The 55,411-nt window shown below is 65.2% G+C and carries 59 protein-coding genes and 1 tRNA gene (1 of these 60 cut by a window edge); 45 read left to right on the top strand and 15 right to left on the bottom strand.

The window, feature by feature from the left end; all coding sequences use genetic code 11:
* The 12 genes in view from QW845_RS24195 to QW845_RS24140 are tightly spaced (at most 45 nt apart) and all read left to right on the top strand, a layout consistent with a single transcriptional unit that may run on beyond the window.
* A protein-coding gene (locus QW845_RS24195) for a hypothetical protein (protein ID WP_315804038.1) crosses the window boundary here: on the top strand, positions 1-371 show its end. Its footprint begins 394 nt before the window's first position; the window shows 371 of its 765 coding nt (coding positions 395-765); the start codon falls outside the window, past its left edge; it ends in the stop codon at positions 369-371.
* Between the two features lie 45 nt (positions 372-416).
* A complete protein-coding gene (locus QW845_RS24190) occupies positions 417-884 on the top strand; it encodes a hypothetical protein (RefSeq protein ID WP_315804037.1) in 468 nt (155 codons plus the stop codon).
* A 20-nt stretch (positions 885-904) separates the two neighbouring features.
* Positions 905-1,312 carry a hypothetical protein gene (locus tag QW845_RS24185; RefSeq protein WP_315804036.1) on the top strand — a complete coding sequence of 136 codons (408 nt, stop codon included), beginning with the start codon at positions 905-907 and terminating at the stop codon, positions 1,310-1,312.
* Between the two features lie 41 nt (positions 1,313-1,353).
* Positions 1,354-1,788 carry a phage tail tube protein gene (locus QW845_RS24180; RefSeq protein WP_315804035.1) on the top strand — a complete coding sequence of 145 codons (435 nt, stop codon included), beginning with the start codon at positions 1,354-1,356 and terminating at the stop codon, positions 1,786-1,788.
* Between the two features lie 8 nt (positions 1,789-1,796).
* Positions 1,797-2,147: a hypothetical protein gene (locus QW845_RS24175; protein WP_315804034.1), complete on the top strand. Its 351-nt coding sequence runs from the start codon at positions 1,797-1,799 to the stop codon at positions 2,145-2,147.
* A gap of 32 nt (positions 2,148-2,179) precedes the next feature.
* Entirely contained in the window at positions 2,180-2,515 is a 336-nt protein-coding gene (locus tag QW845_RS24170; RefSeq protein WP_315804033.1) for a hypothetical protein, read from the top strand.
* 11 nt (positions 2,516-2,526) lie between these two features.
* Positions 2,527-4,554: a hypothetical protein gene (locus tag QW845_RS24165; RefSeq protein ID WP_315804032.1), complete on the top strand. Its 2,028-nt coding sequence runs from the start codon at positions 2,527-2,529 to the stop codon at positions 4,552-4,554.
* The gene (locus tag QW845_RS24160) at positions 4,554-5,357 is read left to right on the top strand and encodes a hypothetical protein (RefSeq protein ID WP_315804031.1); all 804 of its coding nucleotides are present in this window, start codon (positions 4,554-4,556) and stop codon (positions 5,355-5,357) included. Before QW845_RS24165 ends, QW845_RS24160 begins: the two co-directional genes overlap by 1 nt.
* Positions 5,357-7,666, top strand: a complete 2,310-nt coding sequence (locus QW845_RS24155) for a hypothetical protein (RefSeq protein WP_315804030.1) — start codon at positions 5,357-5,359, stop codon at positions 7,664-7,666. Before QW845_RS24160 ends, QW845_RS24155 begins: the two co-directional genes overlap by 1 nt.
* A 9-nt stretch (positions 7,667-7,675) precedes the next feature.
* Complete coding sequence (locus QW845_RS24150; protein ID WP_315804029.1) at positions 7,676-8,287, top strand: hypothetical protein; 612 nt, start codon at positions 7,676-7,678, stop codon at positions 8,285-8,287.
* Positions 8,288-8,312: 25 nt separating this feature from the next.
* Positions 8,313-9,899, top strand: coding sequence for a hypothetical protein (locus tag QW845_RS24145; RefSeq protein ID WP_315804028.1), 1,587 nt, complete (start codon positions 8,313-8,315; stop codon positions 9,897-9,899).
* Complete coding sequence (locus tag QW845_RS24140; RefSeq protein ID WP_315804027.1) at positions 9,899-10,963, top strand: sialate O-acetylesterase; 1,065 nt, start codon at positions 9,899-9,901, stop codon at positions 10,961-10,963. The genes QW845_RS24145 and QW845_RS24140 overlap by 1 nt, the downstream gene beginning before the upstream one ends.
* 2 nt (positions 10,964-10,965) lie before the next feature.
* On the opposite strand, the gene QW845_RS24135 is transcribed toward QW845_RS24140, so the two are convergent.
* Positions 10,966-11,769, bottom strand: a complete 804-nt coding sequence (locus QW845_RS24135; protein ID WP_315804026.1) for an SGNH/GDSL hydrolase family protein — start codon at positions 11,767-11,769, stop codon at positions 10,966-10,968.
* 77 nt (positions 11,770-11,846) lie between these two features.
* Here QW845_RS24135 and QW845_RS24130 point away from each other — a divergent pair, with 77 nt between their 5' ends.
* The 9 genes from QW845_RS24130 to QW845_RS24090 all read left to right on the top strand — a co-directional run bounded on the left by QW845_RS24130 (position 11,847) and on the right by QW845_RS24090 (position 14,910).
* A complete protein-coding gene (locus tag QW845_RS24130; RefSeq protein ID WP_315804025.1) occupies positions 11,847-12,503 on the top strand; it encodes a peptidoglycan-binding protein in 657 nt (218 codons plus the stop codon).
* Positions 12,500-12,700: a hypothetical protein gene (locus tag QW845_RS24125; RefSeq protein ID WP_315804024.1), complete on the top strand. Its 201-nt coding sequence runs from the start codon at positions 12,500-12,502 to the stop codon at positions 12,698-12,700. The genes QW845_RS24130 and QW845_RS24125 overlap by 4 nt, the downstream gene beginning before the upstream one ends.
* A gap of 57 nt (positions 12,701-12,757) precedes the next feature.
* Positions 12,758-13,282 (top strand): hypothetical protein, encoded by a 525-nt coding sequence (locus QW845_RS24120; RefSeq protein ID WP_315804023.1) that lies wholly within the window; start codon positions 12,758-12,760, stop codon positions 13,280-13,282.
* A 4-nt stretch (positions 13,283-13,286) separates the two neighbouring features.
* Positions 13,287-13,553 carry a hypothetical protein gene (locus QW845_RS24115; RefSeq protein ID WP_315804022.1) on the top strand — a complete coding sequence of 89 codons (267 nt, stop codon included), beginning with the start codon at positions 13,287-13,289 and terminating at the stop codon, positions 13,551-13,553.
* Positions 13,537-13,758 carry a hypothetical protein gene (locus tag QW845_RS24110; protein ID WP_315804021.1) on the top strand — a complete coding sequence of 74 codons (222 nt, stop codon included), beginning with the start codon at positions 13,537-13,539 and terminating at the stop codon, positions 13,756-13,758. Before QW845_RS24115 ends, QW845_RS24110 begins: the two co-directional genes overlap by 17 nt.
* 114 nt (positions 13,759-13,872) lie before the next feature.
* On the top strand, positions 13,873-14,166 hold the full coding sequence (locus QW845_RS24105) for a hypothetical protein (RefSeq protein WP_315804020.1): 294 nt from the start codon (positions 13,873-13,875) through the stop codon (positions 14,164-14,166).
* 18 nt (positions 14,167-14,184) lie between these two features.
* Positions 14,185-14,403, top strand: coding sequence for a hypothetical protein (locus QW845_RS24100; protein WP_315804019.1), 219 nt, complete (start codon positions 14,185-14,187; stop codon positions 14,401-14,403).
* Positions 14,403-14,564, top strand: coding sequence for a hypothetical protein (locus QW845_RS24095; RefSeq protein WP_315804018.1), 162 nt, complete (start codon positions 14,403-14,405; stop codon positions 14,562-14,564). Before QW845_RS24100 ends, QW845_RS24095 begins: the two co-directional genes overlap by 1 nt.
* Positions 14,565-14,610: 46 nt before the next feature.
* Positions 14,611-14,910: a hypothetical protein gene (locus tag QW845_RS24090; RefSeq protein WP_315804017.1), complete on the top strand. Its 300-nt coding sequence runs from the start codon at positions 14,611-14,613 to the stop codon at positions 14,908-14,910.
* Between the two features lie 36 nt (positions 14,911-14,946).
* On the opposite strand, the gene QW845_RS24085 is transcribed toward QW845_RS24090, so the two are convergent.
* From QW845_RS24085 to QW845_RS24070, 4 genes are all read right to left on the bottom strand, one after another.
* Positions 14,947-15,207: a hypothetical protein gene (locus tag QW845_RS24085; protein ID WP_315804016.1), complete on the bottom strand. Its 261-nt coding sequence runs from the start codon at positions 15,205-15,207 to the stop codon at positions 14,947-14,949.
* Positions 15,207-15,437 (bottom strand): hypothetical protein, encoded by a 231-nt coding sequence (locus tag QW845_RS24080; RefSeq protein WP_315804015.1) that lies wholly within the window; start codon positions 15,435-15,437, stop codon positions 15,207-15,209. Before QW845_RS24080 ends, QW845_RS24085 begins: the two co-directional genes overlap by 1 nt.
* Positions 15,434-15,793, bottom strand: coding sequence for a hypothetical protein (locus QW845_RS24075; RefSeq protein WP_315804014.1), 360 nt, complete (start codon positions 15,791-15,793; stop codon positions 15,434-15,436). The genes QW845_RS24080 and QW845_RS24075 overlap by 4 nt, the downstream gene beginning before the upstream one ends.
* A gap of 18 nt (positions 15,794-15,811) precedes the next feature.
* A tRNA-Ser gene (locus QW845_RS24070) sits at positions 15,812-15,905 on the bottom strand.
* A 748-nt stretch (positions 15,906-16,653) separates the two neighbouring features.
* On the opposite strand from QW845_RS24070, the gene QW845_RS24065 reads away from it, so the two are divergent.
* Both QW845_RS24065 and QW845_RS24060 read left to right on the top strand, forming a co-directional pair.
* Positions 16,654-18,183: a porin gene (locus tag QW845_RS24065; RefSeq protein ID WP_315804013.1), complete on the top strand. Its 1,530-nt coding sequence runs from the start codon at positions 16,654-16,656 to the stop codon at positions 18,181-18,183.
* A gap of 605 nt (positions 18,184-18,788) precedes the next feature.
* Positions 18,789-19,865, top strand: a complete 1,077-nt coding sequence (locus tag QW845_RS24060) for a hypothetical protein (RefSeq protein ID WP_315804012.1) — start codon at positions 18,789-18,791, stop codon at positions 19,863-19,865.
* 64 nt (positions 19,866-19,929) lie between these two features.
* Here the strand turns inward: QW845_RS24060 and QW845_RS24055 are convergent, their stop codons facing one another.
* Positions 19,930-20,451 (bottom strand): MarR family winged helix-turn-helix transcriptional regulator, encoded by a 522-nt coding sequence (locus tag QW845_RS24055; protein WP_315804011.1) that lies wholly within the window; start codon positions 20,449-20,451, stop codon positions 19,930-19,932.
* Positions 20,452-20,851: 400 nt separating this feature from the next.
* On the opposite strand from QW845_RS24055, the gene QW845_RS24050 reads away from it, so the two are divergent.
* Positions 20,852-22,381: a porin gene (locus tag QW845_RS24050; protein WP_315804010.1), complete on the top strand. Its 1,530-nt coding sequence runs from the start codon at positions 20,852-20,854 to the stop codon at positions 22,379-22,381.
* A gap of 674 nt (positions 22,382-23,055) precedes the next feature.
* The gene (locus QW845_RS24045; protein WP_315804009.1) at positions 23,056-24,585 is read left to right on the top strand and encodes a porin; all 1,530 of its coding nucleotides are present in this window, start codon (positions 23,056-23,058) and stop codon (positions 24,583-24,585) included.
* Positions 24,586-24,642: 57 nt separating this feature from the next.
* Here QW845_RS24045 and QW845_RS24040 read toward each other — a convergent pair whose 3' ends face one another.
* Positions 24,643-26,997 carry a lytic transglycosylase domain-containing protein gene (locus tag QW845_RS24040; protein WP_315804008.1) on the bottom strand — a complete coding sequence of 785 codons (2,355 nt, stop codon included), beginning with the start codon at positions 26,995-26,997 and terminating at the stop codon, positions 24,643-24,645.
* A 333-nt stretch (positions 26,998-27,330) separates the two neighbouring features.
* Here QW845_RS24040 and dapA point away from each other — a divergent pair, with 333 nt between their 5' ends.
* From dapA to QW845_RS24020, 4 genes are read left to right on the top strand one after another with little or no spacing between them, the layout of a single operon-like run.
* A complete protein-coding gene (gene dapA / locus QW845_RS24035) occupies positions 27,331-28,221 on the top strand; it encodes a 4-hydroxy-tetrahydrodipicolinate synthase (protein WP_315752947.1) in 891 nt (296 codons plus the stop codon).
* Positions 28,222-28,249: 28 nt separating this feature from the next.
* Positions 28,250-28,666, top strand: coding sequence for a large conductance mechanosensitive channel protein MscL (mscL, locus tag QW845_RS24030; RefSeq protein ID WP_315804007.1), 417 nt, complete (start codon positions 28,250-28,252; stop codon positions 28,664-28,666).
* Between the two features lies 1 nt (position 28,667).
* Positions 28,668-29,141 (top strand): SsrA-binding protein SmpB, encoded by a 474-nt coding sequence (gene smpB / locus QW845_RS24025; protein WP_315804006.1) that lies wholly within the window; start codon positions 28,668-28,670, stop codon positions 29,139-29,141.
* Between the two features lie 56 nt (positions 29,142-29,197).
* A complete protein-coding gene (locus QW845_RS24020; RefSeq protein ID WP_315804005.1) occupies positions 29,198-29,779 on the top strand; it encodes a peroxiredoxin in 582 nt (193 codons plus the stop codon).
* A gap of 17 nt (positions 29,780-29,796) precedes the next feature.
* Here the strand turns inward: QW845_RS24020 and QW845_RS24015 are convergent, their stop codons facing one another.
* Both QW845_RS24015 and QW845_RS24010 read right to left on the bottom strand, forming a co-directional pair.
* The gene (locus tag QW845_RS24015; RefSeq protein ID WP_315804004.1) at positions 29,797-30,480 is read right to left on the bottom strand and encodes a uracil-DNA glycosylase; all 684 of its coding nucleotides are present in this window, start codon (positions 30,478-30,480) and stop codon (positions 29,797-29,799) included.
* Complete coding sequence (locus QW845_RS24010; protein WP_315804003.1) at positions 30,461-31,114, bottom strand: NYN domain-containing protein; 654 nt, start codon at positions 31,112-31,114, stop codon at positions 30,461-30,463. Before QW845_RS24010 ends, QW845_RS24015 begins: the two co-directional genes overlap by 20 nt.
* A 347-nt stretch (positions 31,115-31,461) precedes the next feature.
* Between QW845_RS24010 and rpoZ the strand changes: the two genes are divergently transcribed.
* The 13 genes from rpoZ to QW845_RS23945 all read left to right on the top strand — a co-directional run bounded on the left by rpoZ (position 31,462) and on the right by QW845_RS23945 (position 44,705).
* Positions 31,462-31,854 (top strand): DNA-directed RNA polymerase subunit omega, encoded by a 393-nt coding sequence (rpoZ, locus tag QW845_RS24005; protein WP_006612728.1) that lies wholly within the window; start codon positions 31,462-31,464, stop codon positions 31,852-31,854.
* Between the two features lie 169 nt (positions 31,855-32,023).
* Positions 32,024-34,324 carry a bifunctional (p)ppGpp synthetase/guanosine-3',5'-bis(diphosphate) 3'-pyrophosphohydrolase gene (locus QW845_RS24000; protein WP_315804002.1) on the top strand — a complete coding sequence of 767 codons (2,301 nt, stop codon included), beginning with the start codon at positions 32,024-32,026 and terminating at the stop codon, positions 34,322-34,324.
* 96 nt (positions 34,325-34,420) lie between these two features.
* Positions 34,421-35,188, top strand: coding sequence for a pyridoxine 5'-phosphate synthase (locus tag QW845_RS23995; RefSeq protein ID WP_315804177.1), 768 nt, complete (start codon positions 34,421-34,423; stop codon positions 35,186-35,188).
* Positions 35,185-35,604, top strand: coding sequence for a holo-ACP synthase (gene acpS / locus QW845_RS23990; RefSeq protein ID WP_315804001.1), 420 nt, complete (start codon positions 35,185-35,187; stop codon positions 35,602-35,604). The genes QW845_RS23995 and acpS overlap by 4 nt, the downstream gene beginning before the upstream one ends.
* A 288-nt stretch (positions 35,605-35,892) precedes the next feature.
* A complete protein-coding gene (gene lepB, locus QW845_RS23985; RefSeq protein ID WP_315804000.1) occupies positions 35,893-36,654 on the top strand; it encodes a signal peptidase I in 762 nt (253 codons plus the stop codon).
* Positions 36,651-37,745 (top strand): ribonuclease III, encoded by a 1,095-nt coding sequence (gene rnc / locus QW845_RS23980; RefSeq protein WP_315803999.1) that lies wholly within the window; start codon positions 36,651-36,653, stop codon positions 37,743-37,745. The genes lepB and rnc overlap by 4 nt, the downstream gene beginning before the upstream one ends.
* Positions 37,735-38,661: a GTPase Era gene (era, locus tag QW845_RS23975; protein WP_315803998.1), complete on the top strand. Its 927-nt coding sequence runs from the start codon at positions 37,735-37,737 to the stop codon at positions 38,659-38,661. The genes rnc and era overlap by 11 nt, the downstream gene beginning before the upstream one ends.
* Before the next feature lie 2 nt (positions 38,662-38,663).
* Entirely contained in the window at positions 38,664-39,044 is a 381-nt protein-coding gene (locus QW845_RS23970) for a hypothetical protein (protein WP_315803997.1), read from the top strand.
* A gap of 246 nt (positions 39,045-39,290) precedes the next feature.
* Positions 39,291-40,031, top strand: a complete 741-nt coding sequence (gene recO, locus QW845_RS23965) for a DNA repair protein RecO (RefSeq protein ID WP_315803996.1) — start codon at positions 39,291-39,293, stop codon at positions 40,029-40,031.
* A gap of 290 nt (positions 40,032-40,321) precedes the next feature.
* Positions 40,322-42,070, top strand: a complete 1,749-nt coding sequence (locus QW845_RS23960) for a phospholipase D-like domain-containing protein (RefSeq protein ID WP_315803995.1) — start codon at positions 40,322-40,324, stop codon at positions 42,068-42,070.
* Between the two features lie 30 nt (positions 42,071-42,100).
* Positions 42,101-43,147 (top strand): DUF2278 family protein, encoded by a 1,047-nt coding sequence (locus QW845_RS23955; RefSeq protein ID WP_315803994.1) that lies wholly within the window; start codon positions 42,101-42,103, stop codon positions 43,145-43,147.
* 154 nt (positions 43,148-43,301) lie between these two features.
* A complete protein-coding gene (locus tag QW845_RS23950) occupies positions 43,302-44,288 on the top strand; it encodes a glutathione S-transferase family protein (protein WP_315803993.1) in 987 nt (328 codons plus the stop codon).
* A 9-nt stretch (positions 44,289-44,297) separates the two neighbouring features.
* Entirely contained in the window at positions 44,298-44,705 is a 408-nt protein-coding gene (locus tag QW845_RS23945; RefSeq protein ID WP_315803992.1) for an ACT domain-containing protein, read from the top strand.
* Positions 44,706-44,726: 21 nt separating this feature from the next.
* Here the strand turns inward: QW845_RS23945 and QW845_RS23940 are convergent, their stop codons facing one another.
* Positions 44,727-45,785: a LysR family transcriptional regulator gene (locus QW845_RS23940; RefSeq protein ID WP_315803991.1), complete on the bottom strand. Its 1,059-nt coding sequence runs from the start codon at positions 45,783-45,785 to the stop codon at positions 44,727-44,729.
* Between the two features lie 155 nt (positions 45,786-45,940).
* On the opposite strand from QW845_RS23940, the gene QW845_RS23935 reads away from it, so the two are divergent.
* The 3 genes from QW845_RS23935 (at position 45,941) to QW845_RS23925 (ending at position 49,940) form a co-directional block, all read left to right on the top strand.
* The gene (locus QW845_RS23935) at positions 45,941-47,602 is read left to right on the top strand and encodes an acetolactate synthase large subunit (protein WP_315803990.1); all 1,662 of its coding nucleotides are present in this window, start codon (positions 45,941-45,943) and stop codon (positions 47,600-47,602) included.
* A gap of 1 nt (position 47,603) precedes the next feature.
* Positions 47,604-49,205, top strand: coding sequence for an FAD-binding protein (locus QW845_RS23930; protein ID WP_315803989.1), 1,602 nt, complete (start codon positions 47,604-47,606; stop codon positions 49,203-49,205).
* A gap of 111 nt (positions 49,206-49,316) precedes the next feature.
* Positions 49,317-49,940, top strand: a complete 624-nt coding sequence (locus QW845_RS23925; RefSeq protein WP_315803988.1) for a glutathione S-transferase family protein — start codon at positions 49,317-49,319, stop codon at positions 49,938-49,940.
* Positions 49,941-49,943: 3 nt separating this feature from the next.
* Here the strand turns inward: QW845_RS23925 and QW845_RS23920 are convergent, their stop codons facing one another.
* From QW845_RS23920 to QW845_RS23900, 5 genes are all read right to left on the bottom strand, one after another.
* Complete coding sequence (locus QW845_RS23920) at positions 49,944-50,732, bottom strand: IclR family transcriptional regulator (protein WP_315803987.1); 789 nt, start codon at positions 50,730-50,732, stop codon at positions 49,944-49,946.
* 31 nt (positions 50,733-50,763) lie between these two features.
* A complete protein-coding gene (locus tag QW845_RS23915) occupies positions 50,764-51,525 on the bottom strand; it encodes a glucose 1-dehydrogenase (protein WP_315803986.1) in 762 nt (253 codons plus the stop codon).
* Positions 51,522-53,255 (bottom strand): FAD-dependent oxidoreductase, encoded by a 1,734-nt coding sequence (locus QW845_RS23910; protein WP_315803985.1) that lies wholly within the window; start codon positions 53,253-53,255, stop codon positions 51,522-51,524. Before QW845_RS23910 ends, QW845_RS23915 begins: the two co-directional genes overlap by 4 nt.
* Before the next feature lie 10 nt (positions 53,256-53,265).
* Positions 53,266-54,477, bottom strand: a complete 1,212-nt coding sequence (locus tag QW845_RS23905; RefSeq protein ID WP_315803984.1) for an ABC transporter substrate-binding protein — start codon at positions 54,475-54,477, stop codon at positions 53,266-53,268.
* Between the two features lie 154 nt (positions 54,478-54,631).
* The gene (locus tag QW845_RS23900) at positions 54,632-54,850 is read right to left on the bottom strand and encodes a hypothetical protein (RefSeq protein ID WP_315803983.1); all 219 of its coding nucleotides are present in this window, start codon (positions 54,848-54,850) and stop codon (positions 54,632-54,634) included.
* Between the last annotated feature and the right edge of the window lie 561 nt (positions 54,851-55,411).

Below are 55,411 nucleotides of genomic sequence, written 5' to 3'. Positions count from 1 at the left end.
CCTTCGGCAACATCCCGGGCTCGATGATCGAGCGCATCCTGTCGCAGGTGCAGGCCGCCGAGATCTATTCCGGCGTCAAGGCGAATGCCACCGCGGCCTCGCTGAAGCGCAAGAAGAAGAACGTCGGCCGCTACTTCGTGCTGCGTCCCGACGGCACCGGGCGCGCCGGCCGCAATGTCGCGCCGGGCATCTACTGGCGCCAGGGGCTGCGCGACATGGTGCCGGTCATCATGTTCGTGAAGGCGCCGAAATATCAGAAGCGGTTTCCGTTCTTCGACACGGCCAAGGCGACCTTCGACGCGCGGCTGCTGCCGAATGCGCAGGCGGGGTTCGAGCGCTTCGTGGCGAGCAAGCTGCCGCGCGCGGCGTGATGGATGGCCGGGTCAAGCCCGGCCAGGACGGCTGAGAGAGCGCCAATGGTCGATCACATGCGCAAGCGGATCCGGGATTACCTGGAGACGCAGCTCACGGGGCTGCCGACGACTGGTGCGCGGGTCTATGCCGGACGTAGCAGGCCGCTCGGGGCGGAGCACCAGCCGACGCTGCTGATCTACATGCGGTCGGAGACATCGGCACGCACAGTGATGGGCCGGCCGCCCAAGCAGGAGCGGCCGTGCACGCTGTTCCTGGAAGCGCGCGTCGTGACGCCGGACGTGCCGGACGATCTGCTCGACGGCATCGCCGGCGAGCTCGAGGAGCGGATGGGCCAGCTGATCGAGTACGAGCCGCGCGTCGTCGTGTTCGGCGGCCTGGCGCAGAACTGCGAGCTGGTCGGCACCGAGATCATCGCCGAGGCCGACGGCAAGAACCACATCGGCGCGATCCGCCTGGAATATCGCGTGACCTATCGGGTGACCGAGGGCGCGCCGTTCGACGCGACTTAACCCCAACAGGAGCAAGCCAGATGGCTGATCTCGCGATTACTGCTGCCAACGTGGTGCAGGGTGCCGATGCCGTGGTCGAGGATGGCTGGTTCGGCGAGGCCGTAACGCAGGGCCAGGCGGTGTATCGCGCCAGCGATGGCAAGTACTACAAGGCGGACTGCGACTCCGCGACGGCGGCTGTGCGCTCGCCGCGCGGCCTCGCGCTGAACGCCGGCTCGGCCAACCAGCCGGCGCGGGTCCAGACCAAAGGCAAGATCACGATCGGCGCGACACTGACCGCGGGGCTGGCCTACTACCTGTCCAAGACCGCCGGCGGTCTTTGCCCGGTCGCGGATATCGCGGCGGGCGGCTATGCGACGATCATCGGCATCGCGACGTCGACGACCGAGCTCAAGATCAACATCACGGAATCCGGCGTCGCGGTCTGACCTGACGCTCCGCCTCATCCTCTCACTCAGCAGGAGCGACCATGGCTACCTCTGCATCGATCGGCTTCGGCACGCTGTTCAAGTCCGGCAACGGTGCCGTGCCGGAGATCTTCACCACCATCGCCGAGGTCACCGCGATCACGCCGCCGGCGATGTCGCGCGATACCGTCGACGCCAGCCACGAGCTGTCACCGGAGGCCTGGCGCGAGTTCATCGCCGGCATGAAGGACGGCGGCGAGGTGTCGCTCGAGATGAACTTCATTCCGGGCGGCGTCGATGCGGCGAACCTGATGGCCGAGCTGGCGCTGACGGGCTCGGCCGCGCTGAAGAACCGGCAGATCGTGTTTCCCGACGGCTCGGTGTTCGCGTTCGCGGCCATCCTGACCGGTTACGAGCCGGATGCGCCGATCGACGACAAGATGGCGGCCTCGCTCACCTTCAAGGTGTCGGGCAAGCCCAGCCTGAACGGGTCCTGAGGTGAGCCATGGGTAATCCGTTGAAGGGCGCCGTCGCGTTCGAGCTCGACGGCGAGAAGCTGCTGCTGTCTTACTCGGCCGAGGCGCTGTATCGGCTCGAGGATGCGCTGGACATGCGCGTGAGCCAGCTGATCGGTGTCGTCGGCAACCGCGAAGCGATGTCGATGAAGCTGCTGCGGACGTTCTTCTGGGCCGGGCTCCTGGACAACAAGCCGGAGATGACGCTCGACGAGGTCGGCAGCTACTTCCGTCGGATTGCGCCGGTCGACATGATCGAGCTCGTCACGCAGGCGTTCAGCGGCGCTTTCGTGGATCCGAAGAAGGTGCCGCCTGCGGGAGACACCCCCGCGGGCCCTTAGGTGCCGGGCCGGAATGGGACTGGCTCGGCCTCTTGCATCAATGGCTATCGTTCGGCCTCGACGATGATGCGTTCTGGCGGAAATCGCCGCGGCAGATCGTGGCGGTGCTGAAGGGCAGGGAAGCCGGCCTGATCCGCGACCACAATGATCGCGCCTGGTCGGCGTACATCACGGCGATGTTGCCGCGCATGAAGCGGCCGCCGACGCTGCGCAAGCTGCAGGTGCGGGACAGCGCTGCGCGAAGGCCCAGGCAGAGCTGGCAGGATATGAAGGCGGTCGCGCGGATGATCACGCTGATGCATGGCGGCGAGGTCTCGCCGAAGGCGATGGATGGCCGGGTCAAGCCCGGCCATGACGACGTAAATTAGCCGGAGCGGCAATGGCCTCGGTCGTCGGCAATCTCAAGATCATCATCGGCGGCGATACCGCGGACCTCGACAAGAGTCTGAAGGGCGCGGAGTCGTCGCTGGCGTCGCTGGGGAATGCCGCCAAGGTCGGGCTGGCGGCGATCGCTGTGGCCGCGGCGGCTGCGGGTACCGCGCTGGCGGTATCGATGAAGCATGTCATCGACGGCGCCGACGAGCTCAACAAGATGTCGCAGTCGGCCGGCATCTCGGTCGAGGAGCTCTCGAAGCTGAAATATGCCGGCGAGCTGTCGGACGTCTCGATGGAGGCGCTCGGCAAGAGCGTCGGCAAGCTGTCGCGGGCGATGACGGAGGCGGCGAGCGATGGCGCGTCGACGGCCGCGCAGGCCTTCACCGCGATGGGGATCTCGGTCAAGAACCAGGACGGCACGCTGCGCGAGTCGTCCGACGTCCTGAAGGACATCGCCGACAAGTTCGAGGGTTACAAGGATGGCGCCAGCAAGACGGCGCTGGCGATCCAGATCTTCGGCAAGGCCGGCGCCGAAATGATCCCGCTGCTCAACTCCGGCCGCGACGGCCTCGAGGAGATGGGCGACGAGGCGCAAAAGTTCGGCCTGGTGCTCGACAAGCGCACCACCATGGCCGCGGAGGCGTTCAACGACAACCTCACGCGCATGGGCAAGATCAAGGAAGGGCTGATCACCACGATCACGGCGAAGATGTTGCCCGCCTTGGAGCAGCTCTCGGAATCGTTCCTGGATTCGCGCAAGAATACCGAGTGGTTCAATGCGGTGGCCGAGAAGCTTGCGACCGTGATGAACAGCCTGGTCACGGTCGGCATGACCTTGATCACGACGTGGCAGCAGATCTTCGTGACGATCGGCTCGTTGCGCGAGGCCATGGGCCAGCTCGCGTCGGGCGAGGTCTCGAAGGCGTTCGACACGATGCGCAATTCGAGCCTGCAGACCGCGCAGGCGTTCGGCGAGCTCAAGAGCAGCCTGACGCAGATGTGGCAGGCGAGCAAGGACGGCGACCCCACGGCGACATGGGGCGGCCAGACCATGGCGCTGAAGAACCTCTCCAAGGAGGTGGAGATCTACGGCGCGACCTGGTCCAAGACCGAGGCGCCGGTCATTGCCAGCACGACCGCGCAAAAGGACGCGCTGGACAAGTTCCTGATCAGCCAGGCCAAGGCGACCGCGGGCCGCCAGGCCGAGGCGGATTCGATCGGCAAGACCGTCGGCGAGCAGGAGAAGCTCAAGATCGCCTACCAGGCCGAGGCGATCGCGCTGGCCGCCAATATCCCGCTGACCGACCAGCGGCGCGCGGCGATCACGGCCGCCGGCGACGCCGCCGCGCTCGCCGCGATGAAGGTGGCCGGTGCGCAGGCGGCGGTGACGGCGATGAATCCGACGCAGCAGTTCGAATTCCAGATGACGCAGCTGCAGCAACTCTATGACGCCGGCGTCATCACGCTCGACACCTTCAACGAGCGGCAGAAGCAGATCGCCGAGAGCATGGGCGCGACCTGGAGCCAGGCTGGCGCCTCGATGGCCGGTAGCTTCGCCCAGATCGCCGGCGCCTTCGGCAAGGAGAGCTCGGCGATGGCGACGGCCGCGAAAGTGTTCGGCGTCATCCAGGGCACGATCTCGATGTACACCGGCGCCGCCAAGGCGCTGGAGCTGCCGTTCCCAGCCAACATCGCGGCGATGGCCGCGGTGCTCGCGCAGGGCGCGCGCCTGGTCGCCAGCATCAAGAGCCAGCAGGTGCCCACCGGCTTCATGACCGGCGGCTCTATGATGGTGACGGGATCCGGCGGGGCGGATTCGGTGCCGGTGCAGTTCATGGCGTCGCCCGGCGAGCAGATCGATGTCTGGCGGCCCAACGAGGGCGGCGGGGCCGATCCGCGGCGGGGCGCCGGCGGGCAGAGCGTCAACCTCGCGATCCCCGCGGTGACGACGCGCGACGCGGTGGCCCAGATCATCGACCACATGAACGAGATGTTCCGCGACGGCTACAAGCTCAACGTGGTGGCAGCCTGATGCTGGTGATTTCCACGGCGGCCGTTCTCGCACTGGCCGGGGTCGAGACGCCAGACTTACCGCTGGTAGGCTGGCGAAACGTCGTTACCCCGACCACGATCTCGGCGACGAGTCAGGACCCGTTGTATCCGGCTTCGAACCTCGCCAATCCGGCCAGTCATCTGGACTGGCGCTCGCTGGTCATGACCGAGCAGTATCTCACCATTGTCACCAACGAGGTGGACCCAATCGACTACATCGCGGTTGCCGGTCATAACCTTGCCTCGGCTTCGGTTCCGGTCTCGGTTGAGGGCTTGATCTCTGGCGTTTGGACCGAGATCGTTGAAGAGGTCCTGTTGCCGGACGATGGACCGGCGCTGTTCCGGTTCGAGGCGCAATCGCTGGCACAGATCCGCATTCGGCTGCAGGCGGGGTCAGATAAGCCTCGAGCGGCCGTCGTGTATGTCGGCCGGCTGCTGGTGATGGAGCGGCGCATCTATGCCGGGCATACGCCACTGCCGTATGCGCGCAAGACCAGCATTGTCAACGGGCGCAGCGAGAGCGGCAAGTTTCTCGGCCGCATCGAGGTTGGCAGCTGGCGCGAGACGACGATCCCGCTGTCGCTGATTTCGCCTGCTTGGTACCGCGCCAACATGGACGCTTTCCTCTCGGCCGCGCAACAGACGCCGTTCTTCTTTGCCTGGCGCTCTCAGAGCTATCCGCGCGAGGTCGGCTTCTGTTGGCTGACGGATGATCCGATGCCGGCTCCGATCGGACCGCACAATTTGCTTGCCTTCGATCTGAAAGTGTCTGGTGTTGCCTGATGCAGCAGATGATCTATGTCGAGATCGACTTGCCGATGTGCAGCCTCACCTATGGTGTGGCGCCGTGCACAGCGTCGATCCCGTCGACAGGCACGGCGAAGTGCTACAACAGCAAGGCAACCTGCCAGGATCGTGCGCACTATACGCAGGAGCTGGTGACGCTGCGGTTTGCCAAGCCTGCGGACTATCTCTCGCGTGGCATCGATGCCATTCCGTCCATCCAGGAGATTTCCTACTCGCCGGCGACCATGTCGTTGGGCGAAAGCCTGGGCACGCGCGCGACTCTGACGGTGACATTCCGCGACCATCTGGATTCCGACACAGGGCCGGCCGGCGATCGCTATCTTGCGGACCGCAACTATGACCCGTTCGCGCTTGGCACCTTCTGGGGAAAGTTTCGGGCGCGGCAGCCTTTCCTGCGCGGGGCTGCGCTGCGCTGGCGCACTTTCCTGTTCGATGGCGGGACCTTCACCGATCTCGACACGCGGCATTTCATCATCGACTCGACTGACGGCCCCACCGCCGATGGCAAGTTTACCGTCATCGCCAAGGACGTCCTGAAACTGGCGGACGGCGATCGTGCCCAGGCGCCGAAACTATCGACAGGATTCCTCGCTGCTGACATCACCAACAGTCAAGGGTCCGCCGCGCTGCTGCCCGCCGGCATCGGAAATGCCGAATATCCGACCGCGGGATACCTAATGATCGGCGGCAACGAAGTCGTGCAATTCTCGCGCTCCGGTGACAATCTGACAATTCTGCGCGGAGTGCTGGGCACCACCGCGGCGGCGCATAAGGCGCAGGACCGCTGTCAGCTCGTGCTCTATTACCTGTCGCAGTCACCTTCGGCGATCATTCGTGATCTCCTCGTGAATTATGCAGGTATTGATGCTGGCTACATCAACATGACGGAGTGGGAGGCGGAGGATTCCACCTTTCTCGGGAACGTCTATACCGCCGTACTGTGCGAGCCGACCTCGGTTTCAACGCTGGTCTCCGAGCTGATTCAGCAGGCGGCGCTGGCAGTGTGGCCGGACGAGGTAGCCCAGAAAATCCGGTATCAGGTGCTGCGCGCGGTTAGCACCAATGCAGCGACGTTCACGCCGGACAATACGCTGCAGGGCTCGCTGACACTCAAGGACCAGCCGGATAAGCGGCTGTCGCGCGTACAGGTCTATTTTGGGCGCAAGGACCCGACCAAGCCGCTCTCGAACCTCGACAACTATGTATCGACGTCGCTCACGATCGACGGCGACGCCGAAGGCGATTACGGCTCGCCCGCGATCAAGACTATCCTGTCGCGCTGGATTCCGCAGGCGGGGCGTTCTGTGGCAGACAGGCTCGGCGCCATCATGCTCGGCCGTTTCCGCGATCCGCCGCGCAAAGTAACGTTGGCGACGGCGCGCTATGCGGGCACGGATATAGGCATGGGTGGCGGCTACCTGGTAAGGTCGTTCTGCATCCAGGATGCGAGCGGTGCACCGGCCGACCTGCCGATCCAGGTCACCAGGCTCGATCCCCGGCCCGACCGTTTCGCGGCGGAGGCCGAGGAGATGCTGTGGACGGCGCCGGATACGGACGCCAATGTCCGCTACATCATTTTCGACGCCAACCGCTACAACATCAACCTGCGGACCGAGCACGATTCGATCTATCCGGCGCCAGTGTCCGGAAACGTGATCAATGCGATCATCAACAATGGCGTGCTGATCGGGTCGAATTCCTCCGCCGTTCCCAGCTTCAATATCGGTATTTGGCCGGGTGGTGTGACGATCAACCTGATCATCGCCGGAGCTATCATTGGGGCCGGAGGCGCAGGTGGGACTGGCGGGTCGAACAGTATCTCTGGCGGTATCATCAACGGATCACCGGGCGGCAACGGGGGCACGGCCTTATACGCGCGATCGCCGGTCAACGTGACATACACAGGGGCGCTCTGGGGTGGTGGCGGCGGTGGTGGCGGCGGTACGGCCGGCATTGCGAGCGGCGGCGGCGGCGGGGGCGGCGGCGCTGGTGTCATAGGCGGCACGGGGGGCGGTCCCGGATATGGCGACGGTGCGTCGGGGACATTTGGCGGGTCGGGAACTCTATTCGCTGGCGGCGGGCCTGGCGGTGGTGGCGCAATTGGAACGCCCGGTGGATCCAGTGGTGGCGCAGGAGGCGGTCCTGGAGCAGCTGGCGGAGCGGGCGCCAACGTGTCTGGGAGAGGCTCGCCAGGAGCGGGTGGCGGCGGCGGTCGCTCGATTGATGGCTTGGCCTACATCACCTTCTTGGTGAACACCGGCGATACGCTCGGCAGCGCCGTCTAGGAGCATTTAATGGTATTTCCACGCCATCAGTTCAGTGTGCTCGATTCAGCTGGGAATGTCGTTCCTGCCGCGCACGTCGAGGTGCGCAGCGAGGTCCCTGGTCAGCCGCTGGCGGTTCTCTATGCCGATCGGGGAGGAACGACGCCGCTGGGCAATCCGTTTGACGCGGATGCGCAGGGCTTCGCCTTTTTCCACGTCATAGGCGGAGCCTATCAGATACGCGTCTATACCGGGCTATCCGGCGCGCCGACCTTCGAGGCACCATTGCAGCGCTATGTCGCGATCGGCCTCAACAGCGAGTCCGACACGATCGCATCTCGGACGCAGCGGGTGGTCACAGCGGCCGGCGCGGTCACCGTCGATGCTGCTGATGCCGACGACATCATTATTAAGAAGACCGTCGGCGAGGCGACCTCTGTGACGATGCCCTCGGCGTTACTTACGCCGAAAAAGCCGAAGAAGATCATCGACGGCAAGGGCGACGCGAACACGAACAACATCGTCATTTCCGTCGCGTCTGGCGACACGCTGATGAGCGTTCTCAACGGCAGTTACACGATCGACGGAAACGGCGGCATGGTCGAACTGACACCCCTGCCCGACGGCTCTGGCTGGTACTGACGGACTTCTTCTCAGGAAACATCTCATGATCCTCCGCAAGCTGCTCGCCGGCGCGATCGCGCTCGGGCTTTCGATAGCTGCTGCGTTCGGGCAGACCAGTCAGGGCACCTCGCCCCTGACCGGCGCCAAGGGCGGCACCAACAACGGCTTCATGCAATTCGCCGGGCCGGCGGGCTCGATGAAGACGTATATGCTTGCGAACGCATCCGGCACGATCGCGATGATCAACCAGGCGCAGGGCTGGACCGGCGCGCAATCCTTCGGCGACGGCACGCTGATCCTGCTCGGCGTGACCTCCGGATCATCGACGTTGAAGGCGCCGGCAACCGGGGGCGGAACGGCTACGCTATTCTCGGGCACGGATACAATTGTCGGTGCGGCAGCCACGCAGACGCTGACGAACAAGACGATGTCGGGGTCGAGCAATACCTTCAGCAACATTCCACTCGGCTCGGCGGTATCCGGTGTCCTACCACCTGCAAATGGTGGAACTGGCCTGAGTTCATACGCTCAGCATGATATTCCGATCGCGACTGGCCCTTCGACGCTGGCGCCAAAGTCGCTGCCAGATTGTCCGGATTCCGCCGGCCAGCATCTCAACTACACGCGGTCTACGCAGAGCATCAGTTGCGGAAACTCCGGTGGAGGCGGTGGGACGACACTGGAGCAGATGAACCCTGGTGGACGTCTGACGCTATCCAACGTTGCGGCGTGGATGACGACAGACCAAGCCGGCGCGACGAGCGTCTACTATTCTCCTTTCTCGGGGAAGTACGTGCCGATCTTCAATGGATCGGCGATGCAGCTCTATGCATTCACTGCCAATGATACGGATACCGTAGGGCCTTCGATCACGCTGGGCTCGAATTGGGCGGCAAGCACGATATTCGATGTATTCGTCGGTCTCGATTCGGGAGCTGTGCGCATTTGTTCCGGCCCGGCGTGGACGACGAGCACAGCAGGTGCAGGGGCACGCAGCGCAGGCCTGGCGGTTTTCAAAGGATTGCTGACAAACGCGGCGTCGATGACATGCCGATACAACAATACGACGACGTTTACTTGTGCAATCAATCAGTGCACTTGGCTTGGCGCGTTTATTACTAACGGCAACGCCGGTCAGATTGACTTCAAGTTCGGCTCCGCAGCTGTCGGGGGTGGAGCTGCGATCTTCGGTGTCTGCAACGCATATAACCAGGTGCCCGCCATCGCCCGCGTGGTCGATACCACAACGTCTTGGACGAGTGGCAACGGTAATCTCAACAATGCGGGGACGGGAGCCGGGGCCAACAACCGAATTTCGGTCTTGAGCTGCAACGGCGCCACACCGCTCAAAACGAAACTCTATGGCCGCATTCAGCTCAATGCTAACGGGGCTGCTTCTTGGCTGACCATGGGGCTCAACTCGACTGGCTTGGCTCAGACTGCGAATTGTAGCCGCGGGCTCGGCATTCAGAATGGTACGCAGGGGCTCGACTTCGTGTCGAGTGCTGAGTGCGACGAGGTCCCGCCGCTTGGGCTCAACTTTATCCAAGCGATGCAAGCGAACACGGGAGCGCAAACGATAGTTGGCGGTGTGCTAGACCAACGGCTGGTCGGCGACTGGTGGTGGTGATGAGAAAGCTCGCTTGCGTCGCCGCTTCGATCATTGCCGCTCTTCATGTCATCGCGGCGGCAGCTTTTCCGCTCTCGGGACCCGGTGCGCCGGACCCGCTGCAAATAACTGACGTCGTTCAAGGTGGAGGACTTTGGGCCAACGATGCCGGCTATAATGATCTGAATGCGTTTGGAGCGCGGACACTCCGCACCGCTCCGCAGATCAATACGGGCATCAAGAACCTGGTGCTGATCATCGCGGGGCAATCCAACGGTGCGACTGAGGCTCCGTCGGCCTACGTACCGACCAATGGAAGCGCGATCGATAATCTCAACATCTATGACGGGGGAATCTATCCTTGGGTGGATCCTCCGCTCGGCTCGACCTGGGCATATCAGTCGTTCGGCGGCACGGGGTCGACGTGCGCCACGCTGCAGTCGTGTGGGCACGTCGGCGCGCGCATCGCCGATATCTTCATCTCAGGGAATGGAACCGTTCCCGCCGGGACGTTCAACCGCGTCATTATTGCGCCAGTCGCGGTCGGTGGAACATCGATCAGCCAACACAGTATCGGCGGGCCGCTCTATAACCGCATCTGCCAGGCCATGCAGCGCCTGGCGAATCGCGGGATTACTCCCAGTGTCACCAACACGACCTTCGCGATCGTCTGGGTGCAGGGCGAGTCTGATACCGGCACCACGCTCGCAGCCTATCAGGCAGCTCTCAATAACATCCAGGCAAAGGCCGTAAGCTGCGGCTTCTCCGGTCGGTTCTTCGTCAACATCCAGACCTGGCTGTCTGGAACCGTGAACCCCACGATTCAGTCTGCTCAATCGGGGATCGTCGACAACACCAAGTTTTGGGCAGGGTTCAACGCTGACAGCTTGGGCTCCGGCAACCGAATTGCGGACAATACGCACTTCAACGACAGTGGTGTCTCGGCTCTGGCGACGGGCATCGCGAATGCGATGCACGCGAGCGGTGCGCCGTTCTTGTGGTCTCCGCCCTTCGCGGTCAACGATAACTGGCAGGCCTTGGAGGGATGCAACGATAACACGTCGGATTTCTGCAAGGCGATGTAGTACTACTGCGCCAAGGTAAGGGCATCGCACGGCAATGACCGCGCGATGGCGTGCTCAATCGTCGTGATCCATGGCTTGTATCCTGCCGGTTTCAGATGAACGCCGTCGATCGTCGCATCGTCAGATGTAATTGCGGAGCGGACGTCGGCAAACTCCGCGCCGTTCTCGTGCGCGAGGTCGCGGATCATACGATCGATGTTCGCCGCCGCGTTCGGGTCGAAATAAGCCGTTAGCCCTCCATTCTGGATGGGCGGAATTCCGACAGCGATGATCTTCGGGGCGTGTTGGCGTGCCATCTGCAGGAGATCTTCGTAGTCGCGCCGGATATCGTACCTCACATGCTTGGCCGCGTCATTGGTCCCTAAGGCGATCACGATCAGGTCTGCATTCAGCGAAACGAAAAGCTCTCTGGCGACCTTGTGATAGGCCGCATGTGAAGCGGCGCTGATGCCGCCGATGCCGGCATTCACGACAGGTCGGCCGCAAATCGTGCTCGGCAGAAGCGCACCCTCGGTGATGCTGTCGCCGATGAACACGATCGGTCGATCCGCCTGAGCGAGGTGGCTTTTGATCATGAATAGGCGAACCTCGATCCGTCGATTTCCGAGGTCGTAAGGTGAGAGCAGGCGCACCTCGCGCGACGCATCGGAGAGCTCGGTGTCGATCTTCCTGGTCCGGTTGTCGATGGCTTCGAGCGACCGGTGCAGCTCTGCAACCGAAGATCGCGCGGCGTGAAATGACGCGAGGCTGGCCGCGGTGACGGCACATCCGATGACGACCAAAATGGCATTACGAATTGAGACCATAGTGCCTGAATACCACCACAATTGCCGAGCGTGCAACCCCGCCTTGTGGGCGGTCCACTGACACATGGAGAAAGCGAATGACCTGGCGTCTGGCGCGCGGGCTCGAGAAGCTGCGCGAGCAAGTCAACGAGGCATGGCCTGACAGATCGAAGAATAGCGACGGATCGGTCGGCGACACCTCGCATTCGGCGCGCGTCTCCGACCACAATCCGGACGCCGCCGGCGTGGTGCACGCGATCGACATCACCCACGATCCGCATGGCGGCCTCGACAGCTACGCCTTTGCCGATTTCCTGCTGCGCAAGCAGGACCATCGGCTGAAATACGTCATCTCCAATCGCCGCATCGGCTCTGGCCCGCGAGGGCCGCAGCCGGGTATCTGGCGGCCGTACACGGGCACCAATGCCCATGACCATCACTGCCATGTCTCGATCGTCTCCGGCGCGCTGGCGGACGACGTGAGCCCGTGGGCGATGCCCGAGGTGGCAGACATCGGTAGCCATGCCGCGGCGTCAGCGCCGGTCTATGTGCCGCCGCCCAGGACATTGCGGCGCGGCGACGACGGCCCCGACGTCGAATGGCTGCAGCAGCGGCTGGTCGCGCACGGCGCCGCGCTCGAGATCGACGGCGCGTTCGGCGCGGTCACCTACGCCGCTGTGCGCTCATTCCAGGGCCGCGCCAACCTCCATGCCGACGGCATCGTCGGGCCGATGACCTGGCGGGCGCTGGCATGAGCCGGCTGCTGGTCTATCTCGGCCTCCTCCTGATCGCCGGCGGCTTCGTCTGGCTCGGCGGCTGGCCGGTGCTGGTGCTTTACGTCGGCCTGGCTGCCGTCATCACCGGCGCCAACATCGACGACCATCTGCCCCGCGGGGCGCGCCGGCCACCCTGGCGGCCGACCACGCCACCTCCCACGCCGCGCAAGCGCTGATTGAATCTATCCGCCGCGCGACGGTCTCGCGCATTCCTGACATCATGAGGTTGTCCCGTGAAAGCTCTGCTCACGTTCCTGTTGCGCGCGCCGGTCTGGCGCTCGACCGCGTTCATCTTCGCCGCCGTTTTCGTGGCGACGCTGGTCGTCCTCGAATCCGGCGCGTTCGCCGGCGACGGCGCCGTGACCATTCCCTACGGCCAGTGGGTCTCCGACTGGATGCCGCTGATCGGCGCCTCGCTCGCCGCGCTGGTGACCTGGGGACTGCGCCAGCTGCCGGCCAACGTGGTCGCGCTGTTCGGCAATGCCCGCGTCGAGCTGCTGATCAACAATGCGATCGGCTATGGCCTCAACGCGGTCAAGGACGCCGCCAAAGGCAAGACGCTGTCGGTCGACGTCGGCAACAAGGTGCTGGCGGAAGCGCTGCAATACGCGGTCGAGAATGCGCCCGCCTGGCTGCTGTCATGGGCCGGCGGGCCCGAAGGTCTCGCCAAGAAGATCTTCGGCCGGCTCGACCTCGAGCCCGCGGCCGACGCCAGCGCGGTGAAGCTGGTGACCACGACGGCCAACGCCGGCGAGTAGGGCCGTGTTCACGGGAACGGCTGGCGCGGCACTGCTGACGGTGCTCGCGCCGATCCTCAAAGTCCTGTTCGAGGCCATGGGCCGGTCGTTCAACGACTGGCTGGCCGCGAAGCGCGCCGAGCAGACCAATCGCGAGCTGGGCGCGGCCAGGACCACATCCACCCTCAACCGGGAGACTGCCGATGCGGAGCGTCGCGCGAACCAGGTGGCCGTCGATCGGCCTGACATTGGGACTGTCGTTGCTGGCCTGGAGCGTGGCGACGCCTTCTAGCGCCATGGGCTCGTTTCCCCATGATGCACCCGACGTCGTCGTACAGACGCGCTGCCCGCCACTGCGCAGCTATGAGACCGAGCAGCTCAAGCGCGCCGGCGCCGAGCTGCGCGGCCTGCTGACGACCAACCCCAAGGCCGTCACGCCGGGCATGATCGCCGACTACAAGCTGCTGCGCGACCAGTGCCGGGCCTACGCGAAATGAAAGGCGGCATCGTCGGATACGCCGCCTTGGGCGTCTACGGCTTGCTCTGGCTCGCGGGGCTGCTGTGGGCCTTCGGCGAGACCATCGAACACTTCACGCCGTGAGGATGCACCGATGGCGAAACACCGACCGGCGCCGGCAGCCGTGATCGACGAGAGCGATGCGCACTGGCATCTCGACCGCAAGGTGCCGCTGGCCGTGATCCTGACGATCGTGATCCAGACCGGCGGCGTGGTGTGGTGGGGATCCTCCATCAACGCCCGCGTCGAGGCGCTCGAGCACAAGGCGGACCGGGCCGCGCCGCAGGGCGATCGCCTGACCCGCCTCGAGGAGCGCGTCGACACCATCAAGGACGGGGTGGCCGAGATCAAGGCCATCCTCCGGCCGACAGCCGTGCCCAAGCGCTGAAGCGGGCGGAGCCTGACCATGTACGACGACTTCCTGCACTTCGTCGCCGGCTGCCTGATCCTGTCTATCGTCTGCGTCGTCATGGATCATGCCGTCGATGCATTTGGCTTCTGGCGCGTTGCCGGTGCGATCGTCGTCGGACTGTGGCTGCTGAGCCGCGTGGCCGCATGGGACGAGAGGCGCCGAAGCTCGGCGAGATCTTTGCGGTCCCATTCGTGCAGCCCGGGAGGGGCGTGATGCGTAAGCCGCTCAAGCGCTCTCGCGAGGAGATCGAACAGCACCGCGCTAAAGAACGCGAAGAGGCTCTCGACGCGATCAGACACAGCGACGTTGCCCGGGGCCGCTTGGAAAGTTGGACCGGTGGGCGTGTCAAGCCTTTGATCTGTGATGACGAGTAACAACCGCGCCGGCCGGTCGCCGGCAAACCGGATGTGGAGTCGACAAATGAGCTATTCGTTCAGCGCCAAAGGCGCAACCAAGCTGGAAGCGAAGGCGGCTGTTGCCGAGGCATTCGACGCAGTCATCGCGACGCAGCCGATTCATGCGCGCGATAAGGAAGCCGCTCTGACGAATGCCGGCGCCGTCATCGACCTGCTCGCGGACGATGCGCCGGAGCATCACGTCATCTCGGTCAGCTGCAGCGGATCCCTCGGCTGGCGCGAAGCGCTTCGCGATGATGCCAGCAATCCGCTCAGCTCGGCCTCGGTCAGTGCGCAGGCCTGGTACATTCCGGCTTCGTCGTAGGATAGAGGTCCCCAGGCCTCTCACCAACCAAGTTGCTCAACGCCTCGCCCGGCCGCGCTTGCCCGCGTCGCCGGGCGTTTTGTTGGCGATCTCCTCGGCCATCGCGTCCATCAGCTTGCGCACGTCGGGAAGCTTCAGCCTGCCGTCGGACGGCCGCAGATATTCGCGCAGCGCCCGCAGCTGACGCGCGGCGATCTCCTCCTTCTCCAAGCTGGTCGCGGCCGCGCGGTAGGCGGCGAGATCGGCCATGAAATCGCGCGCCACCTTCGGCGGCAACTGGAGCGGCGGGCGCGCCATCAATGCCTCCGCCTGGCGCGCAGCGCGAGCGCGATCAGCTCCTGTTCGACGCCGTCCATCTCGGCGGGATCGATCGCAGGCGGCTCGGCGTCGCGCAGCGTGCCGTTGCAGAGCGGGCAGGGATCGCCCGGCGCGCCGCAGCGGCAGCCGCCGGCGCCGGTTGTCCAGGGGCGATCGGGATGGGCCTCGCAGACGAACCGGGCGCCCGCACATCGCAGACAGATCTTCATGACGAGTCGAGTCTGCCGAGGCGCTTCAGTTCCATGCGCGCCAGCGCCCGCGCCGCCGCCCTGGCCTCGGCGGCCGACGTGACGCCGCTCATCGAGATCGCCCGCCGGCCGGGGTTGTCGTCCCAGTAGAAATAGACCGAGGGCCGGCCGTCGGCGAAGCGCACCTCGAAGCTGCCGGTATCGGGAATGCCGGGCGGACTGTGCGGGATGATGCGGATCGGGTCGCCCTTCATGGCGCCGGCCGCGGGAACGGAGCGAGCACAGACTGTGCCGGGTTTTGTGTCAGTGGAAACCGCATCGATCCGCGCCATCCGCGCCAACTGCGGCCGGGCTTCGCCGGTCGCATCGATGGTCAAGTGCTTGAAAAGATTGGCTGGCGGAGACGGAGGGATTCGAACCCTCGATAGGGCTTTACAACCCTATAACGGTTTAGCAAACCGCCGCCTTCAGCCACTCGGCCACGTCTCCGGCGACGGTCGGTATGCCCGACGCCGCGCTGAGCCGCAAGCGGCAGATTGCATGCGGTTTCGAAATCCTCACAGGGCCGCGGCTTCGCCGGACCGGTGCGGGCGGTGGTCTTCACCTTCGGCTCATCGATCCGGGCTGGACCTGCCGTTTGATCGGCCGCGGTACGCGTCGAAGTCGACGGGCGGTGCGAGCCCTCTCGATGATCCCTGACGCGGAGGACCCCTAATATAGAGGGTCGTCTGCAGCAAAGGCGGCCGGCGGGAGGGGACGCAGACGCCAGCGTCCTCCAGCCCGATTCTCGTTCAGCGCGTGGCTGGATTTCTCGGCCCCGGCGCCTGACTTGGGGCGGGTTCCGGGCGGGCGAGTGCTCGCGGCCTTAAGCACCTCAAATTGCGTTGTGACAAAACGACAACATAAACAGCGACTTAGGTGTTCCCGCAGAACCACGGTTCCGTGCCTTTTGTGCAACACCGGTCCGAAAAGGCGCCGCTTGGGCGCCGCAATGATGGTTCCTTTGTTGCGTGTGCAAAGGCCTTCGGTAATTCTGCTCGCACGACGAAGGGGGGCATCCCGACGTCGTCCCGTTTAGGTCGTTCGCTCAAGTCCCTCGCGTTCATGCGGGTGTGTCCGATAGCGCGAAGCGGCTGAGCGACGGGTCGAAGAGGGATAACGGGTCCAACCCCAAGGGTGTCTCTCACCCAGCGGAGGCGGAACCTTCCCTGACTGAGCAACTTGGAGGTTTAACATTATGAACACGATCAAGAGCCTTGTCCTGGGCTCGGCGGCCGCTCTCGTCGCCATGTCCGGGGCTCAGGCAGCTGACCTTCCGATCAAGGCCAAGGCGGTCGAATATGTGAAGGTCTGCTCGCTTTACGGCGCTGGCTTCTACTACATCCCCGGCACCGACACCTGCATCAAGCTGGGCGGTTACCTGCGTGCTGAAACGTCGTTCGCCAGCAACGGCCAGTACAACAACGCGGTCAACGGCGTTGCCGGCGGCATGAACCGCCAGAGCAACTACTACTACAGCCGCGCTCGTCAGGACCTCAACATCGACACGCGCACCGCGACCGAGTACGGCGTGGTCCGCACCTTTGCTGACCTGACGTTCACCTGGACCAGCGGCACCTACGCTGGCTCGGGCTCGGCGACCGGCGCGACTGCCTACTCGACGGCTGGCGCTCCTGGCGCTCAGGCCGACGGCAACATCGCTCAGGGCGGCATTGGCGTGTACTACGCCTTCATCCAGTTCGCCGGCTTCACGATGGGTAAGGCCGTGTCGCAGTTCGACGCGCCCTGGACCAACTACCCGGGCAACAACTTCGACGGCCTGTGGGGCGGCGGCGGCACCGTGACCGGTGTCAACCAGTTCACCTACACCGCCGACTTCGGCTCGGGCATCACTGCGGCGATCTCGGCGCAGGACGCGAGCCAGTACTACACCACCAACATGTGGAACGTGTCGGGCATCACCGCGGCCAGCATCATCGGCGGTTCGTACGGCACCAACACCTTCGGTGGCAACGTGTCCCCGGACATCGTCGGCATGGTTCGTGTCGACCAGGCTTGGGGTCTGTTCCAGGCGTCGTTCGCGGCGCATGACAACCACACCGGCTACTACGGCGCCACCGAGCTCACCGGTCACCCGGCTGACAAGTGGGGCTGGGCTGCTCAGCTGGCCCTGTCGATCAAGAACATCCCGACCGGCCCCGGCGACACCATCAACATCCAGGGCGTCTACACCAACGGTGCGAGCCGCTACAACGCTCAGAGCCTGGTGCCGACCACCTACGCGATGTACGGCGGCAGCAGCACGGCTGGTGTCTACGGCACGCTCGGCTTCGCTGGCGTCAGCGACTCGGTCTTCGTGACCGGCGGTGAGCAGCAGCTGACCACGACCTACGGTATGCGCGGTGCGTACACCCACAACTGGAACCCGGCCTGGAACACCGCGATCTACGGTTCGTGGGCTGCCGTGTCCTACAACAGCACTGCCAAGGGCCTGATCTGCGGCAGCGCGGCGATGGGTGCGATCGCGGGCGCAGGCTTCACCTGCAACCCCGACTTCAACATCTCCTCGCTGGGCTTGATCACCCGCTGGACCCCGGTCAAGAACCTGACCTTCTCGGCCGACGTGGCCTGGACCAACCTCGACCAGAAGTACTCGGGCAACATTGTTTCCCCGGCTACGACCACGACTTCCAAGCCGGCTGCGGTCTATCAGCTCAAGGACCAGAACTCGGTGTCCTTGCTGCTCCGCGCTCAGCGCAACTTCTGATCCTGATCGTCTGATCGGGTTCAAGAGCCCCCGGCAGGAAACTGCCGGGGGTTTTTGCTTGTGTGCGGGCGCTCATTCCGGAGTGACTCCGGGTCCGGTGCGCTCGAGAAGCGATCGATGCCAGATCGATGGATCGAGCCAATTGAGCAGAGCTTCGATTGCCTGTAGCTCGAAAGTCGCATTCGTTTCAGTAGGTTGGCTGCACGCTGGTATTTTTTTTAAAAATGGTGTTGAAAACAGATGAGTTGATAAGCTAATTTTCTCATGCCTGAGTAATCATTCGTCCTCGTGAGGACGACACCGCAGACGCAAGACGACGATCATACGATGTTAGACTCCAGGAAGCCTCCGGCGATGCCCCGCCGGAGGCTTTTTCACATCGGGATCTCCTCGGCACCCAAGATCTGACATTGCCTCTCGATTGCAGAGCCTCAGCGTGATCTCCGCAGGCGCGTGCCATCAGCGCATACATCCATCGTCTCACTAAAAATCGTTGTGCATCGGCTTGACCGGGAAATGCCGGATGGTCACCATGACCGTCAGATGACGGGGCCACACCGTCACGCCAGTGAGGAATGTGTCCAAAGATGAGTTCGGAAGGCTCTGTGGGAGTGCTGCGTCCGTGGTCCGAGCAAGACGACCTGGCGGGCGCCATCACGCGGCTGCTGGAAGCGCGGCCCGAGGGCCGGGCCGAGCTTGCGGAATGTCTGGCGGTTGCGCAGCGGATCGACGCCAGCGACGACGAGTCCTGGTATCGCGAGTGGATGCAATGCGCGGACGCCATGAAGGCTGCCGCCGCCGACGCCGTGAGCAGCGGTCGTCCCGAGCTGGCGTTTCGCAAATGGTCGCGCGCAGTGGATTGTTATGAGGCTGCGGCCTGTCCGTTCAGCAGCTCGCGTTCCCGCCAGGACGTCGTGCTGTCCCGCATGCGCGAATGTGCGCGCGAATTCCTGCGCTGTGCCGATCCGCAAGGAGAGGTCGTCACAATCCACTGGCGCGCCGACTATCCGCTCGAAGCCTATTTCCTGCCGGCGCGTGGCGAGGCGGGCAGGGCGCCCACCGTCATCTGCATCGGTGAGCCCGGCCGTCGCAAGGAAACGTCGCTGTTCAAGCTTGCAGCCCATGCGGAGCAGCGCGGCTTGGCGCTGCTGGTGGTCGATCTGCTGGGCAGCGGACCGGACTGCCGCTTCGAGGAGATCGTCGGCCGTCGCGATCTCGAATCGGCCATCGCGAGCGTGACGGACTACGTGACGTCCCGCGATGACGTGGACGAAGGCCGGATCGCGATTCTGGCCGACGACTGGAGTTCGTCCTTTGTCGCGCGCGGCATCGCACTCGATCCGCGTTATGCTGCGGCGGTCTGCGACGCCGGCTTGTGGGATATTCACGAGCGTGTCTTCCTGTCGCGCCGACCCGGTGCGTGTGAGCGGGGCAGGCCGCCGATCGCGACGGAAGGGCTGGCGGCGCGGCAGATCATGTGTCCGCTGCTGGTGACGGTGCCGGAGCGTGGCTGGCTTCGAGCCGACATCGCAACCCGGCTGATCGCGCAGATCAAGCGCGAGCACCCGGACATCACTCTGAAGATCGTCTCCAGCGCGGGCGCCGATTGGCTCGAAGCCGATGCCTTCGTCTTCGACTGGATCGCGAGGCGTCTGGCGGGGTCTCAGCGGCCTCCAGGCTGACGCGACCGCATGTCTGGGCCCGCTGCCTGCAAGAGGCGGTCGGGCCGTGACCGCCTCTTGGGCCTCAGAGCCCCATCGTGAGTCGCGCGCTGGCCTTCTCGAAACGGTCCTTGAGGCCAGCCAGCTTGTCCGTGAAGGTCGCCAGCTCGCGAGCGTCGAATTCCTCGAAGATGAAGCTGAAGATCTGCGCCTGCTGGGCTTCCAGCTCGGCGAACTGCTCCGATGTCTTGGTGGTGAGCGACATCCGGACCACGCGTGCATCGTTGGGGGCGGGCTTGCGTTCCATGAAGCCCTTCTTCTCCAGCAGCTTCGACTGCGTCGTGACGAACGAAGGGTCGACGTGCAGCCGCTTGGCCGCCGCATTCACGGCGACTCCCTCGCCTTGATCCAGCTCGGAGATCGCCATCAGGATCATCCATTGCGGGCCACTGATGCCGATTCGCTTGGCCCAGAAGTACCTCAGCTCCTCCAGATGGACGTTGATCGTGGAGATCTCCCTGGCGAAGCGAAGAATGGCGTCGCGATTCTTCGGCAGATGTTCGGCAGTCTGCGGTTGCGCGTCCGCTTCCACAGGTGCGGCAGACATGTTCTTCAAGGGCGCCATTGCTCAGGAGTTCCAGTACGAAGCTCGACCCTAAAGAAAAAAAATCCGCAACAAAATCACTTATCTAGGAGGACATGCGCCGTCCCCCGTGCGCTGCACAACAAGCTGCCATTGTGTTGCCCTCAAGACACATTTCGGCTTCATTCAATTACCTGACTGCATAAACTATTTTGCTTACCGAATGAGCGAAGGCATAGTTCCTGACGACGGTGGGGGGTTACTCGATCGTCCCGTGACAGGTGGTTCGCTTAAGTCCCTCGCGTGATGCGGGTGTGTCCGATGGCGCGAAGCGGCTGAAGCGGTTTTTCGGGAGCAGAGGAAGCGGATCGTCCTGGGGGATCTTGGTCCGGTTCTTTCTCAAAAGAGCAACTTGGAGGTTTAAATGAAGACGGTTAAGAGCCTTGTCCTCGGCTCGGCGGCAGTTCTGCTCGCCATGTCCGCGGCTCAGGCGGCCGACCTTCCGATCAAGGCCAAAGCGGTCGAGTATGTGAAGGTTTGCTCCCTGTATGGTGCGGGCTTCTACTACATTCCCGGCACCGACACCTGCATCAAGCTCGGTGGCTATCTCCGTGCTGAAACGGCGATCGGCACGAACAGCGACTTCAACGGCACGTACAGCGGCCAGGGTGGTGCGCATAACCGCCTGAGCAACTACTACACGGCCCGCGCTCGTCAGGACATCAACATCGACACGCGCACGGCGACCGAGTACGGCGTGGTCCGTACCTTCGCTGACCTGACCTTCAGCTGGACCTCCGGCGGCTATGCCGGCACGGGTTCGGCCACCGGTGCTACCGCTTACTCGACCGCTGGTGCGCCGGGCGCACAGGCCGACGGCAATATCGCGCAGGGCTCGGTCGGCGTGTACTATGCCTTCATCCAGTTCGCCGGCTTCACCATGGGTAAGGCTGTGTCGCAGTTCGACACGCCCTGGGTCAACTATCCGGGCAACAACTTCGACGGTCTCGCCGGCGGCGGCGGCACGGTCACCGGCGTCAATCAGTTCAGCTACACTGCTGACTTCGGCTCCGGCATCACGGCCTCGGTCTCGGCTCAGGATGCGAGCGCCTACTACCAGAACAACCTCTGGAACGTGGCGGGTTCGACGGCGGCTGGCGTGATCGGTGGTGCTTACGGCACCAGCAACTACGGTGGCAACGTCTCTCCGGACTTCGTCGGCATGGTCCGTGTCGACCAGGCCTGGGGTCTGTTCCAGGCGTCGTTCGCGGCGCATGACAACCACGTCGCTTACTACGGCGCGTCCGAGACCTCCGGCCACCCGGCCGACAAGTGGGGCTGGGCGGCTCAGCTGGCCCTGTCGATCAAGAACATCCCGACCGGACCTGGCGACACGATCAACGTGCAGGGCGTCTACACCAACGGTGCGAGCCGCTACAACATCCAGAGCCTGATGCCGAACAACTACGCGATGTACGGCAGCACGGGTCTGGCTGGCGCCTACCAGAGCATCGGCTTTGCCGGTGTGGGCGACTCGGTCTTCACGACCGGTGGTGAGCAGCAGCTGACCACGACCTACGGTATGCGCGGTGCGTACACCCACAACTGGAATCCGGCCTGGAACACTGCGATCTACGGGTCGTGGGCTGCCGTCCGCTACAATGGCACGGCCAAGGGCCTGATCTGCACCAGCCCGGGCGTTGTCGCGGCCTTCAACGCGGGTTCGACCTGTAATCCGGACTTCGATCTGGCCACCCTCGGCTTGATCACGCGCTGGACCCCGGTCAAGAACCTGACCTTCTCGGCTGACTTCGCCTACTCCTGGCTCGACCAGAAGCACTCCGGTTCGGTCACCGCTCCGGCTGCTGCTGCTGTCGCGAAGCCGGCCGCGGTGTACGAGCTGAAGGATCAGCAGTCGGCTGTGCTGCTGCTCCGCGCTCAGCGCAACTTCTGATCCAGATCGTCTGACGACGGTTTGACGAACCCCCGGCAGGCAACTGCCGGGGGTTTTTCTTTGCCTCGCCAGCGCGTGCTCCAGCGCCGAGATCCGCATTCCTCGCCGCTCCGCTCTGTCGCTGACAAACATGCTGCAGACCCGCCCGAGAACCACACCGCGCGGCCACGCGACGGAGTGCGATCTGGATGGAATTTCGCGACCGCCTCGTGGCCATCCGGCTCAAACATGCGTGAGAGGCGGTCGGCGGGGTCGTTCGGTTCGACCGCACGTTTGAGCCAAGCTTGGCCTGCGTGATCCCGGGCAGGCGAGGGCCCGTGTCACGATCGCCGGGATGACAGAGCCAGAAAATTGGAACCTCGCGCTCGCCGCGCTTCTCGACGTGCGTCCTGCTGCATTCCCGCCACGAGCGCGACACGCATTCGGCGGCGAAAGTCTTCCCTGACACATTACTCTTGGGGATCTGGCGACCGTGTGCCGTGCCGCGGCCGCGCCACATGCGTGATCCGGCCGGTCACGAGAATGGTCCGATAAAGCACCAACTCTGCCTCGCGATCGTTCCCACTGCAACGCTATGCGCGAGCACTGTGGTGCAGCTGGAGACGGGCTGACCGTTGGGGCGGTCGTTCGATGTCGAGCCGGGCCGGTCTGAACTGAGCAATTTGGAGGTTAGTATGAAGACTGTGAGGAGCCTTGTTCTGGGCTCAGGGGCGGCGTTGCTCGCCATGGGTGGGGCTCAGGCCGCCGACCTTCCGATCAAGGCCAAAGCGGTCGAGTATGTCAGGGTCTGCTCGATGTACGGCGCCGGATTTTTCTACATTCCGGGTACCGACACCTGCATCAAGCTCGGCGGCTACCTGCGTGCCGAGGCCGGCTTCGGTACGAATACGATCTTCCAGAATGCCGTGAACGGCGTCGCCGGCGGGCGAAATCGTCTCAGCAACTACTACACGACGCGTTCGCGCGCCGACCTCAACATCGACACCCGCACCGCGACCGAATATGGCGTCGTGCGTACCTTCTTCGACGGTGTCTTCCAGTGGACCGGGGGCAGCTATGCCGGGACCGGCTCCCCCACGGGCGCAACCGCCTATTCGACGGCGGGCGCGCCTGGAGCGCAGGCTGACGGCAACATCGCGCAAGGCGGGATCGGCGTCTTCTATGCCTTCATCCAGTTCGCCGGCTTCACCATGGGTAAGGCCGTGTCGCAGTTCGACGCACCCTGGGCCAACTACCCCGGCAACAATTTCGACGGTCTGACCGGCGGCGGCGGCACCATCACCGGCGTCAACCAGTTCACCTATACCGCGGACTTCGGCTCGGGCATCACGGCCGCGATCTCGGCCCAGGATGCGACGCAGTATTCGCAGTCGCAGATCTGGAATACGGCGGGACAGACGGCCGCCGGCGTGCTCACCGGCAGCTATGGCACGTCGAATTTCGGCGGCAACGTCGCGCCCGACATCGTCGGCATGGTGCGCGTCGATCAGGCCTGGGGCCTGTTCCAGGCGTCCTTCGCGGCGCACGACAACCACGCCGCCTTCTTCGGTGCCAACGAGACGACCGGGCATCCCGCCGACAAATGGGGCTATGCCGGTCAGCTCGCCCTGTCGATCAAGAACATCCCGACCGGCGCCGGCGACACCATCAATCTGCAGGGCGTCTACACCAACGGTGCCAGCCGCTACAACTTCCAGAGCCTCGCGCCGATCAACTACGCGATGTACGGCGGCAGCAACATGGCGGGGGCTTTCCAGAGCCTGGGCTTCGCGGGCGTGTCGGATTCGGTGTTCGGGGCGAATACCCAGCAGCAGCTGACGACGACCTACGGCTTGCGCGGCGCCTTCACCCACAACTGGGATCCGGCTTGGAACACCGCGGTGTACGGCTCATGGAGCGCCGTGCGCTATAATGCGACAGCGAAGGGCCTGATCTGCAACGGTGCGGGCATGGTCGCTCTCGGCATCGTCGGTGCGAACTGCAACCCGGACTTCAACATCTCGACTCTGGGTGTGATCACGCGCTGGACGCCGGTCAAGAATCTGACCTTCTCGGCTGACGTCGCCTGGACCCGGCTGGATCAGAAGTTCGCGGGCGTCGCCAATGCGCCGGCGGTTGCGGCGGTTGCCAAACCGGCCACGACCTATCAGCTGAAGGACCAGGATTCGGTCTCGCTGCTGCTGCGCGCTCAGCGCAACTGGTGATGAGAGGCGAATAGGGAGTAGCGAATAGCGATTGACGACGATCCGATGTCGGTTTCGCTACTCCACCACAGCGCCGCGGCGCAGATCGGCCTCGATCTGTAGCCGCGAGCCGCCGCCGAAGCGGGCGCGATAGACCTGCAGGTTCTCCATCACCCGCTGCACGTAGTTGCGGGTCTCCGCGAACGGGATCAGCTCGACCCAATCCACCGCGTCCACCTTCGGATCGCGCGGATCGCCATAGCGTTCGACCCATTTCCGTACGCTGCCGCGGCCGGCATTGTAGGCCGCGAACGTCATGATGTACGAGCCGCGATAGTCCTCGAGCAGGCCGCCGAGCTCGGCCGCGCCGAGCTGCGCGTTGTAGACCGGATCGGTCTTCATCCGGTTCAGATCGAAGCTGACGCCCGCGCGCTTGCAGACGTAGCGGCCGGCATCCGGCGTGACCTGCATCAGCCCATAGGCCTGGGCCGGCGAGACCACCGCCTGGTTGAAGGCACTCTCCTGACGCGCGATCGAGAAGACCACGCTCGGCTCGACCTCCGGTCCGAGCGAGCGGAACGCAGGAATGCCCGTGACCGGATAGGCGTAATGATCGAACGGCAGCCCGCGATTGAGCGCGGCCTTGCCGACCAGCAGCATCGCCCGCGCATCGCTGTTTCGCGCGGCGGCTTCCGCGATTCCGACCAGGACGTCGGGGTCGCCGTTGTCGCCCATATCGGCGAAGATCGGGATCGCGACCTCGCCCTCGTCGAGCTCGTACAGCAGTTGCACCGCGCGCACCACCTCGAGCCGCTCGACACCGCGCCCGCGGCCGCTCGGCGCAGCATTGAGGCCGAGCTGCGGCAGGCCGAGCTTCGCCCGCGCCAACTGGCCGTAATAGCTCGTGGACTGCTCGGCCGCCGACATATAGGCCGCGCGCGCCTCCTGCATGCGCCCCATCGCTTCTGCCGCGCGGCCCTGCCAATAACCGGCCCGCGCCAGGGTGGTCGGATTGACGCTGCCGACGCCGATGCGCGCGAAGTGCTGGGCCGCCGTGGCCGGATCGTTGAGGAAGCGCAACGCGATCCAGCCGGCGGTGAATTCCTGCTCGGTCTTGTAGATGTCGCGGTTCGGCAGCGCCGCGTCGCGGGCGATCAGATAGGCGCTCTTATATTCGCCGGTGTCGATCATCTTGCGCGCCAGCAGCCGGCGCTCGATCCACCATTCGTCCAGATTGTGCAGGCGGCCGGGATCCCTGGGCGCGCTGAGCATCAACTGCGCCGCCTCGGCGAACTTCTCGTCGCGCCGCAGCACCTGGATGCGGCTGAAGATGTAGCCGGCATCGCCGTGCAGCTCGCGCGGCACGGCATCGAGCAGGCTCTGGCTGTTGGAGGCTTTGCGGTAGGTCGCGATTCGCGCCTTTGCGAGCGCCACGTGGCCCGAGCCGAGCCGCCGTGCAGCGCGCATCGCCGCCTCGTGCTCGCTGCCATACAGCAGTGTGTCCATCCGCGCCTTGTGATCGCCGCCCGATAGAAGGGCGCCGTACTGGTCCAGGATGTTGTTCTCGGTCTCCTCGGACATCGCGTCGTTGCGCCAGGCATCGCGCACCAGGCGCTCGGCGTTGGCGCGGTCGCCGCGATTGAGCATCACCCGGGCCAGCGCGAACTTGCCCTTCGCCGACAGCGGCGATTCGTTCTCGAACCACGACCAGACCACGGAATCGTCGCGCTTGTCGTCCCACAACGCGGCCTCGAGCCGGCGGCGCAGGAAGGTCTGCGACGGCCAGGACGGATTGGCGGTAATGAATGCGCGATAGCGCTCGACGCTGGCATTGTTGTTGTCGCTGCGCAGGATCACCCATTCGGCGAGCTTCCGCGCGACGGGATCCGAGATCGCCTGCACGACCTCGTTGGCGTCGCCGGGCTTGCGCTTGCGGACGAGCTCGATCACGTTTTCGAGCGCCTCCTTGTCGGATTGCGAGGTCGATGACGTCGCAGCGATCGCAGCCGGCACCACGGGCTTGCGGGAGGCGGGCAGGGCGGCATGCTGGCGGACCGGCAGGGCCGCAGCCGCGGCACCGGGCGTGATGTCCCTTGGCGCCGCGCCGGCGCCTTTGGGAGTGTTCTTGATCTCGGCCTTCGCCTCGGCGTGCGCGTCGACCTTGCTCTTCGTCCCGGCCGCCTCGTTGGTGTTCGTCTTGGGGACCGCGCCGCGCGCGATCGGACGCGCCTTCGGCACGGGAACCTTGGCCGTATGAGCCTTGGATGCCGAAACCTTGGACTCTGAAACCTTGGACTTGGCAGCCTGGTCCTTGGCGAGGGCGCCATGTCCGGCGAGAGCCCATCCGAGTGTCAGGCCGGCGGCCAAGGACACCGAGAGTGACACCGACAGGGCGGTCGATCGCAATGCAGTGGCGCGGGCAGAAAAGGGCACGGCGTTCCTTTTGCGGCGGATGACTTCGATCCCCTGACCAACATGGGTCTATCGAAAAGGTGAACAAATCCTAAATATACAGGGAAGGATTGCAACCTGCGCCAACACCGCGGCGAAATCACGACCGAAGGGCGGCGTGTGGCCGGCCCGGGGGTTCCGAGAAGCGTGGTTGCCCGGTGCGGAGTGTGCGGGCCGGGCTGTCGCGGGGGCGGCAGGGCGATTCGTGTGCCTGTTGAGAAGGCAGCCCAACCGCGGGCGGGCCTTCCGCCCCGTCGGTAGACCCGGTATGAAGTGGCTCGCACAGGGGCCAAACGGCGTTTGGGAGGGAGTTTCATGGCAGCCAAGACGAATTTCCGGGGTTCTTTCACCGCCTTGGTCACTCCTTTCAAGAACGGGTCCGTCGACGAGGCCGCCTTCCGAAGCCTGGTGAACTGGCAGATCGACGAGGGCACCAACGGCCTCGTGCCGGTCGGCACGACGGGCGAGAGCCCGACGCTCAGCCATGACGAGCACAAGCGGGTGGTCGAGTGGTGCATTGCCGAGGCCCGGGGACGCGTGCCGGTCGTCGCCGGCGCCGGCTCCAATTCGACCAAAGAGGCGGTCGAGCTCGCCCAGCACGCCGAGAAGGCGGGGGCGGACGCGGTGCTGGTGGTGACGCCCTATTACAACAAGCCCACGCAGGAAGGCCTGTATCAGCACTTCAAGGCGATCAACGACGCTATCGGCATTCCGATCATCATCTACAACATTCCGCCGCGCTCGGTGATCGACATGTCCGTCGACACCATGAAGCGCCTGTTCGAGCTGAAGAACATCGCCGGCGTGAAGGACGCCACCGCCAGCATGGTGCGGGTGTCGCAGCAGCGCGCCGCGATGGGCGAGGAGTTCAACCAGCTCTCGGGCGAGGATGCGACGATCATCGGCTACATGGCGCATGGCGGCCATGGCTGCATCTCCGTCACGTCGAACGTCGCGCCGCGGCTGTGCTCGGAATTCCACCAGGCCTGGCAGAAGGGCGATGTCGCCACCGCGCTGAAGATCCACGACAAGCTGATGCCGCTGCACACCAACCTGTTCATCGAGTCCAACCCGGCGCCGGTGAAATACGCGTTGTCGCTGCTCGGCAAGATCGAGGAGAAGCTGCGGCTGCCGATGGTGCCGGTGTCGGAGCCGACCCGGGTCGCGGTGCGCGAGGCGATGGTTCATGCCGGACTGATCAACTGAGCCGACGTATCTTGAGGGGGATGCGAGCATGTTGAAGGAATTCCGTGAATTCGCGATGAAGGGCAACGTCGTCGACCTCGCGGTCGGCGTCATCATCGGCGCGGCGTTCGGCGCCATCGTCAACTCGCTGGTCGGCGACGTCATCATGCCGATCATCGGCGCGGTCACCGGCGGCCTTGATTTCTCCAACTACTTTATCCCGCTGTCCAAAGCGGTAAGTGCCGGCAACCTTGCCGATGCGAAGAAGCAGGGTGCGGTGCTGGCCTATGGCAGCTTCCTGACGATCACGCTGAACTTCGTGATCGTTGCCTTCGTTCTTTTCATCGTCATCCGGCTGATGAACACGTTGAAGCGGAAGCAGGAGGCTGCGCCGGCTGCTCCGCCGAAGCCCACACCCGAGGTCGAGCTTCTGACCGAAATCAGGGATCTCCTGAAGAAGGCCTGACGTGGCAGACAAGAACGAGCCCAAGATCACCGTCGCCGCAGAGAACCGCAAGGCGCGGTTCAATTATGCGATCGAGGACACCATCGAGGCCGGCATCGCGCTGACCGGCACGGAGGTGAAGTCGGTCCGCAGCGGCAAGTCGACGATCGCGGAATCCTATGCGGATTCGCGCGACGGCGAGATCTGGCTGATCAACGCCAACATTCCCGAATATCTGCAGGCCAACCGCTTCAATCACGAGCCGAAGCGGCCGCGCAAGCTGCTGCTGCATCGCAAGCAGATCAACAAGCTGATGGGCGCGGTCGAGCGCGAAGGCATGACGCTGATCCCGCTCAAGCTCTATTTCAACGAGCGTGGCCGCGCCAAGCTGCTGCTCGCCGTCGCCAAGGGCAAGAAGCTGCACGACAAGCGCGAGAGCGAAAAGAAGCGCGATTGGGGCCGCGAGAAGGGCCGGCTGCTGCGGGCGCGCGGCTAACGAGACCTTTGCCGCGCGCTCCTCGGCGGCACGCCTGAGCCTTGGGACAGCATCCGATGAATCAGAAGAACCTCTTGGATGTCGACTGGAGCCGGATTCCGGCTCCGACCGACGACGGCGCAGCCGATCATCTGGTCGGGACGATCATTCCCGCGATCGGACTGCGTGCCACCGACGACACGCTGGTCACGTTGTCCGATCTGCCGGGACGGACCGTCGTGTTCGCGTATCCGCGGACCGGCGAACCCGGCAAGGTGTCGCTGGTCGAGGACTGGGACATGATCCCGGGTGCGCGCGGCTGCACGCCGCAGACCTGCAGCTTCCGCGACCTGTTCGGCGAGTTGAAATCGGCAGGCGCCGCGCATGTGTTCGGCCTGTCGACGCAGAGCAATGCCTATCAGACCGAGATGGCCTCGCGCCTGCACCTGCCGTTTCCGGTGCTGTCGGACGAAAAGCTCGAGCTGACCAATGCCCTGCGGTTGCCGACCATGGAGATCGCCGGGCTGACCATGATCAAGCGGCTTGCCATGATCGTGGACGACGCCTGCATCACCCACGTGTTCTATCCGGTGTTTCCTCCGGACAGGAACGCGGGCGACGTGCTGGCGTGGCTGAAGGACAACCGCGTCGCCGCGTGAGGATGGGGCGGACCGACCTAATCCAGATCCGCCTTCACACGCGCGAACACGGCGTGGAACATCTCGGTCGTGAGCACGCCGGTGTTCGTATTGTAGCGTGAGCAGTGATAGCTGTCGTACAGCCTGATCCCGCCGGCCTGATGCACGGCGCCGTGGGCGAAGGGCGCCGCGACCGCGCGCAGGCCCAGCAGCTTCAGCAGCGTGTCGTGGGAGATGCGGCCGAGCGCGACGATGCTGCGCAGCCGCGGCATCGCGGCGATGGTGGCGCCGAGGAAGCTCCGGCACTGGTTGATCTCGGCGGGCAGCGGCTTGTTCTGCGGCGGCACGCAGCGCACCGCGTTGCTGATTCGGCAATCCACCAGCGTCAGCCCGTCGTCGGGACGTGCCTCGAATCGGCCCTTCGCAAATCCGTAGTGCAGCAGCGTCCCGTAGAGCAGCTCGCCGGCATAGTCGCCGGTGAAGGGACGCCCGGTCCGATTGGCGCCCTGCAGCCCCGGCGCGAGCCCGACGATCAACAGCCGCGCATCGGGATCACCGAACGACGGCACAGGCGCGTTGAACCATGACGGCTCGCGCGCGCGCTGCGCCTCGCGGAATTCCACGAGGCGAGGGCACAGCGGACAGTCTCGATCGGGATTGGTCGAAGACAGGGCAGGCGGCGCAGGCTGAGTGCCCGTCCGCCTAGTCCTCGAAATCGTCATCGTTGGGCGTGGTGGTGGCGGTGGTCGTGGCGCGGGCGGCCGGCGTGGTGGAGCGCTGCAGGAATTGCGGGGAATGGTGGCGCGGCTCGCGCGGGGCGGGGCGCTCCGACGGGTCGCGGCCGAGCTTGGACTGCAACTCCATGAGGTCGGTGAAGACGTCGGCCTGACGGCGCAGCTCGTCGGCGATCATCGGCGGCTGGCTGGAGATGGTCGAGATCACGGTGACGCGAACGCCGCGGCGCTGCATCGCTTCGACCAGCGAGCGGAAGTCGCCGTCGCCCGAGAACAGCACCATCTGGTCGATATGCTCGGCGAGCTCCATGGCATCGACGGCGAGCTCGATGTCCATGTTGCCCTTGACCTTGCGTCGGCCGCTGGCGTCGATGAACTCCTTCGTCGCCTTGGTGACGACGGTATAGCCGTTGTAGTCGAGCCAGTCGATCAAGGGCCGAATCGACGAGTACTCCTGATCCTCGATGATCGCGGTGTAATAGAATGCGCGGAGCAGCGTGCCGCGGCTCTGAAATTCCTTGAGCAGGCGCTTGTAGTCGATGTCGAAGCCGAGCGTCTTGGCCGTGGCGTATAGGTTGGCGCCGTCAATGAAGAGCGCAATCTTGTTGGTCGAAGATGACATTCAGTGTCTCGCGTTCAGTTAGATTCTATTTTGGGCGCGACTCCAGTCGGTCGCGCACTCCATTTCAAGATACTGCCAAGGCGTCGGCGGTCCATCTGGTGTGAGGTTACCGCAAACCGGAGTGATCGGGGCAACAAAGGCGTACTTGTGACGACGTAATGAAGCGTTTTCTTGTCCAAGGCCCGAATTCCGCGGGTCTGGACGGAGCGCCAGTCAAGGTTGCCGAATTCGGTACTCCTTGCCCCTTACCGAACCCTGACGCCAGTTTTGCCTTGCGAAAGCCAGCCAGCCTCTATAACTAGCCCAGCATAATCAGCATATTAAGCACACAAAGGACCGGAGCGACAATGGCGCGCGTCACTGTGGAAGATTGTATCGATAAAGTCGACAACCGGTTCGACCTGGTTCTTCTGGCCGCGCATCGCGCGCGCATGATCTCGTCGGGATCACAACTTACAATTGATAGAGATAATGACAAGAATCCCGTCGTCGCACTCCGGGAAATTGCGGATTCGACCATTTCTCCCGAGGATCTGAAGGAAGAACTGGTGCATTCGCTGCAGAAGTTCGTCGAGGTCGACGAGCCGGAGCCGGACACGGTGCCGCTGATCGGCTCGGCCGGTGCCAGCGTCGATGCCGACGACACCGAGGTCGCCGTCGAGCGCATGACCGAGGAAGAGCTGCTGAAGGGCCTCGAGGGCCTCGCTCCGCCGGAAGAGCAGCCGGAAGAGGACGAGTGACGGTCTCGTCACCGTCAGCGCGAGCTCCAGCTAACTTGTGAGAATGTGAAGGCCCGGACCACGTCCGGGCCTTTGCATTTGAACGTGATTCCGTGATTACCATAGGGCTGCGACAAACGCCTGCCATCCGGCAGATTTGGTCACGAAGATAAAGGTTTAGTCATTTTCCATGGTGGTTTCGGGCCACACTCCTCAGCAGATGCAGGCGGCGGCCGAATCGGCCGCGTTGGCGCCTTCGCCGCCGGCTGAGCGGCCGCGGCCGCCGAAGCCGCGCTCCCGCATGATGCGACAGTACGATCTCGTGGAACGGGTCCGCTCCTACAATCCGGATACGAACGAGGATCTGCTCAACCGCGCGTATGTGTACGCCATGAAGGCGCATGGGTCGCAGACCCGCGCGTCCGGCGACCCGTATTTCACGCATCCGCTCGAGGTCGCGGCCATTTTGACCGACCTGAAGCTGGACGACGCCACCATCGTCGCGGCGCTGCTGCACGACACGATCGAGGACACCGAGGCGACCCGCGCCGAGATCGACCGCTTCTTCGGCCCCGAGATCGGTGCGCTCGTCGAGGGATTGACCAAGCTGAAACGGCTCGAGCTGGTTTCGCGCGAGGCCAAGCAGGCCGAGAATCTGCGCAAGCTCCTGCTGGCGATCGCCGACGACGTGCGTGTGCTGCTGGTCAAGCTCGCCGATCGCTTGCACAACATGCGCACGCTGGAGTTCGTGCCGGAGGCATCCCGGCGGCGGATCGCTGAGGAGACGCTCGACATCTACGCGCCGCTCGCGGGCCGCATGGGCATGCAGGAGATGCGCGAGGAGCTCGAGGATCTCTCGTTCCGGACGCTCGACCCGCAGGCGTACAGCGTGGTGATGCAGCGGCTCGATGCGCTGGCGGAGCGCAATCGCAACCTGATCGGCGAGATCGAGAGCCAGCTGGCCCGCAAGTTTCGCGAGCATGGCCTGACGGCGCGGGTGTTCGGTCGCCGCAAGCGGCCATTCTCGATCTGGACCAAGATGGAACGCAAATCCATCGGGTTCGAGCAGCTGTCCGACATCTTCGGCTTTCGCGTCATCATGCCGGATCTCGAATCCTGCTATCGTGCGCTCGGTATCGTGCATACGACGTGGCCTGTCGTGCCCGGCCGGTTCAAGGACTACATCTCGACGCCGAAGCAGAACGACTATCGCTCGATCCACACGACCGTGATTGGCCCAGGCAAGCAGCGCGTCGAGCTGCAGATCCGCACCGAGGACATGGATCAGATCGCCGAGCTCGGCATCGCGGCCCATGCCTTCTACAAGGACGACATCGCCTCGCCGACGGAGCGGCTGAAGCGCGAATCGAATGCCTTCGCCTGGCTGCGCCACACTATCGGCATCCTGTCGGAGAGCGCGAATCCGGAGGAGTTCCTCGAGCACACCAAGCTCGAGCTGTTTCACGATCAGGTGTTCTGCTTCACGCCGAAGGGCAAGCTCATCGCGCTGCCACGCCACGCAAACGTGATCGACTTCGCCTATGCCGTGCATACCGACGTCGGCAACAGCGCCGTCGGCTGCAAGATCAACGGCAAGTTCGCCGCGCTGTCGTCGGAGCTGCAGAACGGCGACGAGGTCGAGGTGCTGACGTCGGACGCGCAGTCGGCGCCGCCCTCGGCCTGGGAGACGCTCGCCATCACCGGCAAGGCACGCGCCGCCATCCGGCGCGCCACCCGAACCGCCGTGCGCGATCAATATGCCGGGCTGGGCCGGCGCATCGTCGAACGTCTGTTCGAGCGGACCAAGCTCGAATATGCCGACGACAAGCTCAAGGGCGCGCTGCCGCGTCTGGCGCGCGCCTCGATCGAGGACGTGATGGCGGCGGTCGGTCGCGGCGAGATCAAGGCCTCCGACGTCGCGCGCGCAATGTATCCGGACTACAAGGAAGAGCGCGTCGTGCGCTACGGCGCCAAGAAGATGGCCGCCGCGCCGGCAGCCAAGGCTGCCGCGCCTCCGACCGAGCCCCACCGCGGCCCGTTTGCCATCCCGATCAGCGGGCTCAATTCCGGCCTGCCGGTGAAGTTCGCGCCCAACGGCGGTGCCGTGCCGGGCGACCGCATCGTCGGCATCGTGACGCCGGGCGAGGGGATCACGATCTATCCGATCCAGTCGCCGGCGCTGAAGGATTTCGAGGAGGAGCCAGAGCGCTGGCTCGACGTGCGCTGGGACGTCGACGAGACCTCGCCGCAGCGCTTTCCGGCGCGCATTCGCGTCGAGAACGTCAACGAGCCGGGCAGCCTCGCCCAGGTCGCCACCGTGATCGCCGAGCATGACGGCAACATCGACAACATCAGCATGAGCCGCCGCTCGCCTGACTTCACCGAGCTCACGATCGATCTCGAGGTCTACGACCTCAAGCATCTCTCGGCGATCATCAACCAGTTGCGCGCCAAGACCATCGTGGCGCGGGTCGATCGGGTGAATGGCTAATCTGCGGGGATGGCTGCGGCGTTCTGCTTCGGGATGCGCTAAACAAGCCGTAGTCTACTCGAAAGTCCTGCGAGCCGGCCCATGTCCGATCCGTCGATGTCACATCCTCCGAAGCTGCGCCTCGGCGTCAACGTCGACCACATCGCCACCTTGCGAAATGCCCGCGGCGGCCGCAGCCCCGATCCGGTGCGTGCCGCGCTGCTTGCGATCGAGGCCGGGGCCGACGGCATCACGGCGCATCTGCGCGAGGACCGCCGGCACATCCGCGACGACGACATGGCGCGGCTGAAGGCCGAGATCTCCAAGCCGCTGAATTTCGAGATGGCGGCCACCGAGGAGATGGTGCGGATCGCGCTTGCGACGCGCCCGCATGCCTGCTGCCTGGTGCCGGAGCGGCGCGAGGAGCTGACCACCGAGGGCGGCCTCGACGTGGTCGGCCAGCACAAGGCGCTGGCGCCGGCGATCGCCCGGCTGAGCGATGCCGGCATCCGGGTCTCGCTGTTCATCGCCGCCGACCCGGCGCAGATCGAGATGGCGGCGCGGCTGCGCGCGCCCGTGATCGAGATCCACACCGGCGGCTGGTGTGACGCCATCACCGACGGCCACGATGACAAGGCGGCGGCGGAGTGGGAGCGGATCGTGACCGGCGCCCGGCAGGCCTATGCAGCCGGGCTCGAGGTCCATGCCGGCCACGGGCTCGACTATGCCACCGCCGAGCGGATCGCGACGCTGCCGGAGATCGTCGAGCTCAACATCGGCTACTTCATGATGGGGGAGGCGCTGTTCGTGGGCCTCGCCGAGACCGTCCGCACCATGCGCGCGGCGATGGATCGCGGCCGTGCGCGGTTGGGGACGGCGGCATGATCATCGGCATCGGCTCCGACCTGATCGACATCCGCCGCGTGGCCGAGGTGATGGACCGGCACGGCGAGCGCTTCCTGAACCGGATCTTCACCGCGGCCGAGCGCGCCAAGGCGGAGCGGCGGGCCAAGAACGAGAAGATGGTGGTCGCCACCTACGCCAAGCGGTTCGCCGCCAAGGAGGCCTGCGCCAAGGCGCTCGGCACCGGGATCCGTCAGGGGGTATGGTGGCGCGACATGGGCGTCGTCAATCTGCCCGGCGGCCGGCCGACCATGCAGCTCACGGGGGGCGCGGCCGAACGGCTGAAGGCGCTGACCCCCGAGGGCCACGAGCCGCGCATCGACCTGTCGATCACCGACGACTGGCCGCTGGCGCAAGCCTTCGTCATAATTTCGGCGGTGCGCCGCGAGACATCCTGACGGGCGGCCGCCCCCAGCAGGAAAAACAAAAATGCGATCGATTTCAGCGAGTTATGTAGTTTTGATACGGCGATTGATTGCGCGGCCCCGCGCAGTCGTCTAAAACCCGCCGGGATCGAACCGGCTGCATCACGGGCGGATTCTGGGTCAAACCGGAGTTGGCCTTAACCACCAGAATCAGGACAGACTCCCTTAAGCCGCGGAACGGTATGGTGTTCGCGGACGGAGGGGTGTTCGGCAACGGCTGGCGAATCGTCGGACCATTCGCCAAGGGACATTGAAAGAGCGATGAGCGTGACCTCCGGAACCAAGACTGAGAGCGGCCTCGGTGAAACCGTTCGTGTCGTCGTTCATGCGCTACTGATCGCGCTGGTGATCCGTACGTTCCTGTTCCAGCCGTTCAACATCCCGTCGGGATCGATGAAGGCGACCCTGCTGGTCGGCGACTATCTGTTCGTATCGAAATATTCGTACGGCTATAGCCACTACTCGATCCCGCTGTCGCCGCCGCTGTTCTCGGGCCGCATCTTCGGCTCGGAGCCGAACCGCGGCGACATCGTCGTGTTTCGTCTCCCGAAGGACGATACCACCGACTACATCAAGCGCGTGATCGGCCTGCCTGGCGACCGCATCCAGGTGCGCGAAGGGCTGCTCTACATCAACGACAAGCCGGTGCAGCGCGAGCGGCTGTCCGACTTCATCGGCGAGGATCCCTGCGGGCAGCCGGACTCGACCGCGCGCGTCAAGCGCTGGAAGGAGACGCTGCCGAACGGCGTCAGCTATGAGACGCTGGACTGCGTCGACAACGGCTATGTCGACAACACCGCGGTGTATACCGTGCCGGCCGGCAACTTCTTCATGATGGGCGACAACCGCGACAACTCGACCGACAGCCGCTTCCTCAGCCAGGTCGGCTACGTGCCGTTCGAGAACATCGTCGGCCGTGCGCAGCTGATCTTCTTTTCCATTGCCGAAGGCGAGCATGCCTGGGCGTTCTGGCGCTGGCCGGTATCGGTGCGCTGGAATCGAATCTTCAAATTCGTGCGATGATCGACGACTCACCCGATATCCAGACCACGCAGGCTGCCGCATCGAGCCCGCAACCCGGCACGGGTGCGCTGGAGGCGTCGCCCAAGGCTGTGTCGCGGCCGAAGTCTGAGATCAAGCCCGAGCAGAAGAGCGAGCCCAAGACCGAGCCCAAGACCGAGCCAAAGGCCGATTCCAGGACCGAGGCGAAGCCGGTCTCCAAGCCAGACATGAAGACCGTCGAGTCCGAATCGGGGCCCGCTGGCCCGACCGACGATGGGGTGGACCCGACCGCGCTCGTTGCCGAGGCCGAATCCGATGGCAAGCCGCGCAGCAAGGCGAAGGGCAGTCGCCGTGCCAAGAGCGCGGGGACCGGCGCCGCCAAGGGCGCCAAGGGCGCCAAGGCCGCGGACAAGGCCGCCAATGCGGCGATCGAGGCGCGCATCGGCCATCACTTTGCCGATCCGTCGCTGCTCAGCACCGCCTTCACCCACGTCTCGGCGCTGAAATCGTCCAAGAAGCGCGGCGACAGCTATCAGCGGCTCGAATTTCTCGGCGACCACGTGCTCGGCCTGATCGTGTCCGACATGCTGTACCGCTCGTTTCCGAGCGCGGACGAGGGGGAGTTGTCGAAGCGGCTCGCCGATCTCGTGCGCAAGGAGAGCTGCGCCGACGTCGCCAAGTCGCTCGGCCTGCTCGACGACATCAAGCTCGGCGCGGTCGGCGCCGGCGCCGGGGCGCGGTTGCGCAAGTCGGTGCTGGGTGACGTCTGCGAGGCGGTGATCGGCGCGATCTTCCTCGACGGCGGCTACACCGCCGCGGCGGGCTTCGTCGAGCGCAACTGGACCGAGCGCATGCACAAGCCGCGGCGCCCGCTGCGCGATCCGAAGACGGTGCTGCAGGAATGGGCGCAGGGCAAGGGCCTGCCGACCCCGGTTTACCGGGAGGTGGAGCGCACCGGCCCGCATCACGATCCGCAGTTCCGTGTCGCCGTCGACCTGCCGGGGCTGGAGCCGGCCGAAGGCATCGGCGGCTCCAAGCGCGCGGCAGAAAAGGTGGCGGCATCTGTCATGATCGAGCGCGAAGGCGTGAGCGGCGGCAGCAATGACGGCTGAACAACAATCGGTGCCGGCTGCCGGGACCCGCTGCGGTTTCGTCGCGCTGATCGGCGCGCCCAATGTCGGCAAGTCGACGCTCGTCAACGCCCTGGTCGGCTCCAAGGTCACGATCGTCTCGCGCAAGGTGCAGACGACGCGGGCGCTGATCCGCGGCATCGTCATCGAGGGGGCGTCTCAGATCATCCTGGTCGATACCCCCGGCATCTTCGCGCCGAAGCGCAGGCTGGACCGCGCCATGGTCACGACGGCCTGGAGCGGGGCGCATGACGCCGATGTCGTCTGCGTGCTGCTCGATGCCAAGAAGGGCATCGACGACGAGGCGCAGTCCATCATCGACAAGGCGGCTGCGGTCGCGCACGAAAAGATCCTGGTGGTCAACAAGGTCGACCTGGTGCCGCGCGAGAAGCTGCTGGCGCTGGTCGCGGCCGCCAACGAGAAGCTGTCGTTCGCGCGCACCTTCATGATCTCGGCGATCTCCGGCGACGGCGTCGACGATCTCAGGCGGGCCTTGGCGGAGATGGTGCCGCCCGGCCCGTTCCATTATCCCGAGGACCAGATGTCGGACGCGCCGATGCGGCACCTCGCGGCTGAGATCACCCGCGAGAAGATCTATTCGCATCTGCATCAGGAGCTGCCCTACCAGTCCACGGTCGAGACCGACAGCTGGACCGAGCGCAAGGACGGCTCGATCCGCATCGAGCAGACGATCTTCGTGGAGCGCGACAGCCAGCGCAAGATCGTGCTCGGCAAGGGCGGCGCGACGATCAAGTCGATCGGCGCGCAGGCGCGCAAGGAAATCGCAGAGATCACCGGCGTGCCGGTGCACCTGTTTCTGTTCGTGAAGGTGCGTGAGAACTGGGGCGACGATCCCGACCGCTACCGGGAGATGGGGCTCGAGTTCCCCAGGGAATGACAATGAGCGTGCCGCGCAACGTGCTGTGGTTCGAAGTGCTGCTCTACATCTCGCTGATGCTGGACGCGCTGTCCGTTGCGGTGTCGGACCGGACGCCGACCTTCGACATGACCGAGGACATGATCACCGCGCAGACCGTGCTCAACGGGGTGGTCATCCTGCTGCTGTTCTATTTCGTCTATCTGGCGGCGCAGCGCCGCAGGAACTGGCCGCGCTGGGTGCTGCTGGGGGCGCTGGTGCTGTCCGACATCTCCCTGGTGCAGGTGATCGGCCAGAAGGGCATGACGCTCGATGCCGGCATCGAGGTCATCTCCTGCGCGCTGACGACGATGGGTCTGTACTACTCGTTCACGGGCGATGCGCGCGGCTGGTTCAACGCGTGACGCTTTGACCGTAAGGGCCGTAGAGCGCGGCGCGCCCACCAAGGTTGGGGGCTAGCGCAGAAGGCCACCAAGACGTCATTGCGAGCGCAGCGAAGCAATCCAGGGCTGCGATCCGACTTTGGATTGCTTCGCTGCGCTCGCAATGACGAGTTTTGTGGCGGCAGCGCGCACAAGCTACGTTGATTGTCCACCCGCGGACGGCACTAGGAGGCAAGCGCGTGTGGAATCATTTGGGCGGCTCGTGAGATGGAATGGACCGACGATGGCATCGTGCTGGGCGTGCGGCGGCACGGCGAATCCTCCGCTGTCGTCGAACTGCTGACCCGCGAGCATGGCCGGCATCTCGGTCTCGTGCGCGGGGCCAGCGGCAAGCGCATGCGGCCGGTGCTGCAGCCGGGCAACACGGTGCGCGCGACCTGGCGCGCGCGGCTCGACGAGCATCTCGGCATGTACGCCATCGACGCGCTGACCTTGCGGGCGGCGGGGCTGATCTCCGCGCAACACGGCGCCTACGGCGTGACGCATCTTGCCTCGCTGGCCCGGCTGTTGCCGGAGCGCGATCCGCACGAAGACATGTATCTGCGGCTCGAACATGCGCTCGATGATTTCGAGGATGTGGGCAGCGCCGCTGTCCACATCGTGCGCTTCGAGCTGGCGATCCTCGCCGAACTCGGCTTCGGGCTCGATCTCGACTCCTGCGCTGCGACCGGCGAGACCTCGGACCTGATCTACGTATCGCCGAAGTCGGGCGGCGCGGTGTCGCGCACGGCCGGCGCGCCATGGGCCGACCGCCTGCTGCCGTTGCCGCCCTTCCTGCGCGAGGGCGAGCAGGGCGATGGCTGGTCGCAGCAGGATCTGCTCGACGGTTTCCGGCTGACCGGCCTGTTCCTTCTGCGTCATGTGCTGGAGCCGCGCGGGCAGGGCCATTCCGACGCCCGCGAGGGCTTCATCAACGCGGTGACGCGGGCAAGGCCCGCCTTGCGATAGGGCTCGTTTTCGACGTTCGTCGTCATGTGCCCGCGCGCTCGTTCGCCAACGTCGAGACTGACGACACCGCGGGCATCGCGGCAAAGCTGATCCCGATACCGTCTCCGATTGTGACGTCATTCACATCCGTCTTCACACGACCGACGCAGGATCGTGCAACAATCCTGGTTGATGATAGTTCTCAGATCATTTTGAGGTTGCGTCGGCCGCGGGTCCTGGCGAAGATTACAGCCCTTCGACGAGATGCGTTTCGTGCGCGCCTTTTTTCATCATCGTGGGGCATTTCGATCATGAGCGATTTCGAGAACCGCAAATCCAGCAACGGGTTCACGTCCAAGCTGTGGCGTGGCGAGCGCATGACGATGATCGGCTTCGACGTTGCCGAGCCCGAACCCGACCTGGTCGGATTCTCGATCGAAGTGAAGTCGCCGGGCGCACGGGATTTTTCTCAGTTGCGCAACAGGATCGCGTTTTCCTATCCGGCGGGAGCCGGCGCGGCGGTCGACGGCAACCGGAATTTCCCGTCGACCGAGGCGCCGTTCCAGAAATTCCGCTGGATCCATTTTCCCTACCGGCCCAAGGATGGCGTCTATACGTATCGTGTTGCCAAGCAGCACATGCGCAACGACGGCACGCTGGTGGCGGGGACCAGCCTCACGCTCGACATCACGCAGAGCGCCGTGACCTATGACGGCCTGGTCGACGTCGGTTTCACCCGCAACTTCGCCTCGTCTCAGGCCTATCGCGATCAGTTCGGCAACAATGCCGAGATCATTCCCGTCGAGAGCCGCGACGGGCCGGGCTTCGACAAGCTCGACCTCACCAACGAGGCCGGCGACAGCGTCTATGAGTGGCTGGGGTTCGAGGCCTACGACCTCCTGTTCGGCTTCTTGAAAGAGGCCCTGGCGGATCCCGGGCTCACGCTCGACGTGATGGCCTATGACCTCAACGAGCCCGATGTGATCGGCCAGCTCGAGCAGTTCGGTCCGCGGCTGCGGGCGATCATCGACGATTCCAATGCCAAGGATAACAGTCACAAGCTGCCGGGCAGCGCGGAGTCGCGCAGCGCCAAGCGCTTCAAGCAGGCGGGTGCTGCCGTGCTGCGCACGCATTTCAGCAACCTCCAGCACAACAAGGTCCTGATCACGCGCCGCGACGGCAAGCCCGAGAAGGTGCTGTGCGGCTCGACCAATTTCACCTTCCGCGGCCTCTATATTCAGGCCAACAACATGCTGGTCTTTCATTCGCCTGATGTCGCCGGGCTGTTCGGCGAGATGTTCGATATCGCCTTCGAGGACCCCTCGGTCTTCCGGAAGAATGATTTCTCCAAGAAGTGGCACGCCGTCCATACCGAGGGAAAGCCGACCGTACAGCTCTGCTTCTCGCCGCACCAGGCCACCGATCTCTCGCTCAATCCGATCCGGGCCGCGATCGATCAGGCCACCTCGTCGGTGTTCTACTCGGTCGCGTTTCTGAGCCAGCTCGGCGACGGTCCGACCAAGGACGCGTTCGACCGCGTGATGGAGCGGCCGATCTTCAGCTACGGCACGGTCGACAAGCGCGGCGCCCTGGAGCTGCGCAAGCCCGACGGCTCGATCGGTCTCGTCGATTTCGCCTATCTCGCGAGCAAGGCGCCGGAGCCGTTCCGCAGCGAATGGTCCGGCGGCAAGGGCCGCAACATCCATCACAAATTCCTGGTGACCGATTTCAGCCTGCCGACCGCGAAAGTGTTCACCGGATCGAGCAACTTCTCGCCGAGCGGAGAGAAGGGCAACGGTGACCATCTTATCATGATCGAGGACAGAAAGATCGCCACCTCCTATGCGATCGAGGCCACCCGCGTGTTCGATCACCTGCAGTTTCGCAACCGGATGCGCGATGCGTTCAAGGGCAAGTCCGAGCGGCAGCGCTCCGCGTCCGCGCCTGCGGCGATCACGCTGCGCAAGCCGACGGCGTTGTCCGGCAAGCCGGCCTGGTTCGAGCGCTTCTACGTCGACGGCTCGCAGGCCGAACGCGATCGATTGCTGTTCTCGTCCTAGATATCGTTACGGACAGAGTTGGAGACGACCATGCCATTGAACGACTATTCGCTTCTCAAGGGTCGGCCCATCAACAATCGTCTGGCGTCGGGAAGCAGTCCGCACTATCAGGTGCAGGTCTCCGCCGACGGTGAGCTCTATCGCATCGCCATCAATGTCCGTTCCCAGGACGGCAGCGAGGTCGAGTTCCTGGTCCGCTCGCGCTTCGAACATCCGATCGTCGACGGCCTGAAGGCGTTTTCGGAGGGGCTGCATCCATTGGAGAGCAAGCCCGGCGGCGTGGCGCTCGATTTCATCCGGGGCAATCTGATGCAGCCGTGGGAGCTCAAGCCGCTGCCGCTGTCGGCCGCGGGCCCCGACAACGATCTCAACGAGAAAATCGACGCCTACGTTCAGCGCGCCATGTCCGACGAGACGGCTCTCATTTATGCCTTCGGCGTCGCATGGGGACCGGAGGAGAAGGCCGACCGCTATTTCGGCTTCAAGCCCGGCCGCGGTATCCACGATATCCATTTCAACCAGGGCAATCCGGCCGGCAAATACGCCGGGGACAACGGTCCCTGGCAGGACGGTGGACTGATCTTCGAGTTTCCCGACCAGCAGCAATGGGTCGCCATCTTCCTGAAGTTCCAGACCCAGGCCTGGCATTCGGACGATGTCAGCGGCGGGGTCATCCTGCCGCCCGATCCCGATCACCCGAACGCGCCGCATACGCCGCCCGACCGCGACCACATTCCGCCGCTCGACGTGCCCGACGGGCTGGTGCGGATCATCGCGGCCTATGTCAACGACGTGCGCACGCCGGAGCACGAGACGGTCACGCTGCTGAACACCGCCGATGTCGACGTAGATCTCACCGGCTGGCAGATCAAGGACAAGCAGAAGAACGCCATGCAGCTCAGCGGCACGATCGCGCGCGGCGCCACCTTGGTGGTGCCCATCGTCGCGCCGGTCGCGCTGTCGAACCGGGGCGGCATCATCACGCTGTTGAATGCCGCAGGCGTGAAGGTGCACGGCGTCTCCTATACGCGGGAACAGGCGGCGCAGCCGGGCCGCACCATCCCGTTCCAGTCGTGACCGCGTGTCGCGCGGCGGAGCCGTCTCGTCGAAGCGTGGGCTCTCTGCTGGCGCAGAGGCGGGGTGACGTGTACTCCTGTCACGTAAGGGCCAAGGCAAGAGGGCGGCACATTGCTGCGCCCCCGCGCAGGTCACGGCGTGAGAGGAGAGCGTCATGGGAGTGCTGGTCGACGGCGAATGGCACGACGTCTGGTACGACACGGTGGCGTCCGGCGGCCGTTTCATCCGCAAGGATTCTGCATTCCGCAGCTTCGTCACGGCTGACGGCCGTCCGGGCCCGTCCGGCACCGGCGGCTTCGCGGCCGAAGCGGGCCGCTATCATCTCTATGTCAGCCTGGCCTGCCCGTGGGCTCACCGCACCCTGATCATGCGTGCCCTGAAGGGGCTCGATGACATGATTTCGGTATCGGTCGTGCACTGGCTGATGCGCGAGCAGGGCTGGACCTTTGCCGAGGGTCCGGGCGTCGTGGCCGACAGCGTCAATCACGCCGGCCTTCTGCACCAGATCTACACCGCCGCAGAGCCGCATTATTCCGGCCGCGTCACCGTGCCCGTACTGTGGGACAAGCAGAAGCGCACCATCGTCAACAACGAGTCGTCCGAGATCATTCGCATGCTGAACTCGGCGTTCGACGGCGTCGGCGCCAGGCAAGGTGACTATTATCCGCAAGCCCAGCGTGACGAGATCGACGCCATCAATGCGCGCGTCTACGACACGCTGAACAACGGCGTCTACAAATGCGGCTTCGCGACCACGCAAGGGGCGTATGAGGAGGCGATCGGTCCGCTGTTCGCCACGCTCGACTGGCTGGAGGAGCGGCTGTCGGCGCGCCGCTTCCTGCTCGGCAACACCTTGACCGAGGCCGACATCCGGCTGTTCACGACCCTGATCCGCTTCGATGCCGTCTATGTCGGCCACTTCAAGTGCAACATCCGCCGCATCGCCGACTATCCGCATCTCGCAGCCTACACGCGCGATCTCTACCAATGGCCGGGAATCGCTGCGACAGTGAATTTCGAGCACATCAAGCGGCACTATTACGAGAGCCATCGCACCATCAATCCGACCGGCATCGTCCCGGTCGGGCCGCGGCAGGATTTCACCGCGCCGCATGGGCGCGAGCGCCTGGCGACGAATTGACGAGGATCCATGGCGGGTGAACGCAACCTCGATACGCTGCTGCGCACGATGGCTCCCGAGCTGCAGGACGGCGTGTTCGTGTTCTGCACTGTCGACACGCATCAGGACATCCCGGCCGGGCTGACGCCCCTCATGCTGTTCCGGGAGCGCGAAGCGATCACGCTCATCGTGCGGCGCGAGGAAGCAGAGCGGGCAGGGTTGCCCTGCCGGTTCGCCTCGCGCCTGATCACGCTCTCGGTGCTATCAGCGCTTGATGCGGTGGGTTTCCTTGCCGCGGTGACGACGAAGCTCGCGGCCGCCGGCATCAGCGTCAACGCGGTCTCGGCGTTTCACCACGATCATCTGTTCGTGCCGGAAGCACGAGGCAAGGAAGCCGTGCTGCTCTTGCATGAGCTGTCTCGCAGCGCCGCCACCTAGCGATGGCAGGACGGCGATCAGTCAGGCTTTGCTTCTGCCGACGTGATGCGATCGGCCTCGCCGGAGTCCACTCGGTTTCTTGCGTGTCGTGGCCGGCGACCGCTTCGTGTCACGCGCGGCGCGGGGGGCCGGAGGCCGGCGTGGCGCGATCAGCGTTCGCTCGGCCTGCGCGCGCACCAGGTCCATCAACATCATCGCTGCGGGCGACGGGGTCCGCCCCTTCAGCCGCAGGATGCCGAACTGCGCCATCAGCAGATCCGATGCGCGCGGCTCTTTCAGCTCGGCCACGTTGAGGCGGATCAACTGACCGGAGGCCAGCTCGTGGGTGAGAACGGCGTCGCCCGCGACGAGCACGATGTCGGAGCGAATGGCCATTTGCACCAGCAGGCTCGCGTTCTCGGATTCGAGCGCGACGTCGAAGCCGCGGCCCTCCGGCGCAGCGATGAGCGCTTCCAGGCGCCTGCCGAATTCCGGCGGCAGCGCAACGGAGGCGAAGTGCTGGCCGGCGAGCTCGCGCGCCGAAAGCTCCCGTCGGCGCGCCAACGGATGATCCGCCCGACAGTAGAAGTATCCCGGAAGGCCGCCGAGCGGCTCGATGTCGAGGCTGTCGTCGGCGCGGATGTCGGTGATGTGCGCGAGGAAGAAATCGAGCTTGCCTTGCTGCAGCACCTCCATCAGGGCGCGCCAATTGTCCTGCACCACGATGATGCGCACGGACGGGTGCTCCGAATACAGCCGCGCCATGGCATCCGGCAGAAGCGTCAGCCCGGTGAAGGCGCCGACGCCCACCGTCACCTCGCCGGCATCTCCCGAGCGGAGCAGGCGCATCTCGCGGCCGAGATCGTCGGCGCCAGACAACAGCGACCGGGCCCGTGCCACCAGCCGTTCGCCGACCGGGGTGATCTCCACCGAGCGCGAGCTGCGGTCGAACAGCCGCATCCCGGCGGCGTCCTCCAAGGTCTGCAAGCTGCGGCTCAGCGCCGACTGCGTGACGTGGGCGCGCTGGGCCGCCCGGGCGAAATGCCGCTCTTCCGCGAGGTAGACCAACTGCTGCAGCTGGCGCAGGGTGGGGGTGTACATCGATGAGCCGAAATCATTGATCCAGCCATAACAATTCATTGGATTTCTGAGACCGTCAATTCCAAAATGGCGCAAATACAAACAGGGGAAATGCCATGGCGGGGTTGGCCAAGTCGCCCCGCGCTGCGGCAGTCTCCCGGCAACAGGCTCTTCTCATGCCCAACGGTGCGCAAGCTCTGATACGGACCCTGGTCAATTCCGGCATTCGGGTCTGCTTCACCAATCCCGGCACCTCGGAGATGCATTTCGTCGCGGCGCTGGATTCCGCGCCGGAGATGCGCGCCGTGCTGTGCCTGTTCGAAGGCGTGGCGACCGGCGCGGCGGACGGCTACGCCCGCATGACCGGCACGCCCGCGGCAACGCTGCTGCATCTCGGCTGCGGCCTCGGCAACGGCCTCGCCAATCTGCACAATGCGCGCAAGGGCAAGGTGCCCGTCGTGAACATCGTCGGCGACCACGCCACCTACCATGTCCCGTATGACGCGCAGCTCCAGTCCGACATCGAGACCGTCGCGCGCAACGTCTCGCCGGAATTCGTCTGGACCTCGCAGGTGACGTCGGAATTGTGCCGCGACGCGGTGGCGGCCGTGAAGGCGGCGTGCTCCTGGCCCGGACAGGTTGCGACGCTGATCCTGCCGGCCGACGTGTCCTGGGGGGAGGGCGGCGTCGCCGAGCCGGCGCCGGTGATCGAGCCGCCGGCGGCCGCCGACGATGCGACCGTGCAGGCGGTCGCCGAGGCGATCAGGGCGGGCGGCCGCAGCGCTTTTCTGCTCGGTGGCACCGCGCTGCACGAGGAGTCGCTGCTGGCGGCCGCGCGCATCGCGGCGGCCTGCGGCGTGAAAGTCTACGCCGAGACCTTTCCGACGCGCATGCAGCGGGGAGCGGGCCTGCCGGCCGTTGAGCGCATCGCCTATCTCGCCGAGATGGCGCAGATCCAGCTCAAGGAGATCGACACGCTGATCCTGGTCGACGCCAAGGCGCCGGTGTCGTTCTTCGCCTATCCCGGCAAGAAGAGCTATCTGCCGCATGACGGCTGCAAGGTGCTGACCTTGTCGACGCCGGCGCAATGCGCCGCGGGCAGCCTGGTCAAGCTTGCGGCCGCGCTGGAGGCCAACAGCGCCACGCCGGCATTGTCACCGGCCTCGCGGCCCGGGCGTCCGCGCGGCAAGAAGCTCACCGCGGAAAAGGTCTGCAAGGCCGTGGGTCATCTCCTGCCCGAGAACGCCATCATCATCGACGAGGCCATCAGCTCCGGCCTGATGCTGTCGAAGTTCACCGCGGGCGCGCCGCGCCACGATCTGATCACCTTGACCGGCGGCGCCATCGGGCAGGGGTTGCCGAACGCGATCGGCGCGGCGATCGCCTGTCCGGACCGGCCGGTAATCGCGCTGATCGGCGACGGCAGCTCGATGTACACGATCCAGTCGCTGTGGACGATCGCGCGCGAGCGGCTCAACGTCACCGCCATCATCTTCAACAACGCCTCCTACTCCGTGCTCAATGTCGAGCTGGAGCGGGTCGGCGCCGAGGAGATCGGACCGAAGGCGCGGGCGCAGCTCGATTTGCACGGGCCGGTCCTGAAATTCGCGCAGATCGCCGACGGCATGGGCGTGCGATCGACACGCGTCACCACGCCGGACGAACTCACCAGCGCGTTGCAGGGGGCGCTGGCACGGCCGGGGCCGCATCTGATCGAGGCGATGGTGCCGCCGGCGCTGACCGGCCTCAAGCTGAAGCTCCTGCCGCATCTCCTGGGATCGCTCGACCGCGTCCCGCTGCCGGTGGCGCGGATGCTCAAGCGCAAGATCGCGCCGTGACATGAGCGCGACGCTGCAATCCGACCTCGTCATCGCCGGCGGCGGTCTCGCCGGCATCGTCACCGCGCTGGAGGCACTGCGCGCCGGCAAATCGGTGACCATCGTGGACCGGGACACGCCGGAGCGGTTCGGCGGGCTGGCGTTGTGGGCATTCGGCGGCATGGCGCTGGTCGGCACGCCGTTGCAGGCCCGGATGAAGATCCCGGATACGCCGGAGATCGCGCTGCGCGACTGGATCAGGTTCGGCGAGCTCGACGCGGCCGAGCACTGGCCGCTGCAATGGGCGCGCTATTACGTCGAGCATTCGCGCGCCGAGGTCTACGATTGGCTGCTGTCGCATGGCGTGAACTTCATGCCGGCCGTGAACTGGGTCGAGCGCGGCCGGCAGGGTGACGGCAATGCGCTGCCGCGCTATCACATCGTCTGGGGCACCTCGCAGCGGCTGACGCGCGTGATGATCGCGGCGATGCGCGCGGCCGATCGTGGCGGCAGACTGACGGTTCTGCACCGCCATTGCGTCGTCGGCCTCGATCGCGCCGGCGGCGCCGTGGCGGGCGTCGTTGCCGTCAACGAGGAGACCGGCGCCGAGATCCGCATCGCGGCCCCGTTGACAGTGCTGGCGATGGGCGGCCTCAATGGCAGCCACCAGGAGGCCCGCGCCAATTGGCTGAAGAGCCGGCCGCTGCCGGCGGCGATGCTCAATGGCGCGCATCCGTTCTCCGACGGCAAGTTGCATCACCTTGCGGCCGAGGCGCTGGGCGCTGAGATCACGCATGCCGGCGAGATGTGGAACTACGCCGCCGGCATCCCGCATCCGTTTCCGCATTTCGACGGCCACGGCCTGTCGCTGGTGCCGTGCAAATCGGCGCTGTGGCTCGACCATCGCGGCGAGCGGATCGGGCCCGAGCCGCTGGTGACCGGCTTCGACACCCATGATCTGTGCCAGCGCGTCGCGGCGCAGGAGAAGCCGTATACGTGGCATCTGTTGAACTGGCGCATCGCCGCCAAGGAATTCGCCATCTCCGGCGCCGAGCACAATCCGCGCATCCGCGACCGGCAGATGCCGATGTTCCTCAAGGAGACGCTGCTCGGCAATCATCGCCTGGTAAGGCAGATGCAGCGCGAGAGCCGGCATTTCCTGGTCGACGAGACGCTGGCTGGCCTCGCCGCCAAAATGAATGCGCTGACCGGCACCGGCGACGTGAAGCCGGAGGTGCTCCAGGCCACCGCCGACGCCTTCGACGCGAACTTTGGGAATGGCGACAAGCTCCACAACGACGACCAGTTGCGCCGCATCCTGCACGCGCGGCAATGGGGGCCCGACAAGCTCCGCACCTGCAAGCCTGCGCCGCTGCAGGCGCCGGGCGCCGGGCCTTACATCGCCATTCATATGCAACTCATCACCCGCAAGAGCCTCGGCGGCCTCAAGACCGATCTGCAGAGTCGGGTCCTCGACACCACGGGCGCGCCGATCGGCGGCCTCTACGCGGTCGGCGAAGCCGCCGGTTTCGGCGGCGGCGGCGCGTCGGGCAAGCGGTCACTGGAGGGCACGTTCCTGCCGGGTTGCATTCTCACCGCACGGGCGGCGGTGCGCGCGATGTGACGGCTACGGGAACCGTACGAGTCAGCGGAACCGCCGCTGAATTATTGCTCGGTCACTGTCGATCCGGTGCTGCTACGTTCGTCTTCGAGGCACATGAGATGGAGACCCGTCATGAAGATCTACTGGATCAAGGCTCAGGCGCCGCGCCGCGTGCTGGCGCTGGTGAAGCATCTCGGCGTCCCGGCCGAGTTCATCGACATCACCGGCCAAATGAAGACGCCGGATTATGCCGCGCTCAATCCCAACATGAAGGCGCCGGTGCTGGTCGATGGCGAGACCGTGCTGTGGGAGTCGACCGCCATCATGGCGCACCTCTGCATCCGCGAGAGCTGCGACATGTGGCCGGCGCGCGATCCGCAGGAGCAGATCGAGGTGCTGCGCTGGCTGGCGTGGACCGATTGCCACTGGGCGCCCGCGGTCGGGCCGTTCTATTTCGAGCACATCGTGAAGAAGACGTTCGGGATCGGTGCGCCGGACCGTGCCGCGCTGGTCGCGAAGGTGCCGAACCTGAAGACGTTCGCCGCCGTGCTCGATGCGCATCTGCGGGCGCGCAGCCACATCGCGTGCGACCGGCTCACCATTGCCGATTTCGCGGCCGCTTCGATGGCGACCGACTGGCGCGAGGCCGAGATGCCGATGGAGGCGTTTCCGAACATCGTGCGCTGGCTCGACGGGCTGATGCGGCTGCCGGCGTGGGCCGAGCCGTGGCCGGAGAAGCGCTCGGTCGCGGCCTGAGGCTCACGGCTGCGCGATGCCGTGGCCGAGCTGCTTGGAGATCTCGGCCGCGCAGGCGCGCAGGCGGTTGGCGAGCGGCGATTGCCAGCCGGCATCGAAGGTGCCGGCTGGTCCCATCGCGGTGATGACCAGCGCGACATGACCGGCGTGATCGAACACCGGCGCGGCGAAGGCATTGACGCCAGGCAGGGGATCGCCGACGGCGCGCGCCAGTCCCTGCGCGCGCACCTCGGCCAGCATCTCCGCCACTTTCGGGCTCCTCAGTGCGCGCTTCGGATTGTAGCCGACACCGAGACGGTCGAGGCCGGCGTCGAGCGCGGCCTTCACCGTCTTCGGCGGCAGGAACGCCGCGAAGGCGCGGCCGGTCGCGGTTTCCAAGAGCGCCATGATCGAGCCGACGCGCATCACGATGTGCACCGGATGGCTCGGCTCCTCCAGCCGCACCACGGTGGGGCCATTGGTGCCCCACACCGCGAGCGAGACCGCGTGATCGATGGCGCCGGCGAGCGCCGCGATCTTCGGAGTGGCGATCCGCACCGCCGACAGCCGCCGCAGGCTGATCAGGCCGAGCTCGAGCGCGAGCGGGCCGATCTCGTAGCGTCCGGTGGTTTCGTCCTGCTCGATCAAACCGATGCGCGAGAAGCTGACGAGATAGGGATGCGCCTTGGCCGGCGGCAGCCCGGCCTCGCGCGCGAGGTCGCGCAGCATCATCGGCTCGCCGCTGCGCGCCAGCGCCTGCAGCAAGGTGCCGCCGACCTCGATCGATTGGATGCCGCGGCTCTCTCGTCCCATGTCTTGTTGTGCCCCTGGTTCGGCGCCGTGCCTACACCGCCAGGAAGCCGCCGTCGACCGGCAGGGTCACGCCGTTGACGTAGGACGCCATGTCCGAGACCAGGAACGCCACTGGGCCGGCGAGCTCCTCCGGCTGGCCGACGCGGCCGAGCGGCGTGCGGCTCATGAAGCCGGCGAGCCGCTCCGGATCGTTGCGGGTCGTCTCCGTCATCGCGGTGGCGATCACGCCGGGCGCGATGGCGTTGACGCGGATGCCGTCGGCGGCGAGCTCGCGCGCCAGCGCCTGGGTCAGCGACTTCACGCCGCCCTTGGAGGGCGAGTAGCCGAGCGTGTTGCTGATGCCGATGAAGGAGGCGACGGAAGCGATGTTGACGATCGTGCCGCGCGTCGCGCGCAACGCGGCGAGAAACGCGTAGGTGACGTTGAACACGCCGTTGAGATTGACGTCGATCACCCGCTGCCAGTTCTGCGCGGCCCGCGGCGAGTCGATATTCTCTCGGATGATGATGCCGGCATTGTTGATGAGAATGGAAATCGGTCCGACCTCGGCGCGTAGCTGCGCGGCCAATGCCGCGCAGCCTGCGGCGTCAGTGACATCGAGCTTGTAGGCCCACGCCTTGCGGCCATGGCCGCGGATCTCGGCGGCGCAGCGCTCCGCACCCTCCATGTCGATGTCGGTGATCACGACATCGGCGCCGCGGCCCGCGAGTCCCAGCGCAATCGCACGGCCATTGCCGTTGGCGGCGCCGGTGACCAGCGCCAGCTTTCCGGCCAACATCTGATGGTCGCTCATGCGGCGCTCCTTTGGCCCGCGCGTTCCGCGAGGTGCCGGCCGGCAATGTAGCCGAAGGTCAGCGCCGGTCCCAGCGTGATGCCGGCACCCGGATAGTTGCCGCCCATGATGCTCGCCATGTCGTTGCCGGCGGCATACAGCCCCTCGATCGGCTGGCCCTGGGCGTCGAGCGCGCGGGCATGCTCGTCGGTGCGGATGCCGGCATAGGTGCCGAGATCGCCGATCACCATCTTGATCGCGTAGAACGGCCCGTCCTTGATCGGCGCCACGCACGGGTTCGGCCCATGCAGCGCGTCGCCCTGATAGCGGTTGTAGGCGCGCGAGCCCTTGCCGAACGTGGGATCCTGGCCCAGCGCGGCATCGGCGTTGAACGCGGCCACGGTTGCTTCGAGCCCCCGCGGATCGATGCCCGTCGTGCTCGCGAGTTCGGCCAGCGTCGCGCCGCGCTTGAGATAGCCGGTGCTCAGATGATGCCCGAGCGGCATCGGGAACGGCGGCACGCAGCCGAGGCCATAGCGGCGCAAGGAGCGGTGGTCGGTGATCAGCCAGGCCGCGATCTCGCGTCCCGGCTTGGCCGCCTTGACCATCGCCTGCACGAAGTCGTGGTAGGAGTTGCCTTCATTGGCGAAGCGCACGCCATCCGCGGTCACCGCGATCACGCCCGGCTTGGCGCGGTCGATGAAGTGCGGCATCACGCCCTTGCTGCCGTCCTTGCGCGTGGTGACGGAGACCGGCACCCAGGCCGCCGCATGCGGCAGGCCATCCTCGACCCGGCCGCCGACGGCTTCCGCGAGCCGCAGGCCGTCGCCGGTGTTGCCGACAGGGCCGGGCGACACATGCTCCTGTCCGGTCGGCGCATGCGGAAACATCGCCTTGCGCCTGTCGACGTCATGCGGGAAGCCGCCGCAGGCCAGCACCACGCCGAGCCGCGCATTGACGCGGATACGTCGGCCCTGGCGCATCACCACGGCGCCGCGCACGGCCTCGCCGTCGCGGATCAGCTCGGCCACCGGCGACGACAGCCAGAGCGGAATCCCGAGATCGAATGCCGACTTCGCCAGCCGCCCCGCCAGCGCATTGCCGTTGGTCAAGGTCATGCCGCGGCCGTGGCGCAGCACGTCCAGCGCATGCTTCGACAGCCGCTTGGCGACGTAGAACGCTGACGCCAGCGACTTGGTCGCGCGCATGAAATGGATGATCTCCTTGCCGGAGCCGAGCATCATGCCGAACACGGTGAGCTCGGGCAGCGGCTGGCCGAGATCCTTGATGTGGTCGCCGAGTTCGCGACCGTCGAACGGCCGCGTGACCATCGAGCGGCCGCCTTGCGTGCCGCCCGGTGCCTCGGCGTGATAGTCCGGAAAGGTCAGCGGCATGTCGAACTTCAGCGCGGTCTTGCTGGTGAAGAAGTCGACCGCCTCCGGGCCCTTGCTCAGGAACGCGTCGACCCGCGCTGCATCGTAGCTGTTGCCGGCCTCGTGGCGCAGATAGCTGCGCGCCAGCTCGGGCGGTTCGTCGATGCCCCAGGCCTTGGCCAGCGACGTGCCCGGAATCCACAGCCAGCCGCCGGAGCGCGCCGTGGTGCCGCCGAAGCGCGGCTCCTTCTCGGTGACGACGACCTTCAGCCCGGCCTGGGCGGCGGTGACCGCCGCCGACAGCCCGGCGCAGCCCGAGCCGACCACCAGCACGTCGCAATCATGGGTTTCGCCGGCCTGGTGATCTGCTCCGCTCATGCGCGCGCTCCTACTTCTTCAGCAGCGGGCACTTGGATTCGGAGACCGGCCGGAACGCATCCTCGCCCTTTACGGTCTTGACGATCTCCAGGTAGTCCCACGGCTCCTTCGACTCCGACGGCTTCTTGACGCGGGCGAGATACATGTCGCGGATGACGCGACCATCCTCGCGAAGCTTGCCGCCGTGAACGAAGGTATCCTCGATCGGCAGCTCGCGCATCTTCGCCATGACAGCCTTGGGATCGTCTGTACCGGCCGCCTTGATCGCCTTGAGATAGTGCAGCACCGAGCCATAGACGCCGGTCTGGATCATCGTCGGCATCACCTTGGCGCGGGCGTAGAACTTCTTCGACCAGGCGCGGGTGGCATCGTCCATGTTCCAGTACGACGCCGTCGTCATGTAGGTGCCTTGCGCCGCCTCGAGCCCGATCGCATGCACGTCGGTGTCGAACATCAACAGCCCGACCAGCTTCTGGCCGCCCTTGACCAGGCCGAACTCGCCGGACTGCTTGATGGCGTTGTCGGTGTCTTGGCCGGCATTGGCGAAGGCGACGACGTCGGCCTTCGAGCTCTGCGCCTGCAGCGCGAACGAGGAGAAATCGGCGGTGTTGGTCGGATGCTTGACGCCGCCCAGGATGGTGCCGCCGAGCTCCTTGATGAAGCGCGTCGCGTCCTTCTCCAGTTGCTGGCCGAAGGCATAGTCCGCGGTGATGAAGTACCAGGACTTGCCGCCCTGGCCGATCACGGCCGAGGTCGTCACCTTCGACAGCGCATAGGTGTCGTAGGTGAAATGCACGGTGTTCGGGCTGCACAGCTCGTCGGTGAGCGAGCTCGCGCCCGGACCGGACAGCAGCGCGATCTTGTTGCGCTCGCGCACCATGTTGTGCACGGCAATCGCGATGCCGGAGTTGGGGATGTCCACGACGGCGTCGACCTTGCCGTTGTCGAACCAGTCGCGCACGACCGTGGTGCCGACGTCGGTCTTCATCTGGTGATCGGCGCTGATGATCTCGATCGGCTTGCCCAGCACGGTGGGCCCGAATTCCTCGACCGCCATCTTCGCCGCCTCGACCGAGCCCGGCCCGCTGTTGTCGCGCCCCCAGCTCGAGAGATCGGTGAGCACGCCGATCCGCACCACGTCGTCGGACACCTGGGCCGAGGCGTGGGTCGAAATGAATGTCGTCGTTGCCAGAAACGCGCAGGCGAGCCACTGCCGTCGCATGAAGATCCTCCCCGTTTGCCCCGCTCTGTCGGCGGTGGCAGCGAGTTAGACATTGACGAATTGGTTTGTCAATTACGAATGGGTGCGATGCAGCGCACAACGACTGTGGAGGTCGTCGCGGATATCGGATGGCGGCTGGGTAGCGCGATGCGCGCTACACGCGCGGCATGATCTGCAATTCGAGCAGCGCCAGTCGTTGCATCGCGGCAGGATCCCGCTCTCCGGTCTTGGCGGCACGCAGCACCGATTCGGCAAGCAGGGTGACATGGGTCGAGCTCACCGGCTCGGGCAGCGCGGCGATGGCACTGTCGAGGGCCTGCGTCATCAGCACGATGACATCAGGCGAAAACGCAGCGTCTGAAAAATCCTTCATGCAGAACTGTCCGCAGCAGGGGCTTCAGTCGAAAATCGGTTGACGCAACGCGTGTTGATGTTGTCGGCAACGCGCCAGCCGCGGCTCCGGTTCCGGCTCTTCCGAGCTTCGGATCAGCAGAATCGCTGATCTGCCATGCGCAAACTGCCCGTCGAGCCAATCTGCCGCAGGCCGATCAGCTTGTGTCGTCGGGCAAATCAGGACGATGCTTCCGCCCATCCCGCCTCACCCAAGGGGCGTTACGCGCGATCGTCACGATACGCGAGGCGGGGAGCGGTGGCCTGTCGGATCGCAGCGTGCTCTATGCGCGTGGACGAACGAGTCCGGCAGGACGATGAAATCGCAGCGTCCTGGCGCCCCGATGCTGGCGTCAAGCCGGCGATGGATGCCTCAGGCATCGCGCTGACGACGGTGGCTAACAAGCCCGGACACCGGGGAGACTGCGTATAAATCGTAAGCCCATCGCGCAGGGAGGGCCGGGTCGTCCGGCTGACCTGTGGTACCTGCCGCCTGCATTTTTTTCGCAGGCGGGCCACGGGCCTCAGTCGAGGTCCGGCCTTC

It is taken from the genome of Bradyrhizobium sp. SZCCHNS3002 (genome assembly GCF_032377435.1).
Classification (GTDB): domain Bacteria; phylum Pseudomonadota; class Alphaproteobacteria; order Rhizobiales; family Xanthobacteraceae; genus Bradyrhizobium.
The sequence above is the reverse complement of the archived record's forward strand: the minus strand, read 5'-3'. Positions and strand labels throughout refer to the sequence as shown.

What these genes read in the sequence shown, in the direction of transcription:
- QW845_RS24010 (WP_315804003.1), bottom strand. Translation starts at nt 31,114, where the DNA reads ATGTCATCTTCGACCAACAAGATTGCGCTCTTCATTGACGGCGCCAAC.
- QW845_RS23995 (WP_315804177.1), top strand. Translation starts at nt 34,421, where the DNA reads ATGTCACATCCTCCGAAGCTGCGCCTCGGCGTCAACGTCGACCACATC.
- dapA (WP_315752947.1), top strand. Translation starts at nt 27,331, where the DNA reads ATGGCAGCCAAGACGAATTTCCGGGGTTCTTTCACCGCCTTGGTCACT.
- acpS (WP_315804001.1), top strand. Translation starts at nt 35,185, where the DNA reads ATGATCATCGGCATCGGCTCCGACCTGATCGACATCCGCCGCGTGGCC.
- QW845_RS23970 (WP_315803997.1), top strand. Translation starts at nt 38,664, where the DNA reads ATGAGCGTGCCGCGCAACGTGCTGTGGTTCGAAGTGCTGCTCTACATC.
- QW845_RS23905 (WP_315803984.1), bottom strand. Translation starts at nt 54,477, where the DNA reads ATGCGACGGCAGTGGCTCGCCTGCGCGTTTCTGGCAACGACGACATTC.
- QW845_RS24185 (WP_315804036.1), top strand. Translation starts at nt 905, where the DNA reads ATGGCTGATCTCGCGATTACTGCTGCCAACGTGGTGCAGGGTGCCGAT.
- QW845_RS24065 (WP_315804013.1), top strand. Translation starts at nt 16,654, where the DNA reads ATGAACACGATCAAGAGCCTTGTCCTGGGCTCGGCGGCCGCTCTCGTC.
- QW845_RS23920 (WP_315803987.1), bottom strand. Translation starts at nt 50,732, where the DNA reads ATGGGACGAGAGAGCCGCGGCATCCAATCGATCGAGGTCGGCGGCACC.
- QW845_RS23940 (WP_315803991.1), bottom strand. Translation starts at nt 45,785, where the DNA reads ATGTACACCCCCACCCTGCGCCAGCTGCAGCAGTTGGTCTACCTCGCG.
- QW845_RS24130 (WP_315804025.1), top strand. Translation starts at nt 11,847, where the DNA reads ATGACCTGGCGTCTGGCGCGCGGGCTCGAGAAGCTGCGCGAGCAAGTC.
- rpoZ (WP_006612728.1), top strand. Translation starts at nt 31,462, where the DNA reads ATGGCGCGCGTCACTGTGGAAGATTGTATCGATAAAGTCGACAACCGG.
- QW845_RS23945 (WP_315803992.1), top strand. Translation starts at nt 44,298, where the DNA reads ATGGCGGGTGAACGCAACCTCGATACGCTGCTGCGCACGATGGCTCCC.
- QW845_RS24055 (WP_315804011.1), bottom strand. Translation starts at nt 20,451, where the DNA reads ATGTCTGCCGCACCTGTGGAAGCGGACGCGCAACCGCAGACTGCCGAA.
- QW845_RS23960 (WP_315803995.1), top strand. Translation starts at nt 40,322, where the DNA reads ATGAGCGATTTCGAGAACCGCAAATCCAGCAACGGGTTCACGTCCAAG.
- QW845_RS24140 (WP_315804027.1), top strand. Translation starts at nt 9,899, where the DNA reads ATGAGAAAGCTCGCTTGCGTCGCCGCTTCGATCATTGCCGCTCTTCAT.
- QW845_RS24160 (WP_315804031.1), top strand. Translation starts at nt 4,554, where the DNA reads ATGCTGGTGATTTCCACGGCGGCCGTTCTCGCACTGGCCGGGGTCGAG.
- QW845_RS24045 (WP_315804009.1), top strand. Translation starts at nt 23,056, where the DNA reads ATGAAGACTGTGAGGAGCCTTGTTCTGGGCTCAGGGGCGGCGTTGCTC.
- lepB (WP_315804000.1), top strand. Translation starts at nt 35,893, where the DNA reads ATGAGCGTGACCTCCGGAACCAAGACTGAGAGCGGCCTCGGTGAAACC.
- QW845_RS24080 (WP_315804015.1), bottom strand. Translation starts at nt 15,437, where the DNA reads ATGAAGATCTGTCTGCGATGTGCGGGCGCCCGGTTCGTCTGCGAGGCC.
- rnc (WP_315803999.1), top strand. Translation starts at nt 36,651, where the DNA reads ATGATCGACGACTCACCCGATATCCAGACCACGCAGGCTGCCGCATCG.
- QW845_RS24015 (WP_315804004.1), bottom strand. Translation starts at nt 30,480, where the DNA reads ATGACGATTTCGAGGACTAGGCGGACGGGCACTCAGCCTGCGCCGCCT.
- QW845_RS24100 (WP_315804019.1), top strand. Translation starts at nt 14,185, where the DNA reads ATGTACGACGACTTCCTGCACTTCGTCGCCGGCTGCCTGATCCTGTCT.
- QW845_RS24145 (WP_315804028.1), top strand. Translation starts at nt 8,313, where the DNA reads ATGATCCTCCGCAAGCTGCTCGCCGGCGCGATCGCGCTCGGGCTTTCG.
- QW845_RS23950 (WP_315803993.1), top strand. Translation starts at nt 43,302, where the DNA reads ATGGGAGTGCTGGTCGACGGCGAATGGCACGACGTCTGGTACGACACG.
- QW845_RS23900 (WP_315803983.1), bottom strand. Translation starts at nt 54,850, where the DNA reads ATGAAGGATTTTTCAGACGCTGCGTTTTCGCCTGATGTCATCGTGCTG.
- QW845_RS24155 (WP_315804030.1), top strand. Translation starts at nt 5,357, where the DNA reads ATGCAGCAGATGATCTATGTCGAGATCGACTTGCCGATGTGCAGCCTC.
- QW845_RS23910 (WP_315803985.1), bottom strand. Translation starts at nt 53,255, where the DNA reads ATGAGCGGAGCAGATCACCAGGCCGGCGAAACCCATGATTGCGACGTG.
- QW845_RS24180 (WP_315804035.1), top strand. Translation starts at nt 1,354, where the DNA reads ATGGCTACCTCTGCATCGATCGGCTTCGGCACGCTGTTCAAGTCCGGC.
- era (WP_315803998.1), top strand. Translation starts at nt 37,735, where the DNA reads ATGACGGCTGAACAACAATCGGTGCCGGCTGCCGGGACCCGCTGCGGT.
- QW845_RS24105 (WP_315804020.1), top strand. Translation starts at nt 13,873, where the DNA reads ATGGCGAAACACCGACCGGCGCCGGCAGCCGTGATCGACGAGAGCGAT.
- QW845_RS23915 (WP_315803986.1), bottom strand. Translation starts at nt 51,525, where the DNA reads ATGAGCGACCATCAGATGTTGGCCGGAAAGCTGGCGCTGGTCACCGGC.
- QW845_RS24095 (WP_315804018.1), top strand. Translation starts at nt 14,403, where the DNA reads ATGCGTAAGCCGCTCAAGCGCTCTCGCGAGGAGATCGAACAGCACCGC.
- recO (WP_315803996.1), top strand. Translation starts at nt 39,291, where the DNA reads ATGGAATGGACCGACGATGGCATCGTGCTGGGCGTGCGGCGGCACGGC.
- QW845_RS24190 (WP_315804037.1), top strand. Translation starts at nt 417, where the DNA reads ATGGTCGATCACATGCGCAAGCGGATCCGGGATTACCTGGAGACGCAG.
- QW845_RS24135 (WP_315804026.1), bottom strand. Translation starts at nt 11,769, where the DNA reads ATGGTCTCAATTCGTAATGCCATTTTGGTCGTCATCGGATGTGCCGTC.
- QW845_RS24150 (WP_315804029.1), top strand. Translation starts at nt 7,676, where the DNA reads ATGGTATTTCCACGCCATCAGTTCAGTGTGCTCGATTCAGCTGGGAAT.
- QW845_RS24020 (WP_315804005.1), top strand. Translation starts at nt 29,198, where the DNA reads ATGAATCAGAAGAACCTCTTGGATGTCGACTGGAGCCGGATTCCGGCT.
- QW845_RS24000 (WP_315804002.1), top strand. Translation starts at nt 32,024, where the DNA reads ATGGTGGTTTCGGGCCACACTCCTCAGCAGATGCAGGCGGCGGCCGAA.
- mscL (WP_315804007.1), top strand. Translation starts at nt 28,250, where the DNA reads ATGTTGAAGGAATTCCGTGAATTCGCGATGAAGGGCAACGTCGTCGAC.
- QW845_RS23930 (WP_315803989.1), top strand. Translation starts at nt 47,604, where the DNA reads ATGAGCGCGACGCTGCAATCCGACCTCGTCATCGCCGGCGGCGGTCTC.
- QW845_RS23925 (WP_315803988.1), top strand. Translation starts at nt 49,317, where the DNA reads ATGAAGATCTACTGGATCAAGGCTCAGGCGCCGCGCCGCGTGCTGGCG.
- QW845_RS24165 (WP_315804032.1), top strand. Translation starts at nt 2,527, where the DNA reads ATGGCCTCGGTCGTCGGCAATCTCAAGATCATCATCGGCGGCGATACC.
- QW845_RS23935 (WP_315803990.1), top strand. Translation starts at nt 45,941, where the DNA reads ATGCCCAACGGTGCGCAAGCTCTGATACGGACCCTGGTCAATTCCGGC.
- QW845_RS24050 (WP_315804010.1), top strand. Translation starts at nt 20,852, where the DNA reads ATGAAGACGGTTAAGAGCCTTGTCCTCGGCTCGGCGGCAGTTCTGCTC.
- QW845_RS24090 (WP_315804017.1), top strand. Translation starts at nt 14,611, where the DNA reads ATGAGCTATTCGTTCAGCGCCAAAGGCGCAACCAAGCTGGAAGCGAAG.
- QW845_RS24175 (WP_315804034.1), top strand. Translation starts at nt 1,797, where the DNA reads ATGGGTAATCCGTTGAAGGGCGCCGTCGCGTTCGAGCTCGACGGCGAG.
- QW845_RS23955 (WP_315803994.1), top strand. Translation starts at nt 42,101, where the DNA reads ATGCCATTGAACGACTATTCGCTTCTCAAGGGTCGGCCCATCAACAAT.
- QW845_RS24085 (WP_315804016.1), bottom strand. Translation starts at nt 15,207, where the DNA reads ATGGCGCGCCCGCCGCTCCAGTTGCCGCCGAAGGTGGCGCGCGATTTC.
- QW845_RS24125 (WP_315804024.1), top strand. Translation starts at nt 12,500, where the DNA reads ATGAGCCGGCTGCTGGTCTATCTCGGCCTCCTCCTGATCGCCGGCGGC.